The sequence below is a fragment of the Ruegeria sp. AF8 genome (assembly GCF_056541825.1).
This window is the reverse complement of record NZ_JBQFYW010000001.1, coordinates 1,010,788-1,068,458: the sequence shown is the minus strand read 5'-3', so window position 1 is coordinate 1,068,458 and position 57,671 is coordinate 1,010,788. Positions and strand designations below refer to the sequence as shown.

At 59.4% G+C, this 57,671-nt stretch carries 49 protein-coding genes and 2 tRNA genes (2 of these 51 only partly in view); 34 read left to right on the top strand and 17 right to left on the bottom strand.

What is annotated here, in order from left to right; genetic code table 11:
* Nucleotides 1-405, bottom strand: the start of a protein-coding gene (locus ACR0AO_RS05390; protein WP_480600768.1) for an RsmB/NOP family class I SAM-dependent RNA methyltransferase. It extends 768 nt beyond the left edge of the window; only the first 405 of its 1,173 coding nucleotides appear in the window; it begins with the start codon at nucleotides 403-405; its stop codon lies off the left edge, out of view.
* 117 nt (nucleotides 406-522) lie between these two features.
* Complete coding sequence (gene guaB / locus ACR0AO_RS05385) at nucleotides 523-1,971, bottom strand: IMP dehydrogenase (protein WP_480600765.1); 1,449 nt, start codon at nucleotides 1,969-1,971, stop codon at nucleotides 523-525.
* A gap of 250 nt (nucleotides 1,972-2,221) precedes the next feature.
* Between guaB and ACR0AO_RS05380 the strand changes: the two genes are divergently transcribed.
* Nucleotides 2,222-4,273 (top strand): ASKHA domain-containing protein, encoded by a 2,052-nt coding sequence (locus ACR0AO_RS05380; RefSeq protein ID WP_480600762.1) that lies wholly within the window; start codon nucleotides 2,222-2,224, stop codon nucleotides 4,271-4,273.
* Between the two features lie 77 nt (nucleotides 4,274-4,350).
* Here ACR0AO_RS05380 and ACR0AO_RS05375 read toward each other — a convergent pair whose 3' ends face one another.
* Nucleotides 4,351-5,865: an arylsulfatase gene (locus ACR0AO_RS05375; RefSeq protein ID WP_480600759.1), complete on the bottom strand. Its 1,515-nt coding sequence runs from the start codon at nucleotides 5,863-5,865 to the stop codon at nucleotides 4,351-4,353.
* 330 nt (nucleotides 5,866-6,195) lie between these two features.
* On the opposite strand from ACR0AO_RS05375, the gene ACR0AO_RS05370 reads away from it, so the two are divergent.
* The 20 genes from ACR0AO_RS05370 (at nucleotide 6,196) to ACR0AO_RS05275 (ending at nucleotide 26,535) form a co-directional block, all read left to right on the top strand.
* On the top strand, nucleotides 6,196-7,179 hold the full coding sequence (locus ACR0AO_RS05370) for an AAA family ATPase (protein WP_480600756.1): 984 nt from the start codon (nucleotides 6,196-6,198) through the stop codon (nucleotides 7,177-7,179).
* A gap of 139 nt (nucleotides 7,180-7,318) precedes the next feature.
* Nucleotides 7,319-8,158: a DUF58 domain-containing protein gene (locus ACR0AO_RS05365; RefSeq protein WP_480600754.1), complete on the top strand. Its 840-nt coding sequence runs from the start codon at nucleotides 7,319-7,321 to the stop codon at nucleotides 8,156-8,158.
* On the top strand, nucleotides 8,155-8,643 hold the full coding sequence (locus ACR0AO_RS05360) for a DUF4381 domain-containing protein (protein WP_480600751.1): 489 nt from the start codon (nucleotides 8,155-8,157) through the stop codon (nucleotides 8,641-8,643). Before ACR0AO_RS05365 ends, ACR0AO_RS05360 begins: the two co-directional genes overlap by 4 nt.
* A complete protein-coding gene (locus ACR0AO_RS05355; RefSeq protein ID WP_480600748.1) occupies nucleotides 8,640-9,620 on the top strand; it encodes a VWA domain-containing protein in 981 nt (326 codons plus the stop codon). The genes ACR0AO_RS05360 and ACR0AO_RS05355 overlap by 4 nt, the downstream gene beginning before the upstream one ends.
* Nucleotides 9,617-11,137 (top strand): VWA domain-containing protein, encoded by a 1,521-nt coding sequence (locus tag ACR0AO_RS05350; RefSeq protein WP_480600746.1) that lies wholly within the window; start codon nucleotides 9,617-9,619, stop codon nucleotides 11,135-11,137. The genes ACR0AO_RS05355 and ACR0AO_RS05350 overlap by 4 nt, the downstream gene beginning before the upstream one ends.
* The gene (locus tag ACR0AO_RS05345; protein ID WP_480600743.1) at nucleotides 11,134-12,402 is read left to right on the top strand and encodes a hypothetical protein; all 1,269 of its coding nucleotides are present in this window, start codon (nucleotides 11,134-11,136) and stop codon (nucleotides 12,400-12,402) included. Before ACR0AO_RS05350 ends, ACR0AO_RS05345 begins: the two co-directional genes overlap by 4 nt.
* Before the next feature lie 364 nt (nucleotides 12,403-12,766).
* A complete protein-coding gene (locus ACR0AO_RS05340; protein WP_480600740.1) occupies nucleotides 12,767-13,522 on the top strand; it encodes a porin family protein in 756 nt (251 codons plus the stop codon).
* 90 nt (nucleotides 13,523-13,612) lie between these two features.
* Nucleotides 13,613-13,687, top strand: a tRNA-Asn gene (locus tag ACR0AO_RS05335).
* Between the two features lie 204 nt (nucleotides 13,688-13,891).
* Nucleotides 13,892-14,413: a hypothetical protein gene (locus tag ACR0AO_RS05330; protein WP_480600738.1), complete on the top strand. Its 522-nt coding sequence runs from the start codon at nucleotides 13,892-13,894 to the stop codon at nucleotides 14,411-14,413.
* 302 nt (nucleotides 14,414-14,715) lie between these two features.
* A complete protein-coding gene (locus ACR0AO_RS05325; protein WP_480600736.1) occupies nucleotides 14,716-15,744 on the top strand; it encodes a zinc-binding dehydrogenase in 1,029 nt (342 codons plus the stop codon).
* Nucleotides 15,745-15,822: 78 nt separating this feature from the next.
* Nucleotides 15,823-16,698: a branched-chain amino acid ABC transporter permease gene (locus tag ACR0AO_RS05320; RefSeq protein WP_480600734.1), complete on the top strand. Its 876-nt coding sequence runs from the start codon at nucleotides 15,823-15,825 to the stop codon at nucleotides 16,696-16,698.
* A 3-nt stretch (nucleotides 16,699-16,701) separates the two neighbouring features.
* On the top strand, nucleotides 16,702-17,799 hold the full coding sequence (locus tag ACR0AO_RS05315; protein WP_480600731.1) for a branched-chain amino acid ABC transporter permease: 1,098 nt from the start codon (nucleotides 16,702-16,704) through the stop codon (nucleotides 17,797-17,799).
* Nucleotides 17,796-18,560, top strand: a complete 765-nt coding sequence (locus ACR0AO_RS05310) for an ABC transporter ATP-binding protein (RefSeq protein ID WP_480600729.1) — start codon at nucleotides 17,796-17,798, stop codon at nucleotides 18,558-18,560. The genes ACR0AO_RS05315 and ACR0AO_RS05310 overlap by 4 nt, the downstream gene beginning before the upstream one ends.
* Nucleotides 18,557-19,330, top strand: coding sequence for an ABC transporter ATP-binding protein (locus ACR0AO_RS05305; RefSeq protein ID WP_480600726.1), 774 nt, complete (start codon nucleotides 18,557-18,559; stop codon nucleotides 19,328-19,330). Before ACR0AO_RS05310 ends, ACR0AO_RS05305 begins: the two co-directional genes overlap by 4 nt.
* A gap of 5 nt (nucleotides 19,331-19,335) precedes the next feature.
* Nucleotides 19,336-21,219 (top strand): AMP-dependent synthetase/ligase, encoded by a 1,884-nt coding sequence (locus ACR0AO_RS05300; RefSeq protein WP_480600723.1) that lies wholly within the window; start codon nucleotides 19,336-19,338, stop codon nucleotides 21,217-21,219.
* A gap of 33 nt (nucleotides 21,220-21,252) precedes the next feature.
* A complete protein-coding gene (locus ACR0AO_RS05295) occupies nucleotides 21,253-22,413 on the top strand; it encodes an ABC transporter substrate-binding protein (protein ID WP_480600720.1) in 1,161 nt (386 codons plus the stop codon).
* A gap of 156 nt (nucleotides 22,414-22,569) precedes the next feature.
* A complete protein-coding gene (locus ACR0AO_RS05290) occupies nucleotides 22,570-23,694 on the top strand; it encodes an ABC transporter permease (protein ID WP_480600718.1) in 1,125 nt (374 codons plus the stop codon).
* 1 nt (nucleotide 23,695) lies between these two features.
* Nucleotides 23,696-24,505, top strand: coding sequence for an ABC transporter ATP-binding protein (locus ACR0AO_RS05285; RefSeq protein ID WP_480600716.1), 810 nt, complete (start codon nucleotides 23,696-23,698; stop codon nucleotides 24,503-24,505).
* A gap of 9 nt (nucleotides 24,506-24,514) precedes the next feature.
* The gene (locus ACR0AO_RS05280; RefSeq protein ID WP_480600713.1) at nucleotides 24,515-25,876 is read left to right on the top strand and encodes an MlaD family protein; all 1,362 of its coding nucleotides are present in this window, start codon (nucleotides 24,515-24,517) and stop codon (nucleotides 25,874-25,876) included.
* Nucleotides 25,873-26,535 carry an ABC-type transport auxiliary lipoprotein family protein gene (locus ACR0AO_RS05275; protein ID WP_480600710.1) on the top strand — a complete coding sequence of 221 codons (663 nt, stop codon included), beginning with the start codon at nucleotides 25,873-25,875 and terminating at the stop codon, nucleotides 26,533-26,535. The genes ACR0AO_RS05280 and ACR0AO_RS05275 overlap by 4 nt, the downstream gene beginning before the upstream one ends.
* A 115-nt stretch (nucleotides 26,536-26,650) precedes the next feature.
* On the opposite strand, the gene ACR0AO_RS05270 is transcribed toward ACR0AO_RS05275, so the two are convergent.
* Nucleotides 26,651-27,685, bottom strand: a complete 1,035-nt coding sequence (locus ACR0AO_RS05270; RefSeq protein WP_480600707.1) for a HupE/UreJ family protein — start codon at nucleotides 27,683-27,685, stop codon at nucleotides 26,651-26,653.
* Nucleotides 27,685-28,506: a peptidyl-prolyl cis-trans isomerase gene (locus ACR0AO_RS05265; RefSeq protein ID WP_480600705.1), complete on the bottom strand. Its 822-nt coding sequence runs from the start codon at nucleotides 28,504-28,506 to the stop codon at nucleotides 27,685-27,687. The genes ACR0AO_RS05270 and ACR0AO_RS05265 overlap by 1 nt, the downstream gene beginning before the upstream one ends.
* Before the next feature lie 562 nt (nucleotides 28,507-29,068).
* Between ACR0AO_RS05265 and ACR0AO_RS05260 the strand changes: the two genes are divergently transcribed.
* The 4 genes from ACR0AO_RS05260 (at nucleotide 29,069) to ACR0AO_RS05245 (ending at nucleotide 33,494) form a co-directional block, all read left to right on the top strand.
* Entirely contained in the window at nucleotides 29,069-30,028 is a 960-nt protein-coding gene (locus ACR0AO_RS05260) for a TAXI family TRAP transporter solute-binding subunit (RefSeq protein ID WP_480600702.1), read from the top strand.
* Between the two features lie 81 nt (nucleotides 30,029-30,109).
* Nucleotides 30,110-32,731, top strand: coding sequence for a TRAP transporter permease (locus ACR0AO_RS05255; protein ID WP_480600700.1), 2,622 nt, complete (start codon nucleotides 30,110-30,112; stop codon nucleotides 32,729-32,731).
* Nucleotides 32,732-32,743: 12 nt separating this feature from the next.
* Nucleotides 32,744-33,169 (top strand): universal stress protein, encoded by a 426-nt coding sequence (locus ACR0AO_RS05250; protein ID WP_480600697.1) that lies wholly within the window; start codon nucleotides 32,744-32,746, stop codon nucleotides 33,167-33,169.
* A gap of 251 nt (nucleotides 33,170-33,420) precedes the next feature.
* Nucleotides 33,421-33,494: transfer RNA gene (locus ACR0AO_RS05245), tRNA-Gly, on the top strand.
* Between the two features lie 120 nt (nucleotides 33,495-33,614).
* Here the strand turns inward: ACR0AO_RS05245 and ACR0AO_RS05240 are convergent.
* The 5 genes from ACR0AO_RS05240 to zwf all read right to left on the bottom strand — a co-directional run bounded on the left by ACR0AO_RS05240 (nucleotide 33,615) and on the right by zwf (nucleotide 40,017).
* Nucleotides 33,615-34,427: an SDR family NAD(P)-dependent oxidoreductase gene (locus ACR0AO_RS05240; protein WP_480600695.1), complete on the bottom strand. Its 813-nt coding sequence runs from the start codon at nucleotides 34,425-34,427 to the stop codon at nucleotides 33,615-33,617.
* A 54-nt stretch (nucleotides 34,428-34,481) separates the two neighbouring features.
* Nucleotides 34,482-36,101 carry a long-chain-fatty-acid--CoA ligase gene (locus tag ACR0AO_RS05235; protein ID WP_480600693.1) on the bottom strand — a complete coding sequence of 540 codons (1,620 nt, stop codon included), beginning with the start codon at nucleotides 36,099-36,101 and terminating at the stop codon, nucleotides 34,482-34,484.
* Between the two features lie 177 nt (nucleotides 36,102-36,278).
* Nucleotides 36,279-37,886, bottom strand: a complete 1,608-nt coding sequence (gene pgi / locus ACR0AO_RS05230; protein WP_480600691.1) for a glucose-6-phosphate isomerase — start codon at nucleotides 37,884-37,886, stop codon at nucleotides 36,279-36,281.
* Nucleotides 37,887-37,894: 8 nt separating this feature from the next.
* Nucleotides 37,895-38,566: a 6-phosphogluconolactonase gene (pgl, locus tag ACR0AO_RS05225; RefSeq protein ID WP_480600689.1), complete on the bottom strand. Its 672-nt coding sequence runs from the start codon at nucleotides 38,564-38,566 to the stop codon at nucleotides 37,895-37,897.
* Entirely contained in the window at nucleotides 38,563-40,017 is a 1,455-nt protein-coding gene (gene zwf / locus ACR0AO_RS05220; RefSeq protein WP_480600687.1) for a glucose-6-phosphate dehydrogenase, read from the bottom strand. The genes pgl and zwf overlap by 4 nt, the downstream gene beginning before the upstream one ends.
* A 160-nt stretch (nucleotides 40,018-40,177) precedes the next feature.
* Between zwf and ACR0AO_RS05215 the strand changes: the two genes are divergently transcribed.
* Nucleotides 40,178-41,131, top strand: a complete 954-nt coding sequence (locus ACR0AO_RS05215) for a radical SAM protein (protein WP_480600683.1) — start codon at nucleotides 40,178-40,180, stop codon at nucleotides 41,129-41,131.
* A gap of 3 nt (nucleotides 41,132-41,134) precedes the next feature.
* Here the strand turns inward: ACR0AO_RS05215 and ACR0AO_RS05210 are convergent, their stop codons facing one another.
* Nucleotides 41,135-41,833 (bottom strand): lipid-binding SYLF domain-containing protein, encoded by a 699-nt coding sequence (locus ACR0AO_RS05210; RefSeq protein WP_480600681.1) that lies wholly within the window; start codon nucleotides 41,831-41,833, stop codon nucleotides 41,135-41,137.
* Between the two features lie 128 nt (nucleotides 41,834-41,961).
* On the opposite strand from ACR0AO_RS05210, the gene ACR0AO_RS05205 reads away from it, so the two are divergent.
* Nucleotides 41,962-43,491, top strand: coding sequence for a caspase family protein (locus ACR0AO_RS05205; RefSeq protein WP_480600678.1), 1,530 nt, complete (start codon nucleotides 41,962-41,964; stop codon nucleotides 43,489-43,491).
* An 11-nt stretch (nucleotides 43,492-43,502) separates the two neighbouring features.
* Here ACR0AO_RS05205 and ACR0AO_RS05200 read toward each other — a convergent pair whose 3' ends face one another.
* Nucleotides 43,503-43,772 carry an usg protein gene (locus ACR0AO_RS05200; protein ID WP_480600676.1) on the bottom strand — a complete coding sequence of 90 codons (270 nt, stop codon included), beginning with the start codon at nucleotides 43,770-43,772 and terminating at the stop codon, nucleotides 43,503-43,505.
* Between the two features lie 192 nt (nucleotides 43,773-43,964).
* Between ACR0AO_RS05200 and gyrA the strand changes: the two genes are divergently transcribed.
* Both gyrA and ACR0AO_RS05190 read left to right on the top strand, forming a co-directional pair.
* Entirely contained in the window at nucleotides 43,965-46,694 is a 2,730-nt protein-coding gene (gene gyrA, locus ACR0AO_RS05195; RefSeq protein ID WP_480600674.1) for a DNA gyrase subunit A, read from the top strand.
* A 54-nt stretch (nucleotides 46,695-46,748) separates the two neighbouring features.
* The gene (locus ACR0AO_RS05190) at nucleotides 46,749-47,105 is read left to right on the top strand and encodes a hypothetical protein (protein ID WP_480600669.1); all 357 of its coding nucleotides are present in this window, start codon (nucleotides 46,749-46,751) and stop codon (nucleotides 47,103-47,105) included.
* A gap of 71 nt (nucleotides 47,106-47,176) precedes the next feature.
* Here the strand turns inward: ACR0AO_RS05190 and ACR0AO_RS05185 are convergent, their stop codons facing one another.
* From ACR0AO_RS05185 to ACR0AO_RS05175, 3 genes are read right to left on the bottom strand one after another with little or no spacing between them, the layout of a single operon-like run.
* Nucleotides 47,177-48,646: a carboxypeptidase M32 gene (locus ACR0AO_RS05185; RefSeq protein ID WP_480600667.1), complete on the bottom strand. Its 1,470-nt coding sequence runs from the start codon at nucleotides 48,644-48,646 to the stop codon at nucleotides 47,177-47,179.
* 5 nt (nucleotides 48,647-48,651) lie between these two features.
* The gene (ctaA, locus tag ACR0AO_RS05180; RefSeq protein WP_480600665.1) at nucleotides 48,652-49,797 is read right to left on the bottom strand and encodes a heme A synthase; all 1,146 of its coding nucleotides are present in this window, start codon (nucleotides 49,795-49,797) and stop codon (nucleotides 48,652-48,654) included.
* Between the two features lie 60 nt (nucleotides 49,798-49,857).
* Nucleotides 49,858-50,601, bottom strand: coding sequence for an RNA methyltransferase (locus tag ACR0AO_RS05175; protein ID WP_480600663.1), 744 nt, complete (start codon nucleotides 50,599-50,601; stop codon nucleotides 49,858-49,860).
* A gap of 160 nt (nucleotides 50,602-50,761) precedes the next feature.
* Here ACR0AO_RS05175 and ACR0AO_RS05170 point away from each other — a divergent pair, with 160 nt between their 5' ends.
* The 4 genes from ACR0AO_RS05170 (at nucleotide 50,762) to ACR0AO_RS05155 (ending at nucleotide 53,994) form a co-directional block, all read left to right on the top strand.
* On the top strand, nucleotides 50,762-51,382 hold the full coding sequence (locus ACR0AO_RS05170; RefSeq protein WP_480600660.1) for a thiamine phosphate synthase: 621 nt from the start codon (nucleotides 50,762-50,764) through the stop codon (nucleotides 51,380-51,382).
* Between the two features lie 51 nt (nucleotides 51,383-51,433).
* On the top strand, nucleotides 51,434-52,327 hold the full coding sequence (locus ACR0AO_RS05165; protein ID WP_480600657.1) for a PfkB family carbohydrate kinase: 894 nt from the start codon (nucleotides 51,434-51,436) through the stop codon (nucleotides 52,325-52,327).
* Nucleotides 52,324-53,241, top strand: coding sequence for a pseudouridine-5'-phosphate glycosidase (locus ACR0AO_RS05160; protein WP_480600655.1), 918 nt, complete (start codon nucleotides 52,324-52,326; stop codon nucleotides 53,239-53,241). The genes ACR0AO_RS05165 and ACR0AO_RS05160 overlap by 4 nt, the downstream gene beginning before the upstream one ends.
* Before the next feature lie 75 nt (nucleotides 53,242-53,316).
* A complete protein-coding gene (locus ACR0AO_RS05155; protein ID WP_480600653.1) occupies nucleotides 53,317-53,994 on the top strand; it encodes a DUF502 domain-containing protein in 678 nt (225 codons plus the stop codon).
* Here the strand turns inward: ACR0AO_RS05155 and ACR0AO_RS05150 are convergent, their stop codons facing one another.
* Both ACR0AO_RS05150 and ACR0AO_RS05145 read right to left on the bottom strand, forming a co-directional pair.
* Nucleotides 53,995-55,020 (bottom strand): patatin-like phospholipase family protein, encoded by a 1,026-nt coding sequence (locus tag ACR0AO_RS05150; protein WP_480600651.1) that lies wholly within the window; start codon nucleotides 55,018-55,020, stop codon nucleotides 53,995-53,997. It abuts the gene before it with no gap.
* 61 nt (nucleotides 55,021-55,081) lie between these two features.
* On the bottom strand, nucleotides 55,082-55,855 hold the full coding sequence (locus ACR0AO_RS05145; protein WP_480600649.1) for a 3-hydroxybutyrate dehydrogenase: 774 nt from the start codon (nucleotides 55,853-55,855) through the stop codon (nucleotides 55,082-55,084).
* Between the two features lie 335 nt (nucleotides 55,856-56,190).
* On the opposite strand from ACR0AO_RS05145, the gene ACR0AO_RS05140 reads away from it, so the two are divergent.
* Nucleotides 56,191-57,671, top strand: partial view of an extracellular solute-binding protein gene (locus ACR0AO_RS05140; protein ID WP_480600877.1) — the 5' portion only. Its footprint extends 334 nt past the window's final position; only the first 1,481 of its 1,815 coding nucleotides appear in the window; it begins with the start codon at nucleotides 56,191-56,193; its stop codon lies off the right edge, out of view.

Sequence of the window (57,671 nt, the reverse complement as noted above, 5' to 3'; positions counted from 1 at the left end):
CGCGGCCGCCTGCGCCCCTTCCCCAAGGCTGTTCTGAAAACGCGACCACAACCAGTCCGGCAAATCGTTTTCCTCGCCTCCCTCGTCGGGAGGGCGACCGACCTCATCCTCGCCAACCGTCCGAGGCGCATGCCGCTCACCGGTGAACAGATGCATCGGGTTTTCACCCGCGGCCCGGATCGAACCGAGCATCAGGCCACGGCCCGTCTCTTCTCCCCCCAAAGCCGCAAAAGACCGTTTGCAGCGCAGCGCGCCGAACACGTGATCCCGAACGGCGGCCCGGTCTTTTGAGCCGGCAAACCGGCTGCGGCGCGCCCATCCGGTCAGGGCTTTCTCGACCGGCACTCCAGCCAGAATCAAGTCGAGAATGTCGATGGCGGCCTGAACGCGGGCGGCGGGGGTCATGACGAGGTCCGGTCTGTTGTGGTTGTGCGGCGCATACCCGCGGCATTTTTGGATGGCAAAGGCTGAAACGAAAGCCAGAGTCGGATGCACCAACGCCGGTTTCAAAGCCCCGGGCTTCTAACCGATTCGATAGTTCGGGCTCTCACGTGTGATCTGCACGTCATGCACGTGGCTTTCCTTGAGGCCCGCGCCCGTGATCTTGACGAACCGGCAGTTGTTGCGCATTTCCTCGACGCTGGCACAACCGGTATAGCCCATGGCCGCCCGCAAACCGCCGACAAGCTGATGGATGACCGCGCTGGCCGAGCCTTTGTAAGGCACCTGCCCTTCGATCCCCTCGGGCACCAGCTTGTCACTGGCGGCGTCCTTTTGGAAATACCGGTCCGCCGAACCGCGCGCCATTGCGCCAAGGCTTCCCATGCCGCGGTAGGATTTGAACGACCGGCCCTGATACAGGATCACTTCGCCGGGGCTTTCGTCGGTGCCCGCGATCATCGACCCGACCATGGCGCAGGAAGCCCCCGCCGCGATGGCCTTGGCGAAATCCCCGGAAAACTTGATGCCGCCATCGGCGATGACCGGCACGTCTCCGGCGGCCTCGGCGCAATCCATGATGGCGGTCAATTGCGGCACACCGACGCCGGCCACCATACGCGTGGTACAGATCGACCCCGGCCCGATGCCGACCTTGACGGCATCCGCGCCCGCATCGATCAGCGCCTTTACCGCATCCGCCGTCGCGACGTTTCCGGCGATGATCTGAACTTCGTTCGACAGCGTCTTGGCGCGCTTGACGGCGTCGATCACCCCCGCCGAATGGCCATGGGCGGTGTCAACGACAACGATGTCCACACCCGAGTCGACCAGCGCCGCGGACCGTTCGAAACCGGAATCCCCGACCGAGCTGGCGGCCGCCACCCGCAGACGCCCCAGACGGTCCTTGCAGGCGGTCGGGTTCAGAACCGCCTGTTCGGTATCTTTCAGCGTCAGCAGCCCGGTCAGCTTGCCATCATTGTCCACGACCAGCAGCTTTTCGATCCGCCGCGCCTTCATCAGGCTCTTTGCCTCTTCCAGATCTGCGGGTTCACGCAGCATCGCAAGGTTGTTCGAGGTCATCATGACCCGGATCGGCGTGTCGTCCGAATTCGCAAAGCGCATGTCACGGTTGGTGACGATGCCAACCACGCGGCCCTTGTCATCGACCACCGGAAAACCGGTGAAATTATACCTTTGAACCAAAGCCTTGGCATCTGCCAGCGTTTGATCCGGGCGCAGTGTGACCGGGTTGTAGACAATGCCCGATTCAAACCGCTTGACCCGGCGCACCTCGCGTGCCTGTTCCTCGACGCCCAGGTTCTTGTGGATGACGCCTATACCGCCCGCCTGCGCCATGGCAATGGCCATGCGCGACTCGGTCACCGTGTCCATGGCCGAGCTGAGCAGCGGAATGTTCATGCTGATCTCGCGCGTCACGCGCGTAGCGGTATTCGCCGTGGATGGCAGCACGGACGAGGCCGCCGGAACCAGTAGTACGTCGTCAAAGGTGAGAGCCTCACGAATCTGCATCTGTATACCCCATGCAAAACCCCGTTTGGCGGTGACCCTATGGCATGGTTTCCGGCCAAGTAAAAGCCCCCGCACAAAGATCGGCCCAAATAGCTCGGGCGGCCAAAGGCGAATCTCCGGCTCATCTTTTTCGCACCGGTGGCCCGAAAACGACGCTACTCGCCCGAAACCTGCCGTTCAGTGCCTTTCCCTTTTCGCGCAAACTCATATGTTGCACGTCGAACGCACGAATTCCAAAGGCAGGCCAGTCATGACCAGCGATCCTCTTGTTGTCTTCACCCCCTCCGGCAAGCGCGGCCATTTTCCGCTTGGGACACCGATCCTGACGGCGGCCCGGCAGTTGGGCGTGGACCTCGACTCGGTTTGCGGCGGGCGCGGCATCTGCTCGAAATGTCAGATCACGCCATCCTATGGCGAATTTCCCAAGCATGGCGTGACCGTCAAGGACGGCGCGCTCAGCGAATGGAACGCGGTCGAGCAGCGCTACGACGACAAGCGCGGTTTGAAACCGGGCCGCCGGCTGGGTTGTCAGGCAACGGTGCAGGGCAATGTCGTCATCGACGTGCCACCGGAAAGCCAGGTACACCGGCAGGTGGTTCGCAAGGCCGCCACGGCGCGGGCCATCACCATGGATCCGGCGACGCGACTGTATTTCGTTGTCGTAGAAGAACCGGACATGCATTCGCCCACCGGCGATCTGGAACGGCTGGAACGCGCCCTGCGCCAGCAATGGGAAATCGAGGCGGTCACTGCCGATCTCTCCTTGCTGTCAAAGCTTCAGCCGGTATTGCGCAAAGGCAAATGGGAAGTCACCGTGGCCGTTCACAAGGGCCACAAGGGTACCACCGCCCGCATTGTGGAAATTTGGCCCGGCCTGCATGAAAGCGGTCTGTACGGGCTGGCCATTGACCTCGGCTCCACCACGATTGCCGCGCATCTGACCGATCTCGAAACCGGTCAGGTCAAGGCCTCGTCCGGTCTGATGAACCCGCAGATCCGCTTTGGCGAAGACCTGATGAGCCGGGTGTCCTATGCGATGATGAATCCCGGCGGCGATCAGGAGATGACCCGCGCTGTGCGCGAGGCGATCAACGACCTGACCACAGCCATCGCCGAAGAGGCCGGTATTGTGCCCGAGTTGATCGTGGAAACGGTCTTTGTCTGCAATCCGGTGATGCACCATTTGCTGCTGGGCATCGATCCGGTGGAGCTTGGCCAGGCACCGTTTGCGCTGGCGACCTCGGAAAGCCTATCCCTGCCCGCCCGCGAGATGGATCTGACCGCCATGAACCCGCGCGCGCAGGTCTATGTCCTGCCTTGCATTGCCGGTCACGTCGGCGCGGATTGCGCCGCGGTGGCCCTGTCCGAAGAACCCGGAAAATCCGATGATCTGGTTCTGATCGTCGATGTCGGTACCAATGCGGAAATCCTGCTTGGCAACAAGTCCCGGGTTCTGGCCTGCTCCTCGCCCACCGGTCCGGCGTTCGAAGGCGCACAGATCAGTTCCGGACAACGCGCCGCACCCGGCGCCATTGAACGGATCGAGATCGACCCCGAAACGAAAGAGCCGCGCTTCCGTGTCATCGGTTCGGAAAAATGGTCGGACGAAGAAGGCTTTGACGCCGAAATCGCGACAACCGGTATCACCGGCATTTGCGGTTCGGGCATCATCGAGGCCGTCGCCGAAATGCGGATGGCCGGTTTGCTGGACGAAAGCGGTCTAATCGGCTCGGCCGAACAGACCGGCACCGACCGTTGCATTCCCGAGGGCCGGACCCATTGCTATCTGATCCACGACGCCAGCGCCGAAGGCGGCCCGCGCATCACCGTGACGCAGGGCGACATCCGGGCGATCCAGCTCGCCAAGTCGGCGCTGTATGCCGGTGCGCGTCTGCTGATGGATGAGATGCATGTGGACAAGGTCGACCGTGTCGTTCTGGCCGGAGCCTTTGGTGCGCATATTTCGACCAAACACGCCATGGTTCTGGGCATGATCCCCGACGCCCCGCTGGAGAAGGTAACAAGCGCGGGCAACGCGGCCGGCACCGGTGCGCGCATCGCCTTGTGCAATATCGCCTCGCGGGCCGAGATCGAACGGGTCGTGCGCGAGATCACCAAGGTCGAAACCGCGATCGAACCGAAATTCCAGGAACATTTCGTCGCCGCCAATGCGATCCCGCACAAGACCGATCCGTTCCCGGAATTGAGCCAGATCGTCACGCTGCCGTCGCCTTCATTCAACATCAATTCCGGCGGCGACGCCGAGACATCGGGCGGCCGCCGTCGTCGTCGTCGGGGCTGAACGGACTTTAGTCAGTCCTCATCAAACAAAACGGACCGCCGACGCGCGGCGGTCCGTTTCAGTGAATTTGGCCGCGATCAGTCGCCCACGGGCGCGATCATCTTTTCCATAACCTGATCCAGATTGAAGCTTGCAGCTTTCTGGCGCGGCGGGAATTCCTGGAATGTCGCCAGGAAATTTCCGACATATTGCTGAGCCGGAACCAGGAAGTACGCACGGTCGAGCAACCAGTCGTAATAAGTGTTGGACGTGCGGTAAGCCCGCTCATAAGGGTCGCGGCGCAGATTGACAATCAAAGGAACCCGCAACTCTGTCCACGGCTCCATCCAGGCCCGCAGGGTGCCCCAGACTTTCTGCTCCAGAAAGATCAGCTTCCAGTCGTCATAACGCAGCGCCGTCAGATCGCCGTCATCCGAGAAATAGAAGATTTCGCGGCGCGGCCCTTCCTCTACCTCGCCCTTGAAAAAGGGCATGAAGTTATAGCCATCCAGATGAACCTTGTATTCACGCCCGATGGCCTGAACGCCACCCTGCTTCAACTCATCCTTGATGTTGTCGCGGCCCGCCGCAGCCAAAAAGGTCGGCAGCCAATCCATGTGATGCATGATCTCATTGCTGACCGATCCGGGTTCGATCAGTCCGGGCCAGCGTACCATCGACGGCACCCGCCAACCGCCTTCCCAGTTGGTGTTCTTTTCACCCCAGAACGGCGTCATCGCAGCATCCGGCCAGGTGTTCATGTGCGGGCCGTTGTCGGTGGAGTAATGCACGATGGTGTTGTCGGCGATGCCCAGTTCGTCAAGCACGTCCAGCAACTGACCCACATGCATATCATGTTCCAGCATGCCGTCGGTATATTCGTCATTGCCGGGGTTGCGCCGGTCATCCGCCACATGGGTGCGGAAATGCATCCGGGTGCCATTCCACCAGACGTAAAAGGGCGTGCCCTGTTCGTTGGCGCGCTTGATGAAGTCGATGGCGGCGGCGACGGTTTCGTCATCCACGGTTTCCATCCGCTTGCGGGTCAGCGGGCCGGTATCCTCGATCGTGCCGTCCGCCTTGGACTTGATCACGCCGCGGGGACCATAAGCTTCTCGGAAGGTGCGGCCATCCGGCAGCACCGCGTCGCCGGGATAGTCCTCGTTCTCTGGCTCTTCCTCGGCATTGAGGTGATAGAGATTGCCAAAGAACTCGTCAAAACCATGATTGGTCGGCAGGTGTTCGTCTTTGTCGCCCAGATGGTTCTTGCCGAACTGCCCGGTGGCATACCCTTCAGCCTTGAGCAGGCCGGCAATGGTCGGGTCTTCCTCCTGCATGCCCAGATCGGCGCCCGGCAGGCCCACCTTGGACAGGCCGGTGCGGAACACGGACTGCCCCATGATATAAGACGACCGGCCTGCAGTGCAGGATTGTTCGCCGTAATAGTCGGTAAAGATCATTCCGTCATCGGCGATTCTGTCGATATTGGGCGTGCGATACCCCATGAGGCCCATCGTATAGGCCGAGATGTTCGACTGTCCGACATCATCGCCCCATATAACAAGAATGTTGGGTTTTTGATCCTGCGCCCAGGCGGACGCAGAAACTAGCATCGCACAAGATAATACCGCCATTCGACGCAAAACGCGTCGGGAAGTCGAAGACGTAATCATTTTCCAGATCCTGTTTGATTTTCGATAAACAGAGGCATGATACACATTTTCATCCTTTCATGTGTTAAATTTCATCCCTTTATCAGGGCACTTGCCTGTTCCTCCCACTTCGGCCTTTTCTCCCATTGCCGCGATGGTAGATTTTTCGATTAACAATTTCAAATAGATAGATAAAATGCCATTGACGGAAATCACATCCGGACTGAAAAAGCCCACAACATTGATTGTGCGGTTATGTCCTTATGACCAAATAGGGAGCCAAGCGCGCATATGTCCGCACATGATCGCATTCTCGATCTGAAGGCCCGCATGGGCCAATCCATTATCGGTCAAGTCGACGTAATCGATCGATTGCTGATCGGCCTTCTGACCAACGGTAATCTGCTGATCGAGGGATTGCCCGGCCTTGCCAAGACCCGTGCCGTCAAGGCGATGGCGAAGAACCTGGATGCGCAGTTCAGCCGCATTCAGTTCACGCCCGATCTACTGCCTTCGGATGTCACCGGAACAGAGGTCTATATACAGGGCGCCGGGAAATCCGAGTTCCGTTTCGAACCCGGCCCGATTTTTGCCAACATCGTTCTGGCCGACGAAATTAACCGGGCGCCCGCAAAAGTGCAGGCTGCATTGCTGGAGGCCATGGAGGAACGGCAGGTCACGGTCTCGGGCACAACGCACAAGATGCCCCCCCTGTTCATCGTCATGGCGACGCAAAACCCGATTGAGCAGGAAGGAACCTATCCGTTGCCCGAAGCACAGATGGACCGGTTTCTGATGCATGTGAACATTCTCTATCCCCCGGTCGAGGACGAGGTCAAAGTCATCAGCCTTGTCAGGTCCGAGGAACAGGCCGCCAATCGGCCCGTGCAAGCCCCGGCAACGAAACCGGAACCCATCCCGCAACAGGCCGTGTTCGATGCCCGCGCCGAAATCGCAGCTGTTCACGTCGCCGACGCAATGGAACGCTATTTCGCCGATCTGGTCTATGCCACGCGCACGCCAAAGGCACTGAGCGACGATCTCGCAAGCTGGATCGAGATCGGCGCAAGCCCGCGCGCGTCCATCGCGCTCGACAAGTGCAGCCGCGCCCATGCCTGGCTGTCAGGGCGCGACTATGTCGACCCGCAGGATGTTCGCGCCATTGCGCATGACGTGTTCAGGCACCGCATCGCGCTCAGCTACGAGGCACAGGGAAACGGAATGTCACAGGACGACGTGACGGACGAAATCATCAAACTGGTGGCGCTGCCCTGAATTCCGGGGCGGCCATCGGTGCAAGGTATCGCTTATGCCCAACAGTGGATCACAATCTGACACCAGACACGATCCTCGGATCCACGTCGATCTGCCCCGGCTTGTTGCGCTCCGGCGGCGCGCGGCCAGGCTGAACTTTATGCCGCGGCAACCCGCCAATTCGGTTCTGAACGGCCGCCATGCCTCCAAGTTGCGCGGCAGGGGCCTCAACTTTGAGGAACTGCGCACCTATCTTCCCGGCGATGACATCCGGACGCTGGACTGGAAGGTGACCGCGCGCACCGGTACACCGCATGTCCGGGTCTATACCGAAGAGCGTGACCGCCCCACCCTGCTGTTGGTTGATCAGCGCATGTCGATGTTTTTTGGCAGCCGGGTCTACATGAAATCCGTCATCGCCGCCGAAGCGGCAGCCATCGCCGCGCATCTCGTTCTGGCGCAAGGCGATCGCGTCGGTGGTCTGGTATTCGGAGACGACACGATCGCCGAACACCGCCCTGTGCGCTCGCCCAAAGCGCTGCGGCGCTTTCTGGCCTCGGTCGCCGACGCGAATGGGCGGTTATCGGCCCGAACGTCCGCGGGGCGGCAGAACGTATTCAATGACGTGCTGCGCGCGGCCTCCCGGATTGCAAAAACCAATTATCTCGTATTGGTGTTTTCCGATTTCGACGGTGTCGATCCTTCGACAGAACCCCTGATCCGCAGACTCTCGCAACACAATGACCTGCTGCTGTTCAGCGTCACCGATCCTATATCCGAAAACCTTCCCGGGAACGCGGTTTTGGCGCTTTCCGACGGCTCGCTGCAAGCGGCAATCGATACCGGCGCACCGGACATTCATCGCCGTGTCGAAACCCTTGCGCGCGAACGTCTTGCGCCTGTCACCGGTTGGTCCCGGAAATACGGGTTGCCGCTGTTTCCGTTGTCCACCGACACACCCGCGCTTGATCAGATATCGCGTTTGATGAGGCGGTCATGAGCGAGCATCTCGACGGTCTCAATCTTGTCGAACTGCTGGATCTTCTGGAACCGGCGCCTGAACCGCCGCCGATTTCGATGATGCCGCAAACCGCCGGGTGGTTTTGGCTTGTGCTGGGGATGGCTGCGCTGACAGGCTGGATGGTTTTCGCAATCGCAAAACGCCGCCGTGCATCCGCCTATCGCCGCGCTGGTCTGCGCGCCTTGCAGGCCGCCGGCGACGACCCCGCACAGATTGCTTCGATTGTTCGCCGGACCGCTCTGGCCGGATTTCCGCGCGCAGAGGTCGCGGGTCTCATTGGTGACGACTGGCTGAAATTCCTCGACAGCACAATGAAGGGAACGGGCTTTTCTGACGGTCCGGGACGCGCCATCGCTTCGGCCCCGTATCAGGCCGCCGCAGACGTGCCGGGGTTGGGAAAACTTGCACGCGACTGGATCACCACGCATCAAGGCACCTCACTGTCCCGGGGTAATCCGAAATGATAACTCTGGCGCATCCCTGGCTCTTGCTGCTGTTGCCCCTGCCCTGGCTGGTCTGGCGCTTTGCGCCCGTTCATCGCGAGGAAACCGCCGCAATCCGCGTTCCGTTCTTTCGCCAGATCGCCGATGCTGCGGGAATCGAGCCGAAATCGGGCGCTGCCGTTCTACGGCGCAGGCGGGTTCAGATGGTGGCGGCGATCTGCATCTGGGCGATGATCGTGATCGGCCTGGCAAAGCCCGAACGTCTCGGCGAGCCGGTGGTGATCGAAAAATCCGCTCGGGACATCGTGCTGGCGCTGGATATTTCGGGTTCCATGGATCAGCGCGATTTCGTTGACGAGGCCGGGCAAAGAAAGCAACGGCTGGATATCGTCAGGGATGTTCTCAAAGGTTTTATTGCGGAAAGGGACAGCGACCGCATGGCGCTGATCGTGTTCGGCACCCGGGCCTTTGTTCAGGCGCCCTTTACCGAGGACTTGCAGAGCCTCGACGGTTTTCTCGATCAAACCGTGGTGGGAATGGCCGGGCCGAACACCGCGATCGGTGACGCGATCGGGCTGGCCATCCGCATGTTCGAATCCAGCGAGGTCGAGGAACGCCTTGTCATCCTGCTCAGCGACGGAGCCGACACCAGCAGCAGCGTTACCCCGCTGAACGCCGCCGATATCGCCGCCGAGCAAGACGTGGTCATTCAGACGATTGGCGTGGGCGACCCCGAAGGCATCGGCGAGGACAGGGTCGACCTGAACACGCTCGAAGAGATCGCCTCGCGCACCGGCGGCGCGTTTTTCTATGCCGGTGACGGCCTTGCGCTGACTCAGGTTTACGAACAGATCGACTCCATGTCGCCGCGTATCGTGGAAGAGACCAGCTTTCGCCCGACCTTGAGCCTTATCTGGATTTTCTGCGCCGCTTCGGCGCTTCTGGGGATCGCGACGCTTATTGTCCTGCTCGTCTCCGCTCGGGGGAAAGTTGCATGACTGTGTTTCTCGAAGCATTCCATTTTCTTCGCCCGGTCTGGCTCTTGCTGTTGCCGGTCATCGCTTTGCTCTGGTATCTGGCCCGACCACGGCATCGCGAGATGCAAACAGTTGCGCTCCACATCGCGCCTCATCTGGCCGAGGCCCTGCGGGTCGGCTCGGAATCGAACCGGTTGTTCCGCCCCATCGACGGTGTGGCGCTTTGCCTTGGGCTGCTGACCCTTGCCGCCGCCGGCCCGACCTGGAGCCGCGCTCCCAACCCGCTTACCGCCGAGACCGCGCCGCTGGTGGTCGCGCTCAAGGTCACCCCATCCATGAACGAAACCGATCTGGCCCCCTCGCGGCTGGACCGCGCGCGGTTCAAGATCCTTGATCTCATCGCAACCCGCGCCGGGGCCCGCACTGCACTGGTGGCCTATTCCGGCACTGCGCACAGGGTGGCTCCCCTGACCGAAGACCCCGGCATCCTGCGCCCATTGCTTCAAAGCCTGACCCCCGAAGTCATGCCGGTCGAGGGCAACGACGCCACAGCGGCTTTGGCCCTGGCGTCCGACATTCTCGGGGCCGCGGAATTCCCGGGCGCTGTCCTGTTTGTCCTCGACGACCTGAACCCCGGCGATGTGACGGCCTTTGCGGATACAGATCCTGCGGCCCCTCCGGTGGCGATGCTGGTCGCCCTCCCCCCCGGTCAGGTTCCTGCACAAATCGCCGGTCTGAAAAATGTCTCGGTCATCGGGATGACCGCGGATGACCGCGACATTTCCCAGATCGCCCGAACCCTGCGCTCCGCACAAAAAACAGCATTGTTGAACGACGAAAGCCTCGCATGGGAGGATCGCGGCTGGTGGCTGCTCTGGCCTGCGGCGCTGATCGCGCTGATCTGGTTTCGCCGAGGCTGGACCATGCGATGGGGGGCTGCCGTATTGATCGCTTCGGGTCTGCTGGCGCCCACAGGCGCGCAGGCCGAAGGATGGCGCGACTGGTTCCTGACTCCTGATCAGCAAGGGCGTCTGGCGTATAAAAATAAGGAGTTCGCCCGGGCGGGCGATCTGTTTACCGATCCGATGTGGAAAGGTTATGCCATGCTGCGTGCCGGGCAATATGAAGGTGCCGCACAAATCTTCGCGGACCTCGACACCGCCGATGCGGCCTTTGCCGAAGGATTGGCACGTATCCGCAACCGGGAATATCGTGCAGGCGCACGCGCATTTGAGACCGCTCTGGAACGGGACCCCGACTATCCCGGCGCGGCCGAAAACGCGGAAATTGCTTGGGTGATCGTTGAACAGGTCGAATCCACGCGTGAACAGTCGGACACTGGCGAAGAAAGCGGCATTGGCGCGGACGACATCGCATATGACAATGAAAGCCAGCGGGGCGCAACGACCCAGATCGAAGCCGGTATGGAAGACATATCCGGCGTCTCTGCCGAACAGTGGATCGACAGCATCGACACCGATATGGGAGAGTTTTTGCGCAACCGGTTCGTCTTTGACAATACACAGGCAAGCCAATGATCCGGGTTCTGGTGATCCTTGCCGCGATGATCCTTGCCGGAACCGGCGTTCTGGCGCAGGAGCCGCGGGTCACGGTCGAGTTGGACAGGGACACCACGATTGTCGGTCAGCCGGTCACGTTGCGCATTTCCGTGCTGGTCCCGACCTGGATGCCGGAGCCACCGGTGTTTCCGGCAATCGAACGGCCCTCGCTTCTGGTCCGGCAGCCGCAGCGGGCTTCGGGACCGATAAGCGAAACCGTCGACGGCGACACCTGGTCCGGTGTCCGCCGTTCCTATCGCCTCTATCCGCTGTCCTCGGGGTCCTTCATCCTGCCCGCCAGCGAAATCGGCATCACCTTCACCGATCCCGATACAAACCAGCCGGCCAGGTTCGTTTCCGAGTTTCCGCAAACGACCTTCACCGCAACCGTTCCCGAGGCGGCGCTTGACCTCGACCCCCTGATCATCGCCTCGGGGTTCGAACTGGATCAGCAACTGGATGCCGACCCCGAATTGACCGTTGGCGGTGCCGCGACAAGATCGGTGACCGCCCGCATCACCGGCACGACCCCCCTGATGATCCCGCAACTGATCAAAGACCCCGATACCGATATTCTGCGCGCATACCCCAAAGATCCGCGCGTCAGGGAACAGGAAGACCGCGGCGTTTTATCGGGCACACGTACAGAGACCGTGGCATATGTCGCACAGGATGGTGGATCGGTCATACTGCCGGAGCTATCGGTCAAATGGTACAATACAGACTCCGAGACGGTGGAAACCGCCTCGCTTCCAGAGATCGGGCTCACAGTTTCCGGCTCCGCACCCGGCGGCTGGCAACTGCTGGACTTTCGCGCCAAGCTTGAGCGCGCCGCATTGCTTTTGGGTACGGTTGCCGCTCTGGTGTTTCTCGCAAATGCAAATATCGCACGATTGCGCAAATGGCGCTACGCGGCCCGCGCGCGGCTCATCGACTCGGAGTGGTTTGCGAAGCGCAAGGTTCTCAGGGCAATCCGGTCCCGCCATCTATCCTCGGTTTCGATTGCTGTTTCCGAATGGCGCAGACATTTTCCCGACGCTCCAGAGCCGGACTTCGACGAGTTTTCCGATGCCATGACCACGATCGGGCGGGCGCATTTTGGAAAAACCCCTGCGCCAGCCCCCGAGCATTGGCGGTCACTGAGTGCCGACTTCGTCAGGCTTCGCCGAAGATTGCGAGCAAATCAGGCGCGCCATGGTCCCGGCTCCCGCCTTCGCGACCTGAATCCGGACTGGAAGAAATAGCAGATCAGCAAATCATCAAGACGACCCATCGCCCATCACGCATAGATCGTCGCGTTTTTCCAGCGACGACCAATGCGCGAATGTACCTGCTTTGGTCATGACATAAGTAATCAGGCCGCTCCGGCCTGCTGTGCCGCGCAGATGACGATGGCATCAATCCACTGGCATGACTTTTCCGGCGGGATGGATACCAAAACTCTTCGATCTTGGCGGTGCACGCCTCTTTCCCCTCCGCCGGGGCTGACACCAAAACAACATATCGCTTTCTGAATTTGATTGCTGTGTTAGTCTGAGCGGAAATTTCATCGCCGTATCGGCGTGGCTCCGGGTTTTTGGCGGGCCAAACACATTTGAAGGGGACGATATGATGAAATACATGAGCCTTGTCATCACTGGTGCGCTGGCCGCATTCGCCGCGATCTGTTGCCCGAAAAGTTCCGCCGCCCAGAACGGGGAGTGGCGCTACGCGGCTTCAATCTATCTCTTCACGCCCGAAACCAACACCTCTACCGAAACCCCCTTTGGCACGATTGACGCGACCCTGTCCTTCAGCGACGCACTGGACAATCTGGATTTTGCCTTCATGGGCGCATTCAGCGCGTCAAATGGTCGGTGGAGTTTCCTGGCCGATTACATGCTGACCGATATTTCGTTTGGCAATGCAACCTCCGGAAGCGCTTTCGGTGAGCTCAACACATCCGTCAAAACCCAATTCTTCAATGCCTACGCCGCGTATCGCGTATATGAGGATACCAATGTTGCGCTGGACGCGGGCGCGGGGTTCAGATGGTACAGCACCGACACCGTCTTTACCCTGACCCCCGGTACGCTTCCTGGTCGGACTAGCGTCGTGGACGAGGATTGGGTCGATCCACTGATCGCTGTGCGCGCCCGGGTTCAGTTTTCCGACAGATGGTCCGGAACCGGTTTTCTGGATTATGGCGGATTCCGCAGCGGCAGCGAAACCTGGCAGGTCTTGCTGACGGCCGACTATGCGCTTAACGACCGATGGCTTCTTAGAGGCGGATATCGCTATATCGAAGTCGATCACGAGATCAACGGAGCAGACTATACCTTTGATCAATCAGGGCCGATCTTCGGAGCGACCTATCAGTTCTGACACCAAAATCCCGGCAAGAGCGAAACAGGAAAAAAATGTCACGCTGCCACTGGACGCCGAAATCCGGTGTTGCTATACGGCGCGAACCGTTCCGGCGTAGCTCAGCGGTAGAGCAGTTGACTGTTAATCAATTGGTCGTAGGTTCGATCCCTACCGCCGGAGCCAACAGATACGAAAAGGGGTTCGACAGTCTGTGTCGGACCCCTTTTTGCATTTGCCCCTGCGCATGGCGTATTACCGCTCAATTTCTCCTCGAGTTCAGCAAGGAATGGCTCAACATCCGGTAATGACAAGGTTTTCCTGAAACTTCCCCTTTTTCAACGCCAAAATGCAAACCATGTCTGGGGCACATTTTTAGAGGAGAACAGAATGTCCCGTATTCTCGTCATAGCTGTGATACTGGCCGCCGCGGGCGCCAGTGCCTACTATATTCTCACACGGCCCGAACCGACCCCCGCGGAACGTTTGGAAAGCGCCGCGCAGGAGGCCGGCGAAGCTGTCAGCGAAGCGGCAGACGCGGTCACCGAAGCCGCGGGCGAAGCAGCCCAGAACGCGGCGCAGCAGGCAACCGAGGCGGCATCCTCCATTACCGAACAGGCCGCCGAAACCGCCGAACAGGCAACCACCGCCGTGAATACAACAACCGAGGCAGCGAACGAACAGATCGCAGCGCTCGGCGATCAGGGCGAAGCTCTGGTTCAATCCTGGCAGGACAGTGGAATACTGACTCAGGAGGGGTTCGACTACGACAAGATGATGACCGCAATTCAGGCCAGCCCCCTGACCGAGACCATCAAGGCCGAAGCGGCGGTGATTCTTGCCGATATCAGGGCAGCTCCGGAAACATTCGCCGAGAAATTCGAAGAACTGAAACAACTTCTGACCCAATGACGGAAAGGGATTGGCGCGGTCCGCGCCAGTCCCTGTTTCGCGGCCCTGTATTCCGCCACGTCACCATCGGGGAAATTTGACGATTACCGCCGCTACATGATTGGGTTGGGTCATCGATTTGCAGAACCGGACCCGCTTTTGACCCTGCCCTTCACGCCATCGTGCGCCACGCCAAAAATCCACGGCTCTGACGAACCAAGAGCTTATCATGCGTCGCCGCCTGCCGTAGGCGTGCCCCGTGATCTCGGGCACCGGCACCACGGCAGGATGCCCCATCCTGATCAGACCCGAGGACCGTCAGAATGACAAACCTTCCGGAAACCATGTTCGCCATTCTTCAGACGCAGGACGGATTCTCCGGCACCGCAACCGGCCCGGAAATCGATGATGCTTCGGAATGGCTGGCCGGAGCCGAGATCCCTGTACCGGTCCCCGGTCCGGGGCAGGTCTTGATCCGGCTGCGCGCGGCATCGGTCAACCCCTCCGATCTGCACTTCATCAAGGGCGAGTACGGGCAGCCTCGCGTCAAGGGCACCCCGGCGGGGTTCGAAGGGTGCGGTGACGTGGTCGCGACCGGAACCGGGGCCGAGGCTCTGAACGGTCAGCGCGTGACATTTGTTGCCGCCGGCGCAGGCGCCTGGGCCGAATACGTAGTGGCGCAGGCGCAGATGTGTATCCCGCTGCGCCCCGATATCTCGGACGAGGACGGCGCGGCGCAGGTCGTGAACCCCATGACAGCGATGGCGATGGTCGATATAGCCCGCGCCGGTGGCGACGCCTTTGTCCTGTCCGCCGCAACCAGCCAGCTCGGCAAGCTGATGTGCAGCCTGGGTCGGGATCTGGGCCTGAAGCCTATCGCGCTGGTCCGCCGTGCCGAAGCGGCCGAGGCCCTGAAGGGGCTGGGCGCCGAGCAGGTTCTGGTAACCTCAGATACCGAGTTTTCCAAGAAATTCGAAAACCTTTGCAAGAACCTGAAACCGCGCGTGTTTCTGGACGCCGTCTCGGACCAGCTTTCGGAACAGGTCTTTGCCGCGATGCCAAACAATGCCCGCTGGGTGATCTATGGCAAACTCAGCGCCGAATTGCCCCGGCTCACGCAGATGGGGCAGTTCATCTTCATGGGCAAGCGGATCGAAGGGTTCTGGCTGACCCGCTGGATGACGGAAACCCCGCCCGCCGATCAGATGCGGGTTGTGGGCGAAGTGCAGGCGCGCTTTGCCGACGGGCGCTGGAAAACCGATGTTTCGGCCCGCCTGCCCCTGCGCGACGTGGTGGCGGGATTGGCCGATGCCCTGAAAAAGACAGATGGAAAGGTGATGATCACGCCGTAATATCACCATGTCCGGGCGAGGTGAGGAGCGCCCGGTCACAACAACGGACGCCGGGCCTACCGGTGCGGGGAGGAAAATTTGGACAACATGCAGTTGCTGATCAGCGGGCTGGCCAATGGCTGTGTCTATGGTCTGATCGCGCTTGGCTTCGTGCTGATCTACAAGGCGACAGAGGCGGTGAATTTCGCACAGGGCGATTTCATGATGCTGGGCGCGTTCGTCACCATGGGTCTGACCAACACCGAATATATGGGGCTGCCCTTCTGGCTGGCGCTGCCGGTCTCGCTCGTCATCATGGCGGGGCTTGGCTGGCTGCTCGACCGGCTGATCATTCGGCGCATGTTCGGAGAAAGCCAGACTGCCGTCGTGATCCTGACCATTGCACTGGGTTTCGTCATTCGTTTCGTGGCCGGACTGATCTGGGGGCACGAACCGCAGACCCTGCAGAACCCGCTGGCGGGCAAGGAGGTGCGTTTCGGCGGTCTGGTGCTGGGGATGGAGGATGTGGCCGTCATCATCGTCACCATCCTGCTCACCTGGGGGCTGTATGTGTTCTTCAGCCGGACCAAGCTGGGGCTGGCGATGCAGGGCGCATCGCAGAACCAGCTGGCCGCCTATTACATGGGCATTCCGGTCAAACGGGTTCAGGGCCTGATCTGGGCGCTTGCCGGTGCCGTTGCGGGCGTTGCGGGCATCCTGTTCGCTGCCAAGGGCTCGGTCGATCCCAATACGGGTCTTTTGGGCATCAAGGCCTTTGCGGCGGCGGTGATCGGCGGCTTTGGCAGCCTTCCGGGCGCGCTGGCGGGCGGTCTGATCGTCGGCGTCATCGAACCCTTCGCCAGCCGCTACATCGCCGCCGGCTACAGCCAGGTCGCGCCCTATGCCCTGCTTCTGGCGGTGCTGGTCTTCCGCCCGCACGGGCTGTTCTCGCAAGTGCGCGTCAAGAAGGTCTGAGCCATGCGGATCGTGTTCAAAACCAACTACATGCAGGACATCCGCCCGTGGAAGGATGGCCATCAACTTGGCCTCTACCTGATCCTGCTCGGCATCGCCGCCGCCGCCCCGTGGTGGCTGGACGACTTTTATCTGGGCGAGTTGACCAATGTGCTGATCTGGGCCATCGCCGGGCTGGGCCTGATGATCCTGACTGGGCACACCGGACAGGCCAGCCTCGGTCACGCCGCCTTTCTGGCCGTCGGCTGCTATGCCAACGTCATCCTGATCGAGGCGGGAATCCCCTTTCTGATCGCCTTCCCGCTTGCGGGCATCCTGACCGGCATCGCAGGCGCCGTCATCGCCATCCCGGCCCTGCGCCTGCACGGCATCTATCTCGCGATCTTCACGCTGGCCCTGTCGATCCTGATGGACGACATTATCGTTCTCAGCGAACCGCTCACCGGCGGTGTCGCAGGGAAATACATCGGCGGTGTTGAAATCTTCGGCTTTCTCGTCGACCGCTGGGGCACACCGGTGCAGTTCTTTTGGCTGACACTCGCCGTCACCGTTCTGGTGACGCTGGGCTATATCAACCTGCTGCGCGCCCCCCTGGGCCGAAGTTTCATCGCCGTACGTGACAGCGAAGTGTCAGCCCAGGCCATGGGCGTCGATATCGCCCGCACTAAAACCATCTCGTTCGGTCTGTCCTGTGCCGTTACCGGTTGGGCGGGTGCGCTGATGGGGCTTTACGCCGGCGCCTTCAACAACGAAACCTTCAGCGTGGTGATCTCGATCCAGCTTCTGATGATGATCGTGATCGGCGGGCTGGGTTCGATCCACGGCGCATTCTTCGGCGCCATCGTCATCGGGTTTTTGCCGCAGTTCCTGTCGATCTCCAAGGAATATGTCGGCGCCATCATCGGCGGCAACACCGTCGCCATTCCGGGGCTGGAATTCGGCGTCTTCGGCATGATCCTGATTGTCTTCATCCTGTTCGAACCGATGGGCATCTATGGCCGGTGGCTGAAAATCCGCACCTGGTTCGAGCTTTTCCCCTTTTACCGCAAGGACATGTTCCGGCGTCAGAAATCCTATCTCAAGACGGAGCGCCTGAGATGAGCCTGCTGGAACTGGAGAACGTCACCCTGAAATTCGGCGGCCTGACGGCGGTGGACAATCTCTCCTTCTCCGTCGACGAAGGCGAGGTGTTTGCCATTGTCGGCCCCAACGGCGCGGGAAAATCAACCGTTTTCAACCTGATATCCCGTTTTTACGACCCGGCGCACGGCACGATCCGCTTTGACGACCATGACCTGCTGGCAGTCAAACCCTCGGGTGTCGCAGCCTATGGTGTGGCGAGGACATTTCAGAATATCGAACTGTTCGAACACGCCACCGTGTTGCAGAACCTGCTGGTGGGCCGCCACCGCCACCGCAGGACGAACGTGATTTCCGAATTGCTCTTTATGCCTTCCGTCAGGCGGCAGGAGATTGAGAACCGCGAGAAGGTCGAAGAGGTGATCGACTTTCTCGATCTGCAGCCCTATCGCGACAAGATGATCGCGGGCCTGCCTTATGGCGTGCGCAAAGTGGTCGAGGTCGCCCGCGCCCTGGCGACCGAACCGCGCCTCCTGCTGCTGGACGAACCCGCCTCAGGACTCTCGGTCGAGGAAACCGCCGACATGCGCTGGTGGATCGACGATATCCGCCGCCAGATGGGCATCACCGTGCTGATGGTCGAACATGACATGGGGCTGGTCTCGGGTGTCAGCGACCGGGTTTTGGCCATGGCCGATGGCGCGAAACTGGCGCTGGGCACACCAGCGCAGGTGCAATCCCACCCCGCCGTGATCGAAGCCTACTTGGGAAAAGCGTCATGACCGAGGCGATCCTCAAGATTCGCAATGTCGAAAGCTTCTATGGCCCCATCATCGCCATTCGCGGTGTGTCGCTGGATGTGCACGCCGGCCGCATCGTCACGATCCTGGGCGCCAATGGCGCGGGTAAGACCACACTGATGAAAACCGTCTCGGGCGTGATGGACCCGGAAAAGGGCTCCATCACTTTCGAAGGCGAGCAGATACAGGGCCAGGAGCCGCACAAGGTGGTGCAAAAGGGCATTGTGCACGTCCCCGAAGGGCGCGAGGTGTTTCCGCTGCTAACCGTGAACGAAAACCTGAGCCTCGGCGCTTATACCGTTGGCAACAAAGCCCAAATCGAACGCGACCGCGATCTGGTCTTTTCCTATTTCCCGATCCTCAGGGACCGCCGCGATCAGGAGGCGGGAACGCTCTCGGGCGGGCAGCAACAGATGCTGGCCATCGGCCGGGGCCTGATGGCCAATCCCAAGGTCATGCTGCTGGATGAGCCGTCTCTGGGCCTGTCCCCCATTCTGGTGCAGGAGATCTTCGCCATTCTCAAGCGGCTCAATACCGAACAGAACATGACGATGATGCTGGTCGAACAGAACGCCAGCGCGGCGCTTGAATTGGCGCATGACGGCTATGTCATGGAGGTCGGGCGGATCGTCATGGATGGCCCCGCCGGCGAGTTGATGAAATCCGAGGACATCCGGAACTTCTATCTGGGCGTTCGGGAAGAAGGCGCACGCGAAAACCGCCGCTGGAAGCGCAAGAAGACATGGAGGTGACCGGGATGGACGCCACCCCCCTGCCCGCCCAGACCCTGATCAACGGCGTCAGCTTCAACGCCACGCCGGGCCAGCGCCCGGTTCTGGTCGATGGCACCGTCACCATTCCCGAACTATTCCGGAAACGCTGTGCCGAACTCGGGAACCGGACCGCGCATCGCGAAAAGGACTTCGGGATCTGGAAATCCTATTCCTGGGCCGACTATTGGACCCATGCCAGATGGATCGGTCTGGCCTTGCGCAAGCTGGGCCTGCAACGCGGCGATGTCGTGTCGATCCTGTCCGAAGACCGCAAGGAATGGGCCTGGTTCGACATGGGCATTCAGTGCGTCGGCGGCATCACCTCGGGCGTCTACACCACCGATTCCGCCAGCCAGCTTTCACACCTGATCAACGACAGCGGCAGCCGCTTTCTGATCGTTGAAGACGAAGAGCAACTGGACAAGTTCCTGCAGATCGAAGACGACGTTCCGGGCCTGACGCGGGTGGTCGTGCTCGATGACGAGGGCCTGCACGACCTGAATCACCCCCGCTGCATGATGATCGACCGGTTCTATGAAATCGGCCGGCAGGCCGAGCAGGAACAACCCGGCGTATTCGAGGCACAGATCGCCCTGTCCCAACCCGGGGACACCGCCCTGCTCGTCTATACCTCCGGCACCACCGGAAAGCCCAAGGGGGCGATGCTGAGCAACGAAAACGTCATGGCCGCCATCGAGGCCGGCGCGCATCGCCTGCCCTCGTATGACACCGACGAGCAGCTGTGTTTCCTGCCTCTCTGCCATATCCTGGAACGCGACGTATCGATCTATTTCCCGCTGGCCTCCAGGGCCACGGTCAATTTCGCCGAAAGCCCGGAAACGGTCTTTGCCAATCTTCAGGAGGTCTCGCCCCACACCTTCACCGCCGTCCCGCGTGTCTGGGAAAAGATCTATTCCCACGTCCTGATCATGGCGCAGGAGGCGACCCCCATCGGACGCGCCGCGTTTGCCATGTCGCTGAAGGCGGGGATGCGGCGGGCACGTTACCTGATCGAAAACCGGCCCGTCCCCCCGCGCCTTGCCGCGCAATTCTGGCTGTGGGACCGACTGGTATTGCGCAACCTGAGGCGGATGCTGGGCATGGACCGGCTGCGGCGCGGCGGCACGGGGGCGGCCCCGATCTCACCGGAACTGCTGAAATGGTATTGGGCCATCGGGGTACCGCTGCTCGAAGGTTATGGCATGACCGAGACCGCCGGCATCGCCACAATCAATACGCGGGACGAAAACAGGATCGGTACAATCGGCAAAGCCGTACCCGGAATTGATGTACGAATCGCACAGGACGGCGAAATTCAGGTGTACGGTTTGAACACTTTCCAGGGCTACTGGCGCAACAATGAAAAAACCGCCGAAACCTTCACCGCCGACGGCTGGTTGCGCACCGGCGATGTCGGGCGCATGGATGCGGACGGTTTCGTCACCATCACCGGACGCCTGAAAGACATCATCATCACCGCGGGCGGCAAGAACATCACGCCTGCGGAAATCGAAAGCCGCCTGAAATTCAGCCACTATATCTCGGACGCCGTCATCATCGGCGACCGGCGCAAGTATCTGACGGCATTGATAATGATTGATCAGGAGAACGTCGAGAAATACGCTCAGGACCACAGGATACCATTCTCGAACTTCGCCTCTCTTTGCGCTGCGCCGCAAGTTCGCAATCTGATCGAAGAGGAATTAAATACAGTAAATCAAGAGTTTGCGCGCGCAGAACAGATCAAGGATTTCCGTCTGATCGACGTTCTGCTCACTGCCGAAGACGAGGAACTGACCGCAACGATGAAACTGAAACGGAGCTTCGTGGAAAAGAAACACGCACATCTGATCGAAGATATGTATTGATAAAACATGGGATTACCCAAAGGGAGGATAGACATGAGAAAAACGATCATGCGGTTGACCGCTGCCACGGTTGTGTCGGCCGCGGCAACGCTGGCCAGTGCTGAAACCCAGGGCGTCACCGACGAAGAAATCGTCATCGGCTCTGTAAACGACCTCTCCGGCATCTTCGCCGCCGTCGGCGTTCCGGCGGTCAAAGGCGCCAACGTTGTCTTTGACCGGGTCAACGCGGAAGGCGGCGTCCACGGGCGCAAGATCCGCTATGTGGTCGAGGACAACGGATATCAGATGCCGCGCGCGATGCAGGGCTATAACAAGCTTCTGAACCGCGACAAGGTTTTCGCCATGCTGCAAAGTCTGGGCACGCCGATGAACCTTGCGGGCTTCAAGTTGCTTGATCCCAAGGGCATCCCGAATGTCGCGCCGCTTTCGGCGGCCCGTCAGATGCTGCAAGATCCCATGCACAATAAATTCACTTCGTTTTCAAGTTATTACGACCAAAGCCGGATCGGTGTGAAATATCTTGCGGGTGAGTTCGGCGCCGAAAAAGTTTGCACCATGTACCTGCCGACGGACTTTGGAAAGGAAATTCTCGAAGGGTCCATGGCGGGTGCGGAAGAAGCCGGAATCGAATTCGCGGCCGAGACGACGCACAAACCGGACGAGACCGATTTCGTGGGATCGCTCAGCAAACTTAACGAGGCCGGTTGCGATATCGTCACCATCGCATTGGGTGTCCGTCAGGCCATCACGGTTGTCGGCACGGCGAAAAAGATGGGTCTGAACGACATGAAGTTCATGGGCACCGCCGCTAGTTTTCTGACCGTCGTCGCGCAGGTTCCGGGCGGTGTGACCGAAGGGTTCTATGCGGCGGCGTCGTGGCAGGATCTGTGGGCACGCGCGGACGAGCCTGCCCCCAAGGCGTTCATCGAGGAATACAAGGCAGCCACCGGCGAAGATGCAGTGGGCTTTGCCATGCTCGGATATTCAGCTGCCGAGTTGATGGTCAAGGCGCTCGAAGCCGCCGGTCCTGATCTTACCCAGGAAAGTTTCATCGCGGCGATGGAAACACTGGACTATCAGGATGATCTGGTGGGCAATCACATGACCTTTGGCCCAGATGATCACCAGGGGGCGGACTCGGTCTATGTCAATGTGGTCGAGAACGGCGCCTGGAAGAAGATTTACGAAGAATGAAAGGATCAGGGCGCTTTTCGTGGCAAAAGCGCCCTGTCCTTTGGTCCGCATGCAATTGATTTTCGATTGTAATTCAACAACATCAGTTCAGACAAAATGGCTGCGGATCAAACAAAGCGGTTGTCGCCGAAACCGGCAAAGCGCCATAGTCCCGGCATGAACGGCGCATCCCTGACACAGGAAATCTCCGATGGCCGCCTCTTGATCCGGTTCAAGGGGCGGATTCTGACGCCATTTCTGGGGGATCTCGAAAGTCAGCTTGCACCGCCAGGCGCTGATGCCGGCCAGGTCGCACTTGATCTCGCGGCGGTCGAAGCGCTGGACACGGGTGGTGCATGGTTCATCGCGGATCTTCGGAGGCGGTTGGAACGACAAGGTGCAACTGTCGTCCTTCAGGGCGCATCACAGGCGCAGAGCGCGCTGATTGCGACCGTGGCGCAAAGCCTGACCGATGAACAGTTTTCCGAGAAACCCCCACGCGGGTTCCTTCCCTGGGTCGGCCGCATCGGTGAAGGCACCGTCAATGCGTGGAAAGATTCACTGTCGATACTGAACTTTTTGGGGCTGACCCTGCACAGGTTGGCGCGCTCGCTGCTGATGCCCTGGCGGCTGCGGGCGGCGCCTCTGGTGACACAGATGGAGGAAACGGGGCTCAAGGCGGTCCCTATCGTTGCGCTGATGGGGTTTCTGATCGGCGTGGTTCTGGCTTTTCAGGGGGCCACCCAGCTCAAACAGTTCGGGGCCGAAGTGTTTGTGGTGGAACTCATCTCGATTTCGATCCTGCGCGAGCTGGGTATTCTGCTGACCGCGATCATTGTCGCGGGTCGGTCGGGATCGGCGTTCACCGCCTCGATCGGCTCGATGAAAGTGCAGGAGGAGATCGATGCAATGCGCACCATCGGTCTGGACCCGATCGAAGTTCTGGTGGTTCCCAGAACGCTTGCCTTGCTGATCGTGCTGCCGATCCTCGGGTTCATCGCCGATATCTCGGGTCTGATCGGCGGCGCGTTGATGAGTTGGATCGATCTTGGCGTAAGCCCCGGCATGTTCGTGACGCGCCTCAAGGACAATACCGATGTCTGGCATTTGGCAGTCGGGCTGATCAAGGCACCGTTTTTTGCCCTTGCCATCGGAGTCATCGCCTGCTGGCAGGCGACACAGGTCGAGGGATCGGCGGAAAGCGTCGGTCGCAGGACCACGGCGTCAGTGGTTCAGTCGATCTTTATAGTCATCGCGCTGGACGCGCTGTTTTCGATCTTTTTCTCGGAAGTGGGGGTCTGACATGGCTGACGGACCGAACCGGGATACTACGACGCCAACTCGTGATGCCGTCATTCGCGTGCGCGGTTTGGACAACCGGTTCGGGCCGCAGGTCGTTCACGACAATCTGGACCTCGATGTCTGGCGCGGCGAGGTGCTTGGGGTCGTCGGAGGCTCGGGTACCGGCAAATCGGTTCTGTTGCGTACCATCGTCGGATTGAACAGGCCCGCCGCCGGGTCGATCGAGGTTCTGGGTGTGGACGTTCTGAACGGGCCCGAGGCCGATCGCCTTCGGATCGAGCAAAGCTGGGGTGTGGCGTTTCAGGACGGCGCCCTGTTTTCCTCGCTCACGGTGCTGCAGAACGTAATGGCCCCGATGCGCGAACATCTCAATCTCAGTGAACGTCTGATGAAGGCGCTTGGACAACTGAAAATCAGCCTTGTCGGCCTGCCGTTGCTGAGCTGCGGAAAATACCCCTCCGAGCTGTCCGGCGGCATGCGCAAGCGCGCCGCACTTGCCCGGGCGCTGGCGCTGGATCCCGAGATCGTGTTTCTGGACGAACCGACCGCCGGGCTCGACCCGATTGGTGCGGCAGCCTATGACGATCTGATCGGCGAGCTGCAAAACGCGCTTGGGTTGACAGTTTTCATGGTGACCCATGACCTCGACAGCCTCTATGCGATTTGCGACCGCGTTGCGGTACTTGCGGAAAAACGTGTCTTGGTTGAGGGTCCAATTGAAGACATGACATCGGTGGATCACCCATGGGTACGGGAATATTTCACCGGTCCACGCGCCAGAGCGGCGCAAAACAGAGAGCGGGACAGTTAGGAACGGCGCATGGAAACCAAGGCCAACTATATCCTGATAGGTGCCTTCACGCTGGCGGGGATTCTGGGCGCGTTTGGCTTCCTGTTATGGCTCGCCAAGGTCGAGGTGAACCGCCAATACGCCTATTACGACATCCTGTTCAACGATGTCTCGGGTCTGGCGACGGCGTCCAGCGTGCGTTATAACGGCCTGCCCGTGGGTCAGGTCATTTCGCTGAACCTGGATGACGACGACCCGTCCAAGGTACGGGTAAAGATCGAAATCGACGCCGACACACCGGTCAAGACGGATACGATCGCCGAGTTGCAGGCCCTGGGCGTCACCGGGGTCAGTTATGTCGCATTGTCGGGCGGATCACCCAATGCGGCGCGGCTACCGTCAGGCGGAACCATCCAAAGCCGCCGCAGTGCCCTGCAATCGATCTTCGAGGGAGCGCCGGAGTTGATGAGCAAGGCCATTTCGCTGCTCGAAGACCTGCAGGCCATCGTGAATGAAGATAACCGGGCCGCGGTCTCGAAACTCCTCGAAAATCTGTCCTCTGCGTCCGGGCGGCTGGATCAGGCGTTGTCTGATTTCGAAACGCTTTCCAAGGATCTGGGCGGTGCGTCGCGCGAAATAGCGGCCTTTACCGACAAGCTGGAGCAGCTTTCGGATACGGCTGAAACCACGCTCACCACCGCCACCACGGTTTTGAAGGACACGCGGGATGCGGCTGTCGCCACGCTGGACACGGCAAAGCAGACATTCGCAACCGCAGACAGTGTGATGAAAAACGAAGTGACAGAGTTCGTCAGAAAAGGTACCGAAGTGGCCGAAACCATCAATCGCGTGGTCGCCGAGGTTGGCACCGATGTGACCAAAGTGACGGCACGCCTGAACGCGCTGTCCGAAGAGGGCAGCGTCGCGCTTGCGGTCGTAACCGAGACATTCGCCAACGCCAATGTGACGCTGTCGGACATCAGCGGGACGATGAAAAGCGCCGAGACCACGCTTTCGTCCGCCAATGAAACATTCGTTTCGGTGAACAGGGTCGTGAACGAGGATGTCGACCAGATCGTATCGGACCTGCGCGGTGCCATCGATACGTTCAAGTCCACAGTCGATAATGTGGCAGGCAATGTCGACCGGATCGCCGACAATGTTCTCAGCGCATCGCAATCCGCCTCCGATCTGGTCGGGACGGTCGATGGAATCGTAAAGCAGAACCGCAGGCAGGTCTCGGATTTCATGCGCGTGGGGCTGCCTCAGCTGCAACGCTTTGTCGAGGAATCCCGCCGTCTCGTGGTCAATCTTGACCGCCTTGTCGACCGCATCGAACGCGACCCGGCGCGCTTTCTTCTTGGCACTCAGGCTTCGGAGTTCCGTCAATGACACGACTTGATTTTCTGGCTGTCCTGTTCGGCACCGCTTTTCTCGGCGGTTGCGCGGGACTGGGGACGCTCAAAAAGGCGGCGGAACCGAACGATCTGTACGTTCTGACCCCGAAAAGCACGTTTTCCTCTTCGCTTCCCCGGATCAGCGAACAAATTGTGGTCGAGGAACCAACGGCGACTGCCGCCGTCGATACCGATCAGATCGCGGTGCAGCCCACCCCGCTTCAGGTTCAGTACCTGCCGCGTGCCCGCTGGGTCGACCGCGCGCCGGTTTTGGTACAGGCGTTGCTGATCGAAAGTTATGAAAATACCGGCAAAGTCGCGGCCGTCGGCCGGTCTGCGGTGGGCTTGCGGGCCGACTATTTGATTGTCCCGGAACTGCGGGAGTTCCAGGCCTATGCCATTGGCGGCGAGGAACAGACAAAATCGCTGCGCGTCGATGTCAGGCTGAACATCAAGATCATCGACACATTCGAAGACCATATCATCGGATCAAACTCGTTCGAAGAATTGGTGGTTTCCGCCTCTGACAAAGCGCCCGATCTAGCGGAGGCGTTCGACGAAGCCCTGGGCGATGCGATGCGCGATGCGGTCGAATGGAGTATTCGCAAGATCCGAACCCATACCGCACAAAATCCCAAACCGGATCTGCTGTGACCGCAGGCCGAGCGATTGGATTTTGCGTAGTACTACAATCGCCTCAATGGGTATGAATTGACCTGCGATGTTGCCGGCCAAGTCTACGGTTGGGCGCCTGTTCGCATGATCTTTCTCAGCCCGCAAAACCGCTTATGCGCTCGATGGTCCAGTACGCCGCAACCGATCCAATTCCATAGGCAACCAGCACATTGGCCGTGGAACCCGGCGTGCGAATGCCGGACATGACCTTTGGCAACGCAAGCCGGGTCACCGCCGCCGCCGACAACATCACCGCAACAAACATAAGCTGGCCTGCCTCGACCCCGAGATTGAACGACAAGAGCGCGATCCAGATATCCGATTGCGGCACGCCTATTTCCCGCAGGGCGCTGGCAAAACCCAGCCCGTGCAGCAGGCCGAACGCAAAAGCGACAAGCCAGGGTCTGGTTTTGCTCAGCCGTGGTTTACCGTCGCGGCTGTGCACAATCTCCGAGGCGAGAAATACGATGGACAGGGCGATGACCGCTTCGACGGGAGGGATCGGCAGAGTTATCCAGCCCAATGTCGCGGCCCCCAGCGTGATGCTGTGCGCAATCGTGAACGAGGTAATGGCCCAGATCAACTGACGCCAATCCACCACCAGCAGCATGAGCGCCAATACGAACAGAAGATGATCGATCCCGCCCGCGATATGATCGAGACCAAGCCAGAAATAGCTGGCCAATACAGCCCAGGTGCTCGGAACGGCGGGAAGGATGGTACTGGTCGCGTCGGGGGTCAGCCGAATGCTGGTCGCGCTCGCCTCCAGTTCCGGAATATAGCGGATCAGTACATCGGTCGCAGTTGCCTCAAGCCCCTCTATGACCAATGGTCCCGAGGTCATGCCGGACGGGCATCGGGCAAGCCAGCTTGACACGAACGCGCGGCCATCAAATCGAAACGAGTCCGGACGGCGCTGCGTACAGCCATCAGGCAGCACAAGTTCGATCCCCATCGGGGCGCCCTTTACCTGTGGAACCCGCCACGTGACGCGCCAGGATTCCGAACTCTCGGGACGAATTTCAGCAAAACCCGGTTCCAACGCGTGCGCATTGGCCGCCGTTGGCAACATCAGCCCGCCCAATACCGAAAGCGCAAGCGCCAGGATCCAGGCTACGACGGGACGCATCAGTTCAGAACCTCTTTCGGGTCCGGCCGCGCGATCACATATCTTTCTCGCAGCGCCTGGAAGAACGCGAGCCTGAGTTCAGCGGCCTGCGCGGACCGCCACATCAGTTCGACACGGTCACGCACGTTTTCGAATGGCGGTACGACGCCGGGCTCAACGGTTTCCAGATATACCACATGAGCGCCGTAACTAGACGAAACCGGGCCGGTCCACGATCCTGGTTCCAGTTTGGATATCTGATCGAAAAACCCATCTCCGAAAGTTCCGTCCACACCCTGCCTGATGGCCAAGGTCATGGTCGCCGACAGCAGCGTTGCGACCCCGAGTTCTTCGGGGGGCGTGCCAGCGTCGAGCGCATCCAGGACCAAAGGCGTGGCCCCTTCGCCACCCTTCAGGAATATCTGGCGAAAGCTGATGCGCGGCGGCTGAGCAAATTCCTGAGCGTTGTCCCGATAAAACTGGCGCAGGGCGGATTCATCGGTCACTGCGGCTTCGGCCCCGGCCTCGCTCAGAAACTCCATCTTTTGCGACAGCCTGCGACGAACAACGGCATCGCCCTGATCCAACCCCAAAGCCAAGGCCTCGCGGACATACATTTCCTCTCGCACGAACTCATCAAGGAGTTTGTCCAGTTCTTCCGGTGAAGGCGGGCGTTTCCATGTCGCCTGAAACTGACCCGCCAACCATCGTGCGTCCTGCACCGAGACCGTGATTTCGTTGACCTTCCCTTGCGCGGGCTCGTCATTCCAGAGCGAAAACAAGGCAAACAACGCAACGCCGGCCAGAAAAAAATGGACCAGGGGTTCCCTGAAAAGTTTCATCAGCATCTCTTCCTACCGGAATGGTTTTTTCCAGCATCTGTGGCAAGAAAATCATCACTCTTTTCTGACGTCATCCGCCCGGAAACTCCATCAAAAAACTCAACCTGAAACGCAGAGTGCCACCGAATTTCGGCCAATTTGATACGATAAAGGCATTTCGCGAGTGGGCCAGATCAGCGCGTGAAATTGCGTAATGCACAATCCCCGACACATTTCGCTTGTGACGACGCGTCAGGCGGTCATTGGTCTTCATGGCCAGATCGAAAGCACAGATTCCGGCCATGTGGCCCGGATTACATGCCGGACATCGAACGCTGTTGGCGCGGTGAGACCAAACAAGTGATCAGTGCCTCTCTTTGAGACCGGGTTAGGCACCTGCGTGTCCGACAAGGGCACCAAACCGCTCGCAAAACTTCACTACATTCAAGTTTTCGCACCTAAAAAACTCTAACTTTACGGTATCCTACACAGCGACCTTGCCAGATCGGCTTGTACCCGCTCTACTGTCAATGCCACTAATTCCGGCGAACAACGAGAAATTTAAAAACAGGGAGTGTGTAATATGAGAAATCTCGTATTTGGAGCCGCCGCAGCTTTGGGAATGTCCGCAGGTGCGGTTTCCGCGCAGGAGTTCATCTCGATCGGGACCGGCGGTGTGACAGGCGTCTACTATCCTACGGGTGGCGCGATCTGCCGCCTGGTGAACAAGTCGCGAAAAGAGCACGGCATCCGTTGCGCCGTGGAATCCACCGGCGGCTCGGTCTATAACATCAACACCATCAAGGCGGGCGAGCTTGAGTTCGGCGTCGCCCAGTCCGACTGGCAGTACCACGCCTTTAACGGCACCTCGAAATTCGAAGGCGACGCCGCCTTTCCCGGCATCCGCGCCGTCTTTTCGGTACACCCTGAACCATTCACGCTGTTGGTGCGCGCCGATAGCGGTATTGACAGCTTCGAGGGTCTGAAGGGCAAACGCGTCAATGTCGGCAATCCCGGATCGGGCCAGCGCGCCACCATGGAGGTTGTCATGGATGCTTTTGGCATCGGTATGGACGATTTCGCTCTGGCAACCGAATATAAGGGTTCGGAAATGGCCAAGCAGATCTGCGACGGCAATATCGACGCGATGATCTATACCATCGGGCACCCGGCGGCCGCTATCAAGGAAGCGACCACGACCTGCGACGTGAAACTCGTCAATGTTGCGGGTGAGCCGATCGACAAACTTGTGGGCGACAACCCCTATTACCGCGTCGCCACGATCCCCGGAGGCATGTATGCCGGCAACGATCAGGACACGACAACCTTTGGGGTGGGTGCGACTTTCGTGACTTCAGCCGATGTGTCCGATGACGTGGTCTATATCGTGGCCAAGTCGGTGATGGAAAACATCGACGATTTCCGTCAACTGCACCCGGCTTTTGCCAATCTCGAGCCGGCGGAAATGGTCAAGGATGGCCTCAGCGCACCGCTGCATCCAGGGGCCGAACGAGCCTATCAGGAACTCGGCTTGGGACAATAAGGCCCTGACATTTTACAAAAAAGATGCGCCCGGCAGCGGGCGCATGCCCATTTGGCAAACTGCCGTGGACAGGGGGACGACATGACTGACCAGACGCAACCCGAACGCAGCGCCGACGATATGGTGGCCGAGGCCGACACCGGGGCCAGAAACCCGGCCGGCTGGCAGGGACAACTGATCATCGGAACCTGCATCGTCTGGTCGCTCTTTCAGCTTTACATCGCATCGAAACTGCCAGGGATCGTCGCTCAGGCGACCGGTGCTTCGATCTTTGCCAACATCGTGGCACAGGCGCGCTTTGTACACCTGGCCTTTGCCATCATGCTGGCGACGCTGGCATTTCCGCTTTTCAAATCGTCGCCCCGAGACCGCATACCTGTTTATGACTGGATCTTGTTGATTCTTGGTGTCGGAGCCTGTCTTTATCTGGTGGTCTTCCGGTTCCAGATCGCCGACCGGCCTGGCCTTTGGACCCCGACAGACGTGGCGGTATCGGCCACAGGCATGATTGTCCTGATGGTGGCCGTCTATCGTTCGCTCGGATTGCCGCTGGTCGTGATCGCGAGCTGTTTCATTCTGTTTGCCTTTTTCGGCGGGTACTCGGAATGGGCCCGCAATATCACCAACTATGGAGGCGCCTCGCTGTCCAAGGCCCTTGGGCATTACTGGATGCAGACCGAGGGTGTATTCGGCGTGGCGCTTGGCGTTTCCACCGCGATGATTTTCCTGTTTGTCCTGTTCGGTGCGATCCTTGACCGCGCCGGTGGCGGCAACTGGTTTATCAAGGTCGCCATCGCCATGCTGGGTGCGCTCAGGGGCGGGCCTGCCAAGGCGTCGGTTCTGTCTTCGATGATGACAGGCATGATCTCGGGTTCCTCGATCGCCAACACGGTGACCACCGGCACATTCACCATTCCACTGATGAAACGGATCGGCTTTCCCGCCGAAAAGGCCGGCGCGGTCGAGGTCGCCTCTTCCACCAACGGCCAGCTGACACCGCCTGTGATGGGGGCTGCGGCCTTTCTGATGGTGGAATATGTCAACATTCCCTATATCGACGTGGTCAAGCACGCCTTTCTGCCTGCGGTCATCAGCTATATCGCGCTGCTTTATATCGTGCATCTCGAAAGTCTGAAGATGGGGCTTGAGGGGCTCAAGAAAGAAGGCCGTAAGATCAATGTTCTGATGATCCTGATCCTGTTTCTGTCAGGTTTCATCTTCCTGGGCATCTGCACGTTTATCATGATCGGGGTCCGTGCCCTGCTGGATCCGATCATGACGGACAGCGTCTATGGCGCCGTGGCCATTGTTGGCGTTCTGTATCTGGCCCTGTTGTATGTCTCGTCCCGTTACCCGGATATCGAGATAGACGACCCGAACGCGCCCGTTCCCGCCGCGCCACGCCTTACACCCACGTTGGTTGGCGGCGCCTATTTTGCTCTGCCGATCTTCATCCTGATCTGGAACCTCATGGTGCGCACCGAAAACCTCGACCGGCTTTCACCGGCCCTTTCAGCCTTCTGGGCCACGGTTTTCATGATCATCATCGCCGTGACCCATCGCCCGATCAAAGCGTTTTTCCGGGGGCACGACTTTTCAAGTGAAACATTTCACGGATGGCAGGACTTTGTTCAGGGCCTGATCCTTGGCGCACGCAACATGATCGGGATCGGTGTCGCGACCGGTGCGGCCGGCATCATCGTCGGCACAATCTCTCTGACCGGGGCGCACCAGGTCATCGGCCAGGTGATCGAGGTCATCTCGGGCGGCAATCTGATGATACTGCTGGTGCTGGTCGCGGTTCTGTCGCTGATCCTTGGTATGGGGCTTCCGACCACGGCCAACTACATTGTGGTCTCGTCACTGATGGCCCCGGTCATCGTTACGGTTGGTGCTCAGTCGGGCTTGATCGTGCCGCTGATCGCGGTGCATATGTTTGTGTTCTATTTCGGCATCCTTGCGGATGATACGCCCCCTGTGGGGCTGGCGGCTTATGCGGCGGCGGCCATATCGCGCGGTGATCCGATCAAGACGGGCATCCAGGGCTTTGCCTATGACATCCGCACCGCGCTTTTGCCGTTCCTCTTCATCTTCAACACCGATCTGTTACTGATTGACGTGGGCCTCGCCAAGGCGGTGCTGGTGTTTTTCGTTGCCCTTCTGGCCATGTTGCTCTTTGCTGCCGCCACTCAGGGATATTTCGTGGCCAAGTCGAGGAAATGGGAAAGCGCGGTATTGCTGTTCATCGCATTCCTGCTGTTCCGGCCCGGCTTCTTCCTGGATCAGGTCAGCGAACGCTATGCCAGCGCCGAAGGGCCTGCGGCGATCACTCTGATGTCCGGCGCAAGCGAAGGCAAGGACATTCGCATTACGATTGCCGGTCCGGATTTCGACGATGCCGAGGTGCGTCCGACGACGATTGTGATCCCCGCGGTCGCAGGTGACGCTGAAGCCGCGTTGTCGGCTCAGGGACTGACTTTTACCCAGGCCGATGACGCTTTGTTGCTGGAAGAACCGTTCGGCGGGCCCTTTGGGTCACTCAGCATCGATTATGATTTTTACGGCGACACTCCGGTGCATCTGGTGAGGGCGGAAGTCGAAAATGATCGGATGCCGAAAGAGATCTTCTTTATTCCCGCCCTACTGTTGCTTGCGGGTATCGTGATGATCCAGCGGCCCCGCGCCACACAGCCCGCGTTCTGAGGGAGAAGCGCCATGTTCAAGACCTTATTGGTAGCCGTCGATGTAAGCGACCCGCAGGGCGCAATCCGGAGCGCCGAAGCGGCGGTCAATATGGCTCGGGCCGAGGGGGCGACGCTGCATGTTCTGAATGTCGTCCCCGATAGCGGCATGGCCATCGTGGGCGCGATGCTTGGGCCGGACCATTCGCAAAAGATGGCCAATCAGGCAAAAGCCGAACTGGAGTCCTGGGCCAAGGGCACGATCCCTGCGGATATCGATGCGCGCTTGCACATCTCGCATGGCACGATCTATGACCAGATCATCAGAACCGCCAATGAGGTCGGCGCCGACGCGATTTTCGTGGGCGCGCATCGACCGGAACTGCAGGACTACCTGATCGGCCCCAACTCTGCCCGGGTTGCCCGCCATGCACAGCAATCCGTTTTTGTGATCCGGTGAGGGCGCAAAGCAGGTTTCTTATCACGTGTTGAGAAACTGCGGGTTTGCACGGCCTTTTCCGTTCAACACAAAGCTTCAAGACGGGACCATGGACGACACCTTGCTTGCGCAGAGCAAAAGCGATCACTAGGCAAGATGATCAAATGCGTCCCCAAGATTTCTGGAGCGAGCTTGGATATTTCGCGGAAATCGGCACATGTGGGGCAACATGCACTTGTTCACGAGTATGGTGCGGGATACAAGTTCGATATGCGGGTGTAGCTCAATGGTAGAGCAGTAGCTTCCCAAGCTAACGACGAGGGTTCGATTCCCTTCACCCGCTCCAACTAACTTTGGTATTTTATCTCTAATTTTCAGCGTGCTGCCGTCAATTCCCAAGCTGGAATCGTAAGGCCGAAAACCTGCCGGCGTGCAGCTCGTGTTTTGATGCCTATTCACACTCATTCTACAGCTCGCCCAATTGACGACCGCTCACCATGGCCTGGGCTTGCTTCAAAGCGGTTTGTGGGACGTGATCATGTGAAAAATGCCAGAAGTGTTTCCGTCTCATTCCATCCAGAACACATTCGGCCACTGCGTCAGGGTCCATACCGACCTCAACTGCTTCAGCCACCATTTCCCCGAATGCACTGGTTTTCTCCGAAACCGGAGCCAACCTGTGCGCGTATTCCGGGCGTTCTCCGTCCACAATATGAGTGTGTGTCGCACCGGGACAGAGAACCGACGCAGTGACATTCGAACCAGAAGCCCGCAAATCTCTTTCAAGAGACTGCATCAAGCCGACAACGGCAAACTTTGATGTGTTGTACGCCGCCAGAAACGGCACGCCATACAACCCCGACTCAGACGCAGTTGCGAAAATGTGGCCATCGTTCTGAGCCTCGAACAATGGCAGGAAAACGTGCACCCCATGAATTACGCCCCATAAATTGACGGATAGAATCCACTCCCATTCCGCCATCGTCGTTTCTTGCACAGATGCGAACGGACCAACACCGGCATTGTTGCAAAGTAAATGAACAGCGCCAAACGTGTGTATCGTCTCGTCTGCTACACGCTGAACATCCTCCAGCTTTGAAACATCCGCGGTAACACAAATGGATCTACCAGTAAGACTGGACGCAGTGTCATCGAGTGCAGGTCCGTGGTGTCCAACAAGAACAAGGTTCATACCTGATTTTGACAGAGCCCGCGCAAGACTGCGACCGATGCCGCTTCCGGCTCCTGTTACGACTGCCGTTTTTCCCTCTGTTTCCATCTACACCGCTCCAACTGGTCATGTGCCGGACAGCAACCGCATGACGCAAGTTTTCTACCGCAACAAAACATCGGCAAATTCGTCACGCAATTTCCGCTTCAGAACCTTGCCTGTGGCATTCAGCGGCAGCGCGTCGACAAACACCGCCTTGTCCGGAATTTGCCAACTGGCGATCTTGCCGTCGAAAAAGGCCAGAAGTTCCTGCTCGGACGGGTCTTCGCCATCCGCCTTCACCGCAACCAAAAGCGGCCGTTCGTCCCATTTGGGGTGTTTCACCCCGACAACTGCGGCGGTGGCGAGTTTCGGATGGGCAACCGCGATATTTTCCAGCTCGACCGAACTAATCCACTCGCCCCCCGACTTTATAATGTCCTTGGACCGGTCGCGGATGGTCATGTAGCCATCGGGATCGAGTGTCGCGACATCGCCGGTGGCAAACCAGCCATCCTGCAGCAAATACTGATCTTCCATATGAAAATAGCTGTTCAGCACCCAATGCCCGCGCACCAAAAGATCACCCTGTGTCACCCCGTCATTCGGCAGGTCATTTCCGTCATCATCAACGATTTTCAATTCGATCCCGAACGGCGGACGCCCCTGGCTTTCGCGCAACCGGTGTTGTTCTTCAATCGGCAGGTCCTGGTGCCTGGCAAGCGGAACGTTCGTACTTCCCAGTGGGCTCATTTCCGTCATGCCCCACGCGTGAATAGTATCGACGCCATATTGGTCGCGGAACGTCTCGATCATCGATGGCGGACAGGCCGATCCACCGATGACCGTTCGTTGCAGGCTTTCCAGCTTGCTGTCGGATTTTGTTGCGGCGGCCAGCAGTCCCTGCCAGATCGTCGGAACACCCAGCGAAGTCGTCACGCCATATGTGTCGATCAGTTCGACAAGCGCCTCACCCGTCAGGTTCGGCCCCGGCAGCACCATCCGCGAGCCGGACATCGCACAGGCATAGGGCGACCCCCAGGCGTTGACATGAAACATCGGCACCACAGGCAGCACCGTGTCCATCGCCGAATACCCGATCACATCCCGAGTATTGGACGCAATGCTGTGCAAAACGGTCGACCGGTGCGTATACAGTACCCCCTTCGGGTGCCCCGTGGTGCCCGATGTATAACAAAGGCTTGAGGCTGTGTTTTCATCAAAATCCGGCCACTCGAATTCGGTGGTTCCGGTTTCAATGACCTCGTCATAGAACAAAAGCCCCGGAATCTGATCGGCAGCCGCCTTGTCGCGCGGACCCATCAACACGAAATGGCGCACTTCGGTCAGCTTTCGGCGCAGCGCCGCGACGAGGGGAACAAAGGTCACATCGAACAGGACCACGCGGTCCTGGGCATGATTGATGATATAGGCAAGCTGTTCGGGAAACAGCCGCGGATTGATCGTATGACAGACAAATCCGGCGCCCGATGAGGCAAAGTAAATCTCCAGATGACGGCGGTTGTTCCAGGCGATGGTGGCGACCCTGTCCTGCGGTTCCAGCCCAAGCTTCGTCAGAGCAGAACCCAAGCGGCGGGCATTTGCGGCAATCCCGCCCCAGCTTGTCTGTGTCACGCCGCCTGTGGTTTCCACTGACCAGATTTCGGTTTTCCCGTGATAGCGTTCGGCGTGCTCGATCAGGGAAGAGATCAGCAGCGGCTGCGCCATCATTTGACCAAGCATGCAAAATCCTCCCCTTAGGAATGGCGTTGTTGATCTGCGCCTTGCCCGGCACACCTTTCTCACGACCCGGACAGGTTACGCTGCGCCGCAAACTCTCCTCCGGGAAACCCTGCCAATCAATTCCCGCAAAGGCAACAATTTAGAACCGGACTCCGGAACCGGAAAGGCCGCCTGGGTTTAATCCCGATATCGAAGCGCATAAGCGGCCAAAGCCGATGTCGAGCCATTGATGCCCTCGACACTCACTTCACCATCGACAACAGGCCCCAGAGCCGTCGCCAGTTCCTTGCCAAGCTCGACGCCCCATTGGTCGAAAGAGTTGATGCCCAGAATGGCGCCTTCGACAAACACGCGATGTTCATAAAGGGCGATGATCTGACCCAAGGTGTACGGTGTCAGTTTGGGATACATCAAGGTTGTCGAAGGGCGGTTTCCGGGAAAAACGCGATGTCGCGCCTGGCGTTCCAGTTCTGCCCCGGACAGGCCCTTTTCCGCCATACGCGCACGTGCCTCGTCCAACGAGCGGCCGCGCATCAAGGCTTCGGACTGTGCAAGACAGTTTGCAAGCAGCAATCGGTGGTGATGGGCCAACTCCGGTTCGTGACCTTCGGCTGCGACCATGAATTCGCAGGGGACCACATCCGTGCCCTGATGGATCAGCTGAAAAAACGCGTGCTGGCCGTTCGTTCCGGGCTCGCCCCAGACAACCGGCCCGGACGGGTATCGCAAGGCGGTTCCGTCCATCTCGACGGATTTTCCGTTCGATTCCATCTCCAGTTGCTGCAGATAGGCCGGAAGGCGCAAAAGCCGTTGATCATAGGGCAGAACCGCACGGCTGGGATAGTTCAGAACCTGCCGGTGCCAGATCCCGGTCAACGCCAGCATGACCGGCATGTTCTCACCCCATGCGGCTGATCGGAAATGCAGGTCCATTGCCTGACCACCGCGCAGAAAAGCGTCGAACGCTTGTGACCCGACCGCGATCATCACCGGCAGACCGATCGGCCCCCAAATCGAATAGCGCCCACCGACCCAATCCGCAAAACCGAATACATGCTCGGACGGGATGCCGAATGCCTCGGTCAGGTCCGCAGCCGTGGACACGGCGGCAAATTGTCGTGTCGGGTCGCCGCCCCCGTCTTTCATCCAGGCCCGTGCGGTGCGGGCATTGGTCATGGTTTCGACGGTGGTGAAGGTTTTCGACGCCACGATCACCAATGTGCGCGCCGGGTTCAGCGGGCGCAGAGTGTCCGCGATATGTGCGCCGTCCACATTCGACACGAAATGCAACCTTGGCCCGTCGTGATACGGAGACAGAGCATGGGTCGCCATGACCGGCCCCAGATCCGAACCACCGATGCCGATATTCACGACATCTGTATAGCTGCCCCCTGCCCCCTGTGACGCACCGCCACGAATCTTCTCGGCAAAAAGGCGCATGCGCTGCAAACCATCCAGAACACCGGGCATGACATCTTCGCCATCCACCTCGACCGGGCCACCGTCGAGATTGCGCAGCGCGGTATGCAGAACGGCACGGTTTTCGGTTTCGTTGATCCTTGCCCCGGAAAACATCGCCTCGCGGCGCTTTGCCAGATCGACCTTGTCACAAAGCGCCAAAAGGCTGTCGCGGGCCTGCTCGTCGATCTGCGTCTTGGAAAAGTCGAGCAAAAGATCGCCCGTCGAGGCGGAAAACCTTTCGGCCCGGTTCGGATCGGCCCTGAACAGTTCCAGAATGTTCCGGCTTCGCGCCCTGGCCGCCAAAGCCTTAAGGTCTTCGAACATCAAAATACTCATTCCGCCCAATGCACCGACATACCGCGCAAAACCGCCGCGATCGGCGCGTCTTCGGGCGGCAGAGACATCGCGCGCTCGAAAGCGTCGCGTTTTTCCGGGCCATAAATGATCAGATGCTTGGACAGCGCGCCATCCAGCACCGGCCCGGTCAGCGTGATCCTCACTTCGGGCTGAGATTCCGGACGCGCGACCGCCAGTATCGGCGCATCGTCGGCCAGTGCACTCATCAACCCCGGCATTCCCGGAAAAAGAGACGCCGTGTGCATGTCCTCGCCCATCCCCAGAACAAGAACCGACAGCGGCAGTTCCGGGGCAAGCATGGCTTCGACTTCCGGCAGGGAATCCTCGGGAGTTGATCCGTGCGCGAACAATGGCAGGAACCGGGCGGAAGCGGCGCGGTTGACCATCAGACGCTCCTTGATCAGGCGGGCATTCGAGCGGTCGTGATCCTCGGGTACGCAGCGTTCGTCGGTGGGCAGAACGTGCACCCTGTCCCATTCGATATCCGCAGCGCACAGGCTGTCGAAAATCGGCCCCGGAGTTGTTCCCCCGGGCACGGCAAATGAAGCGGTTTCCTCGTGAAACAACACTGCCTCAAGCTCTCCGGCCAGCATGTTTGCGACGTCCATGGCCAACAGATCGCGATCCGCGTATTCCTGAACTTTCATGGTTTTATCCCTTGCCAACGGCGACCGTCGCGTTTCATCAGCAGTTCGGCGTCGCCCGGGCCAATACTGCCACACTCATAGGGTTTTGGCACGTCGTTCCGCGCCTCCCACCCCGCGATGACCGGGTCGGTCCATGCCCATGCGGCCTCGACCTCGTCACCACGCATGAACAACGTCTGGTTGCCACGCACCACATCCATGATCAACCTTTCGTAAGCGTCGGGTGGATCCTGGTTTTCCGGTCCCAGCGCTTCGGCGAAACTCATGTCCAGCGGAACATCGACAAGGCGCATACCACCCTGCCCCGGCTCCTTGATCGTCACTTTCAGCGTTATGCCCTCGTTCGGCTGCAACCGGATCGACAGCACATTGGCGTGCCGCCCGGCCTCTTCACCGAAAATCGAATGGGGCGCATCCTTGAACATCACATTGATGACCGAAGACCGGGCGACCAGCCGTTTCCCCGTACGCAGATAGAAAGGCGTGCCCGCCCAACGCCAGTTACTGATATGGGTGCGCAAGGCGACATAGCTTTCCGTCGTGGAGCGCGGATTGCCCACCACATCGCGATATCCGGCCTGCCCCTGCGCGGCCACGAACTGCCCCCGCACGATGTGGTGCGGCAGCACCGGGTCAAGTGCGCGGATCACTTTGAGCTTTTCATCCCGCACCGCGTCCGGATCAAACTTGGCAGGCGGCTCCATCGCAATCAGGCACAAGAGCTGCATCAGGTGGTTCTGCATCATGTCCCGCATCGCGCCGGCGCGATCATAATAGCCCTCGCGCCCGTCAACGCCGACTGTTTCGGCGACCGTGATCTGGATGTGATCCACATATTGGCTGTTCCACAAAGGTTCAAACAGCATATTGCCGAACCGCACCGCCATCAGGTTCTGAACGGTTTCCTTTCCCAGATAATGGTCGATCCGGTAAATCTGTCTTTCGTGGAAATGCCCGGCCAGCGTCCTGTTCAGTTCCCTGGCACTTGCGAGATCATGTCCGAAAGGCTTTTCCACGACGATCCGGGTCCGGTCGGTGGCCATGCCGTGCGCTTCGATCCGCTCGGCCAGAGAACCGAACAGGCGCGGCCCGACTGAGAAATAGAACGCGCGCGCTCTGTCCGGTGAAAGCCGCTGGGCAAGATCCCGCCATCCTACAGAGCCTTGCGCCTCGATTCGCACATATCCGACGCGCGCCAGGAAAGCCTGCAAGGCTTGTTCATCCTTTGCGCGGTCCGCGGCATGGTCCTTCAAATATCCTGCGACCAATGCGCGATAGCTCGCGTCGTCATGATCGCTGCGTGCAGCGCCCAGCAACAATACATCCGTTGGCCACTGCCCCGCACAGTAACGCTGAAACAGTGCCGGCAAAATCTTGCGCCGGGCAAGGTCGCCGGTGCCGCCGAAAATGACGAGGTCGAAAGGATCAACAGGAATGACGCGTGAAACCATGATCTGTCCTTAACGCCGATCCGGCTCTCTGTCTAATGTTGGCGCAATCATTTCTGTCATCTCGCTAAATCAAAACTCTGTCAGTACCTTATGCTCTACTTTAACTTTCATCACCCGTCAGGATAGAACGATCAAACAGGTTCAAAATCCGGATGTAAGTATGAAAGACCACGCCTCTCAAAGTGCCAATCTGAGCAAGTTTCAGGACAAATACGTGACAGCCGACGGCCAAATCCGCGCCTCTGTCAGCCTGAACAATCCGCAGACTTTGTGGTTTAACACCGGAACCCTGTGCAATATCGAATGCGTCAATTGTTATATTGACAGCAGCCCAACCAACGACGCCTTGATCTATATCACCGCCGCAGACATGCGCCCGTATCTCGATCAGATCGAGGAACGGAACTGGCCGGTCCGGGAAATCGGCTTCACGGGCGGCGAGCCTTTCATGAACCCTGAACTGATCTCCATGGCCCGCGCAGCGTTGGAGCGGGGATACGAAGTTCTGATTCTGACCAACGCCATGCAGCCGATGATGCGTCCAAAGATCCTTGAGGGGTTGATGAACCTCAACCGTAACTATGGCAATCTGCTGACCTTGCGCATATCGGTCGATCACCCCCGCGCGGAACTGCACGACACCGAACGCGGCGCGGGCAGCTTTGCAAAAACACGTGAAGGCATGAAATGGCTGCGCGACAACGGGTTCCGGATGACCGTCGCCGGTCGCACCGTCTGGGGCGAGACCGATGCCAAAAGCCGAGCGGGCTATGCAGCCTTTTACAAACAAAACGGGTTTGACATCGACGCCAACGACCCCAGTCAGACGGTTCTGTTTCCCGAAATGGACGAATCCGTAGAAGTGCCCGAAATCACGACGGCCTGCTGGGGCATTCTGAACAAGTCGCCGACTGACGTGATGTGCGCAAGCTCTCGCATGGTGGTCAAGCGCAAAGGCGCCTCAAAGCCGGTAGTTCTGGCCTGTACCCTGTTGCCCTATTCGGCCGAGTTCGAGTTGGGTTCTTCGCTGGAAGAGGCTGAATCTGACGTTCAGTTGAACCATCCCCATTGCGCCAAGTTCTGCGTGCTTGGCGGGGCCAGCTGTTCGGCGTGACACTCAATTCAGCTCGGGCGATTTCCAATACTTCGTGCCGGAAGCGCTGGCCGCGACCCGCCATCCATTCTTGCTGAGCACGAAAAACGTCCTGCCATCGACGAACCGGGCTGTTTCCTGCGTGTTGCCGTCGCCGAACATCGCCCCGGTCTCGGCTGTGGCGTCGTAGCCGTCTGTTACGAACTTGTCGAAATCCGCCTGGGTCTCGAACAAGATAACGAACTCGGTCTTGAAACCGCCAATTCCCATTGCGGCCCCGACCCCCCCGGTGCCCATGTTCATATAGGTGCGCTGATCATCCGGCTTGAAAACGGCAACCCCACGGCCATAGCCTGCGGAAACCGGAAAAACCGTGATCTTCCGGGTGTCGAAAGCCGCATATCCCGCGCTGACTTCATACAGTCGGGCCGCGTCTTCATTTTCACTTAAAAGCCGCGCCAGAATCCCGTCGGCCATCGCGTCCAGTTTCTCGCGGGTCTCCTCGGGCGTGGCTTCGTTGGTGACAAGCTCGGCGGTTGAATCGACCGTTTCACCAACCTTATCCGCCCCGTGTTCCAGAGATTCGCCAACCTTTTGCGCCCCCTGCCCCACAGCATCCGCGGTGTTTTCCGCGCCCTTTTTGATCTTGTCCAAAAGTCCGTCTGCCACAGCCGGGGTGAAGAACGCGGCCAAACATACGGACGACAAAAAAGCTCTGAACATGAAATTTTCCTTGGATTTCGACCGGCAACGTCCCGACAATGGCCAAAACCCTCACAGATTGGCATTCTTCCGGCAATGCAAAAAACTGAAAACGGAAATTTCGGCGGACAAATGTTCAGAGGAAATTCATGCGTTGGTTACTGACATTCACGCTGGTGGTTTTCGTCAGTCCTGTCTGGGCGCAGGAACGCCGCGCCCTGATCATCGGGAATGACGATTATCAGGAGGTCGAGAAACTCGACAAGGCCGTTGCTGACGCGCTGTCCTTTTCTGCGGCACTCAACGTTCTGGGGTTCGATATTCAGGTGGCCACCGATGCAGGGCGGCGTGGCATGAACCGTGAAATCTCGGAATTCACGTCGCGACTGCAGCCAGGGGACGTGGCGCTGGTGTTCTTTGCCGGGCATGGGGTCGAGATTGATGGCGAAAACTATTTGCTTCCGACCGACATCGTCGCGCCTGCAACCGGCGAAAGCGATTTTGTTAGGTCCGAATCGATCGCCCTGTCGGACCTGCTGGATCGCATTCGGGCCACCGGGGCACGCACCTCCATCGCGATCATAGATGCCTGCCGCAACAATCCTTTCGAAACAACTACGGGTCGAAGCATTGGCAAAACCAGGGGGTTAGGACGGATTACCGCGCCACAGGGAACGTTCGTCATCTTTTCCGCAGGCGCGGGACAACTGGCGCTGGACCGGCTTGATGACGAGGACGCTGCGGAAAACTCCGTTTTCACGAGGGCTCTGCTGCCGCTTTTGTCTGAGCCGGGGTTGGAACTTCGAACATTGATGTCGGACCTCCGGGTCAGGGTGCGCGACCTTGCACGCACCGTCCAACACACTCAGGTACCGGCATATTACGACGAGTTGATCGGAGAGTTCTATTTCGCCGCCACTTCCGAAACACAACCCATCGCTCAAACCTTACCCGACGACGGCGACAACATTCACGCGGATCTGGCGCTGGCACGTACGATCGGTACGATTCAGGCCTATGACACTTTCCTGGACCGATACTCCGATCGATCGGAGGACTACGCCTTTCAGATTGCCCTGAAGCTGCGGGAGACGCTGCAAGATCGTGGTTCTGCGGAGCCGCGCGCAACCAAGCCTGCCACGGCGGACGAAGCCCAAAATCTGATCCGGCAAACTCAAACCGAACTCAACAGGCTGGGTTGCTCCGCCGGGCGACCGGACGGCGTGGCAGGGCGCAAGACTAGTGCCGGTTTTCGGGCTTATCTGACTGCCAGCAAATCTTCTTTGAGCTCCGGCGATCTGGGCAGCGAGAAAGCTCTGGTGGAGCTGCAAGGCAAATCTGGACCGGTTTGCATAGAAGCCCCGGTTCCCGAGCGCAGCTCGACCGGACCATCGCTTGCCGGGGCATGGTCGTTTTCGGCCACCTGCGCGGCGTTCCTCAAAGTCACTGGTTCCGTGCGCTATGCACAAGCCGGGCCGAATTTCTTTCGCGGCCAGATATCGGATTCTCTTGGACAGTCAGGAACTGCGGAAGTGTACCTGTCGGGTCAGGACATCAGTGGGAAAAGCTACTTTCCCGGCAAAACAAATGTCTTTTCCGGGCGTCTTGCACCCGATGGCAATAGCTTTACAACTGTCGGCACGTCCACCTGCAAGGTTCAGGCCAGACGATTGCAATAACGCCCAAGGCGTCAGTTCAATCTGTACTCTCCGACGATATTCCGCCATTCTCCCGACGAAAGCATTTTTCGGTGGGTAAAGCGGACGGAATGCAATGGGCCTTCGATCTCGCGCTGCCAAAACTCGATGAATCCAAATAGCTTCGGATGATCGGGCGCGAGGTCGTAGTCCTGCCAAATAAAGGTGTTCAGAACGTGGATATAATCGGGCATGTGATAAAATATCTCTGCCGTCGTCAGGCCATAGCCTTTGAGCATCAATTCGGTTTCGCTTTTTTCCATACGGACCTCCGGTTTCTACCTCGGTCACTCTAGGATAGCACGATTTTCGGCAAACACGCACGAAAACAATGTGTTACTGTTTCGTGAACATGAAAAAACGGGAACAGCCGCTGTTTGCTTGCACCTTATATGCGCATTCTGATAAGATGCATCCACAAGATATAGACCCTGCACAAAGAACGGGCAGTTTACGTGAGCGATACGCCAGAAACCCCTGAAAACACCGACGAAACCCCGCCTCGGCGCCCGGCGTATGACGGCCCGACGATCTCCATCGAATCCGAGATGCGCACGTCCTATCTGGACTATGCCATGTCGGTCATCGTCAGCCGCGCGATCCCCGATCTGCGCGACGGCCTGAAACCGGTGCACCGGCGTATCCTCTATGCGATGCGTGAAGGCGGTTACACTCATGACAAGCCCTATCGCAAATCGGCAAAATCCGTGGGCGATGTCATGGGGTCGTACCACCCGCATGGCGACAGCGCGATCTACGACGCGCTGGTGCGTATGGCACAGGATTTCTCGATGTCGCTGATGCTGATTGATGGGCAGGGCAATTTCGGCTCAATGGACGGCGACAACCCGGCGGCCATGCGTTACACCGAATCGCGGCTGGCCAAGTCCGCAACGGCGCTGCTTGATGATCTGGACAAAGACACAGTAGACTTCCAGGATAACTACGACGGGAAAGAGCGCGAACCTACCGTTCTGCCAGCGAAATATCCCAATATGCTGGTCAATGGCGCCGGTGGTATCGCCGTCGGTATGGCGACAAACATCCCACCACACAATCTGGGTGAAGTCGTCGATGCGACGCTGGCCCTGATAGAAGACCCGGACCTGACCTCGGAACAACTGATCGAATACGTCCCTGGCCCCGACTTTCCGACAGGCGGCGTGATGCTGGGCCGCTCGGGCGCGCGCAAGGCGTATCTTGAGGGCCGCGGCAGCGTCATCATCCGTGCGAAAACGCGGGTGGAGGAACTGCGCAAGGATCGCTATGCCATTATCGTCGATGAGATCCCCTATCAGGTAAATAAAGCCGCGATGATCGAAAAGATCGCAGAGGCCGTGCGTGAAAAACGGATCGAAGGCGTCGCCCATGTGCAGGACGAATCCGACCGAGACGGCGTGCGTGTCGTGGTCGAACTGAAGCGCGATGCGACGCCAGAGGTGGTCTTGAACCAGCTCTTTCGTTTCTCGCCCATGCAGACGTCTTTTGGCTGCAACATGCTGGCGCTGAATGGCGGCCGCCCCGAGCAGTTGACCCTGCGCCGGTTCCTGACCTGCTTCATCGACTTCCGCGAAGATGTCGTCGCCCGCCGCACCGCCTATGACCTGCGCAAGGCGCGCGAACGCAGCCACATCCTGTGCGGTCTGGCCGTGGCCGTTTCCAATGTGGACGAGGTGGTCGCAACAATCCGCAGTTCGGCAGACGCGGCCGAAGCGCGTCAGAAACTGATGACCCGTCGCTGGCCGGCGGCGGATATCGCGGGCTACATTCAACTGATTGACGACCCGACTCACACGATGAACGAGGACGGCACTTACAATCTGTCCGAAACCCAGGCCCGCGCGATCCTCGAACTGCGCCTGCAGCGCCTGACCCAACTGGGTGTCAAGGAAGTCACCGACGAGTTGGAGGAACTGGCGCGCAAGATCAAGGAATACCTTGAAATTCTCGGCTCGCGCGAGCGGATCATGTCTATTATCGCCGACGAACTGCGCGAAGTGCGCGAGAATTTTGCCGTACCGCGCCGCACCGAAATCGTCGACTGGTCAGGCGACATGGAAGACGAGGACCTGATCGAGCGCGAAGACATGGTGGTGACCGTCACCTCGGGCGGCTACATCAAACGCACGCCGCTGGCCGATTTCCGCGCGCAAAAACGTGGTGGCAAGGGTCTTTCGGGAATGCAGACCAAGGAAGAGGACGTAGTCACCACCCTCTTCGTGGCGAACACGCATACCCAGCTTCTGTTCTTCACCACGGACGGCATGGTCTACAAGCTCAAGACCTGGCGCTTGCCGCAATCGGGGCGCACAGGCAAGGGCAAGGCCATCGTCAATATTCTGCCGATCCCTACGGGTGTCTCAATCGCGGCGATCATGCCGGTGGATGTTCCGGATGAGGAATGGGAGAACCTGCAGATCGTCTTTGCCACCAGCGCCGGTGATGTGCGCCGCAACGCGCTGAGCGATTTCACCAACGTTAAGCGGAACGGCAAGATCGCCATGGATCTGCCGGAAGGTGTGGAACTTGTGAACGCCCGCATCTGCTCGGAAGCTGACGACGTAATGCTGGTGACGAATTCGGGTCGTGCGATCCGTTTCCAGACCACCGATGTCCGGGTCTTCAAGGGCCGCAAATCAACCGGCGTGCGCGGCATCCGGTTGTCGGGGAATGACCGCGTGGTCTCGATGTCTGTGATCCGCCATTTCGAGGCGACTTCGGACGAGCGTGCGGCCTATCTCAAGATGCGCCGCGCCGTGGCAGGGCTGGCCGACGATGCCGAGGCATCGGACGAGGAAGGCGACGCCATGACCTCGATCAGCCAGGAGCGTTACGCCGAAATGTCGGCGGCCGAAAACCTGATCCTGACCATTTCGGCGGGCGGTTCGGGCAAGCTGAGTTCGTCGCACGACTATCCGGTGCGCGGTCGTGGAGGCATGGGTGTCGCGGCGATGGACAAAGCGATGCGCGGCGGCGAACTGGTCGCATCCTTCCCGGTCGAAATCGACGACCAGATCATGCTGGCCACATCCAGAGGTCAATCGATCCGTGTCCCGGTTGACGGTATTTCTTTCCGCTCACGCTCGGCGGGCGGTGTAAAAGTGTTCAACACCGGCAGGGGTGAAGAAGTCGTGAGTGTCGCCTGGATCGCGGATCAGGGTGACGAGGATGCAGCAGACAGCTGAGTATCTGTGAAATGAGCGGCGCTTGCGCCGCTCATTGCCTTGTTCGAGAGCATGATGAAACACCTGATCCTTCCGACCATCGTATTTTCTGCTATTTCCGCCATCCCTGCCCAAGCCGAAGAATTGCTGGGAACTGATTTGATCGAAGCAATCCGTGGCCGGCACTTCGACTGCGTGATGGGCGAAACGCCCCTTGAATGGATCGTTTCGGATGTGGCAGCGGATGCGTCGTCCATTCCTTATTCTGCGGTTGTGCGCGGCAAGACGGTCACGGCGGAATACACGCTGAGTCCCGCCGGTCGCCTCACCTCGGATGGTTATGGTGACGAACGGCGGGTCGAGAGGATTGCCAACGGAAACCTGAGCGTTGCACGCTCTGACGGGCGCGACATGGAATGCGTTCCGCGCTGAGCTGAGAGCGTCCTCTCAGCCAGTATCAATATCCCGGCTTCCCGGCGGAGGCAGCGTCCCCGCCAATGTGGCTACAGGCCATAAAGCTCTTGGAACTTTGTTTCCAGGTAACTCAGCAACGGTTCCGGTCCGGGCTTGTGACCGCTGGCGCGTTCGATGGTCTCGCGCGGCGCATAGAGACCGCCATGGCGTTGCAGATTGTCACGCAGCCAGCCTGTTGCGCCACTGGTATCCCCTTCGGCCAGTTTCGAATCCAATTCCGGCACCGCGGCCCTCAACGCGTCGTGAAGGCATCCGGCATAGACGTTACCGAGCGAATAAGTCGGAAAATAGCCGAACAGCCCGACTGACCAGTGTACGTCCTGCAAACATCCGTTCGATGGCCTGTCGACCGCAAAGCCGAAATCCGTGTTGAACCGGTCATTCCAGGCCGCTTCCAGATCGGCAACCTGCAAATCCCCGCTCATCAAGGCGCGTTCGAGGTCAAATCGCATCATGATATGCAGGTTGTACTGAACCTCATCGGCTTCCGTACGAATAAAGCCGTTGTCCACGCGGTTCACCGCCGAATAGAATTCATCCGGCGTCGCGATGCCGAAATCTCCGAAGGCTTCGGTCATCTGCGCAAACAGCCAACCCGTGAACGCGCGGGAGCGGCCAAGCTGGTTCTCATAGATGCGGCTCTGGCTTTCGTGCACACCCATCGACACGCCCCGCCCTAGCGGCGTCAGCGCATAAGCTTCGTCAATCCCTTGTTCATAAGCGGCGTGGCCGACTTCGTGAATAGTGGAATAGAAGCAGTTGAATGGGTCCGTCTGGGACGTGCGCGTCGTTATCCTTACGTCCGACCCGCTTCCTGAACTGAACGGGTGCACCGCCTTGTCGACCCGCCCGCGGCTGAGGTCATAGCCGAATGTCACGGCCAGTTTCTGCGACAACTGCATTTGTATCCGTTCATCGAAGATGCCGGAAACACCCTTGGGAATTGGCTGGTCCAGCACCGCTACCCGCAGGGCGACCAGCCTGGGGCGCATCGCATCGAAAATCGCGCTGATCTGTGCACTAGTCGTGTAGGGTTCGTAATCCTCGATCAAAGCATCATAGACGTCGCCACCCTGTGCCAGGGCCGCGCCTTCCTGTCTTTTTAAGGAAACGACCTCTTCCAGAACGGGAAGAAACGCTGCGACATCCTCGTCGGAGCGGGCCTGCGCCCATTTCCCCTGCGCCTGCGATGTCACGCGGGCAATCGCCTTGGCCAGATCGGCGGGCACCTTTCCGGCCCGGTCGAACGCGCGGCGAATTTCGCGCAACTGCGCCGCGCTCACGTCGCAAGCTGCTTCGGCCCGCTCAAGCCAGTCGCCGACACGCGGATCCGAACGGCGGGTGTGCAGAACCGCCTCGATCGCGGCCATTTCCTCGCCGCGCTGAACCGAAGCACCGCGCGGCATCATCGTTTCCTGATCCCAGCCAAGACGCCCCGCAATCTGCCCCAGGGCAGAGGTTTCGCGTTGAAAGGCCATCAATTCGTCATAGGCAGTCATGAGGGTCAGGCTCCACGGATTGAGGTTACAATGGGATAGGCCGACAGGAACCGGGCCCGAAGAACAAGCGCCCAGACGAGTACGGCCAAAAGCTGATGAAGTATCGCGATTTGCCAGGGCGCGCCATAAAGGACGGTTGCGATTCCCAAAACCACCTGAACCGACAGCGCCGCAAAGGCCGCGCGAAAGGCAAACCGCGTGGCCGGATGGGCGCTGGAACGCCCCCGCAGCCAAACGAACAATGCGAAAATCCACAGAAAATAGCCGACGCACCGGTGGATGAACTGCACCATTCCGGGGCTTTCGAAAAAGTTGCGCCACATCGGTTCCAGCGCGGCCGCGTCGGGCGGCAGCACCTGTCCGCCGATCAGGGGCCAGTCGGTAAAGGACCGGCCCGCGTCGATACCCGCCACGAAGGCGCCGATCAGGACTTGCAGAAACGCGAAATGCATCAACCCCGTTGCCAGCGAGAACAATTTCGCCTCTTTCGCGCGGCGGGCCTGCATCAGGTCACGCTCCTGCCGGCCCAGCATATAGATATACCACGCCAGAAAACCGAGGATGACAAAGGCCAGCCCCAGATGGGTGGCAAGCCGGTAGCTTGCGACCGAGGTCATGCCTTCGCCCTGCGTCACGCCCGAGGCCACCATCCACCAGCCGACTGCGCCCTGGATGCCGCCAAGCACACCCGGAAGCAACAGGCGACCTGTCCAGCCTGCGGGTATCTTGCGTGCCAGCAGAAAGCCGAGGAACCCGATAGCCCAGACAAGGCCGACCGCACGGCCCAGTTGGCGGTGGCCCCATTCCCACCAATAGATCGACTTGAAATCGTCAAGCTCCATCCACTGGTTCTGAATGCGCCACTGGTCGATTTGTTTGTATTTGTCGAACTCGGCCTGCCATTCGTCTTCGCTTGTCGGCGGAACGGCCCCGGTCAGCGGACGCCATTCGGTGATCGAAAGGCCACTGTCGGTCAGGCGCGTCAGGCCGCCGACCACGATCATCGCCACGACCAGGGCAAACAGCACCATCAGCCACAGCCGGATACCGCGCCGCGCGCCGCCCTGTCCACGGTCGATCATACCGGGCTGGACGGCGTCTTGTTTCCGGTCCCCCGATACTTCTTCAAAGATGCTGCGCTTGCCGCTCATGCCATCCTCTTGATCTGAATTTCCACGCAAGCTAGGGCCGACCGGCCCGCAGGTCCAGTGTCAGCCTTTTTCCTTCCACCGGACCATCTGCCGCATGATACCGTGCAGCATCTGAACATCCGCCCGCGTCATCCGCATCCGCGACCACAGATTGCGAAGGTTGACCTTCATGCCATCCGCCTTTTCCGGGGGGTAAAAGAACCCGGCCTGCTCCAGTCGCTCTTCATAATGTTCGACCAGTTTTTCAACCTCTACGCCGGTCGCCCAGTCGCCCTTGCCCAGATCGGTGGCCTCGTGCACCACCTCGCCGCTCTGACGCATCCACTCATAGGCCGTCAGCAACACGCATTGCCCGAGGTTGAGCGAGGCGTATTCCGGGTTGACCGGCACCGAAATGATGGCGTTGGCCCTGGCGATATCCTCGTTTTCCAGCCCTGCCCGTTCTGGGCCGAACAACACCGCAACCTGTTCGCCCGCCGCTATTTTTTCTACGGCGATCTGCATGGCGCGTTCGGGGCTGTAGACGGGTTTGGTCAGTCCCCTTTGCCGGGCGGTCGTCGCGAACACGAAGGTCCGATCCGACAGCGCGCCCGCCAGATCGTCGAAAAGCTGTGCCTCGTCCAGCAGTCGTCCGGCACCGCTGGACATGGCCACCGCCTTTGGGTTGGGCCAGCCGTCGCGCGGAGCCACGATCCGCATCCGGTCCAGTCCGAAATTCCACATCGCGCGGGCTGCAGCGCCGATGTTTTCGCCCATTTGCGGGCGCACAAGGACGAATGAGGGCTGAGGTTGGTCGCTGGGCATCTGCTACTCCGAAAATCCCGCCTGCTGTAATCCTCCTGAATACGCAGGGCAAGGCATCGCCTTGCCTTGCGTCCGCAATTCGGGGCCATAAGCCCATAAAAGTTTGCTTCCCCGGCACAATCCGCTAAACCGCGCAAAAGACCCAGCCAAGGACGCAGCTATGGATACCCCCGAGCAGCCGCAGATCTATCTCATCACCCCCCCGTCAATCGAGTTGCGCAGCTTTCCCGAAAAGCTGGCTCGGGTTCTGGATGGTGCGGAAATCGCCTGCATCCGGCTGGCACTGGCCGGCAAGGATGAAGATCAGATCGCGCGCGCAGCCGATGCCTGCCGCGAGGTCGCACATGCCCGTGATATTGCTCTGGTGATTTCCAACCATGTCCTGCTGGCGCAGCGGCTTGGGCTGGATGGGGTTCATCTGGACGATGCCCACCGCTCGATCCGCGCCGCCCGCAAGGAACTGGGCACGGATGCGATTGTGGGCAGCTTTTGCGGCACCTCGCGCCATGACGGCATGACCGCAGGCGAAGCCGGTGCGGACTATGTGGCTTTTGGCCCGGTCGGGCAGTCATCCCTGGGCGACGGGTCGATCGCGGAATCAGAGCTGTTCGAATGGTGGTCGCAGATGATCGAGGTACCCGTGGTGGCCGAGGGCGGCCTGACCGAAGAGATCGTGCGCGACCTTGCACCTCATACCGATTTCTTTGGCATCGGAGACGAAATCTGGACCGCCGACGATCCACTGGCAAAGCTCAGGTCGCTGACCGGCGCGATGGCGTGAACGCGAACCTTCCCGCTTGCACGACCTTGTTCTCTGCGGCATGACAGCCACATGACTCAGAATTCCGACATTCTTTGCATCGGCTCAGTCCTGTGGGACGTGATTGGCCGGTCCGCCAGCCATATGCGGCAAGGATCGGATGTACCAGGGCGGATCACGCGCCTGCCCGGAGGCGTTGCGATGAACATCGCGATGACGCTGGTGCGGTTCGGGATGACACCGACATTGCTGACCGCCATCGGCCGCGATCCCGAAGGCGACGAACTGACCGCCTCCTGCGCCCGCCTGGGCATGACAACAGATCATATTTACCGCTCCGACGACCTGCCAACCGACAGGTACATGGCCGTCGAAGGCGCCAATGGATTGATCGCGGCCATTGCCGATGCGCACTCTCTGGAAGCAGCGGGCGCCAAGATTTTGCACCCGCTTGTCCACGGCCCGCTGGGAACCGAAAACGCGCCATTTGGCGGATTGGTCGCCCTGGACGGCAACCTGACACTCTCGCTGTTGGAGGAGATCGCGAAAAGCCCGGCATTCGCGCGAGCCGACCTGCGGGTGGCCCCGGCCTCTCCCGGCAAGGCCGAACGGCTGCTGCCTTTCCTTCAACACGGCCGTGCGACATTGTATGTCAATCTCGAAGAAGCAAGCCTGTTGTGCCAGCGCGAATTCGTCGATTCCGAAAGTGCCGCCCAGGGCCTGCTTGACCGCGGCGCGTTGCGCGCCCTTGTCACGGATGGCGGCAACCCGGCCGCCATGACCACAGCCGACGGCATTCTGATCCAGACGCCTCCACCAGTGCTTGTCACCCGCGTGACAGGTGCGGGCGATACATTCATGGCGGCCCACATCGCCGCCGAGGCCAACGGCGCGTCCGGGGGCGAGGCTCTGACCCGCGCCCTGCGCGCCGCCGCAACATACGTTTCCGGAGAAACACCACTGTGATCGACCTGCAGTATTCCACAGAAGTCCGCACCGCCAAGGATACGGGCCAGCCCATCGTCGCCCTTGAAAGCACCATCATCACCCACGGGATGCCCTATCCCCGGAACATCGAGGTGGCTGCCCAGGTCGAGCAGGACATCCGCGATGCCGGTGCCGTCCCCGCCACCATCGCCGTGATCGAAGGACGGCTGCACGTCGGGCTCGAACCGGAGCAGTTGAACGCGCTGGGTCAGGCTCAGGGTGTCGCCAAAATCTCGCGCGCTGACATGGCCGCCTGTATCGCGTCCGGCAGAACCGGAGCCACCACCGTGGCCGCGACAATGATTGCAGCGCATTTCGCGGGCATCGACGTGTTCGCGACCGGCGGTATCGGAGGCGTGCATCTCGGAGCCGAGACTTCTTTCGACATTTCCGCGGATCTGCACGAGTTGGCGCAAACGCCCGTCACTGTCGTGGCGGCCGGGGCCAAGGCCATTCTGGATCTGGCCAAGACTCTGGAGGTTCTGGAAACACTCGGCGTCCCGGTGATCGCCCAAGGCCAGGATGCTTTCCCGGCCTTCTGGTCGGCGCAATCCCCATATTCCGCACCCCTGCGGATGGACAGCGCCGACGAGATTGCACGTGCGCATGCCACGCGCCGGGCATTGGGTCTGCCCGGCGGGCAGCTTGTCGCCAACCCGATCCCGACCGAGCACGAAATTCCCGCCGCTGAACTGGCACCAATCATCGCGGCGGCGCAGGCGGATGCCGACGCAAACGAGATCACCGGGAAAGCGGTGACGCCATATCTTCTGCAACGGATTCTCGAACAGACCGAGGGGCGATCTTTGACCGCGAACATCGCCCTTGTCCGAAACAACGCCCGATTGGCCGCCAAAATCGCACAATCGCTGTCAGGTCTGGGCAAGCTGTGATGGAATTGTTGCCCGGCGCTATTGTACGCCCGCGGCAAACTGCCTAACTAGATCAGCGAAATACCAGAGACTGCAATGAACACACCCTTTGACGAAGAACCGCACCGTCGCCCCGGTCTGTTTGCAAGACTGCGGGCGTCATTTCTGACCGGGATCGTCGTCATTGCGCCTGTGTGGCTGACCGCCTGGCTGATCCTGTCGGTCGTCGGCTGGATCGACAGCGCCGTTCTGCCGCTTGTTCCGCATCAATTCCGGCCCGAGCAGTATATCGGTATCAACCTGCGCGGCGTCGGCGTCATCTTCTTTCTGATCTTCACGATCATCGTCGGTTGGATCGCCAAAGGCATTCTGGGCCGGTCCCTGATTCACTTTGCCGAACAACTGGTGGCACGGATGCCGGTTGTTCGTTCGGTCTATTCCGGGATCAAACAGATATCTGAAACGGTCTTTGCGCAGACCGAGCGCTCGTTCGAAAAGGCCTGCCTTATCGAATACCCGCGCCGGGGCATATGGGCCATCGGCTTTGTTTCGACCACTGCGAAGGGCGAAATATCCAAGCGGACAAGCGCGGGCGAAGAGCTGTATAGCGTATTCCTTCCGACGACGCCGAACCCGACATCCGGTTTTCTGCTGTTCTTCCCTGCCTCGGACGTGATCATCCTCGACATGACAATCGAGGATGCCGCGAAACTGGTGATTTCGGCAGGCCTGGTCTATCCCAACGAAAAAAACCCGAGCCGACCACCGGAGTGATCAACCGAACATCGTGGGCAGATCGACGGTGCTGCGTTCGCCCAGATCATCCTTGTTGTCACGCAGGAACCGGTCGGCGGCCACCCGTCCGGCGTTTTTCAAACGGTTCAGGATAACCGGCGTTGGCACCAGTTTCGTGGCAACCGAAAGGCTGTTCATCAGTTCGTCATCGGCGATCATGTGGATCAGCACCCGCTTCATTTCTTCCTTTTTGAGTTTTCCCTGCCGCAACAGCCGTTGCACAAAATTGATTGCCCGCAATTCCCGCAGCAGGGACGAGTTGAAGCTGATTTCGTTGATCCTGTTCTGGATCTGTTGCGGGGTTCGGGGAATTTCACTACGTTCCAGCGGGTTGATGTTTACGATGACCACGTCCTCGGGCAGCCTGTCGGAAAAAAGCGGAAACAGCGCCGGATTTCCACTGTATCCGCCATCCCAATACGCCTCCATCCTGTCGGTATCTGGATCATAAATTTCGATTGCCTGAAACAGGTTCGGCAAACAGGCGGATGCCAATATTGCGTCAGTCGAAATTTCGCTGCCGGAAAACACCCGGATCTTGCCGGTCCGTACGCATGTCGTGCAGACAAACAGATCCGGCCCTGCCTCGGCGCAAACCTGATCAAAGTCGAATTGCTCCACAACCGAAGCCAACGGATTCACATAGAACGGACCATACGCATAGGGCGACACCATACGCGACCAGGCATCGGCAACGGAAAACGGGACAGAATATTCGATCGTCTGAGCGATCTGCGCCGGTTCGAGGCCCCGCATCCAATGGGCAATCCGCATGTCGCCAATTGCGCCCATTCGTTTCCACAACCCGTCCAGCGTTTCGCGCGCGCCCTTGGGGCCGGCTTTGATCAATCCGGCTTTCAATGCGGCCCCGTTCAGTGCACCCGCGGAAGTGCCGGTGATCGCGGCAATCTCTATATCGGTTTCATCCAGCAGACGGTCAAGGACGCCCCAGGTAAAGGCCCCGTGCGCACCACCCCCTTGAAGTGCCAGATTGATCCGTTTCAACTCCCGCCCTCCGCTCTGCAGTATTTGCGCAAAGCCAGGCCGAGTGCCCGCCTTGCCACGCTCACAGCGCCGTCCACCCGCCATCGACGGAAATCGTGGTTCCGGTGATCTGGGCGGCGGCGTCCGAACACAGAAACGCCGTGGTGCCACCAAGCTGCTCGACGGTCGCGAATTCCCTGGAAGGCTGACGCAGGAGCATGACGTTCTTAATCACGTCCTCGCGGCTCATGTCGTATTCTTTCATCGTATCCGGAATTTGCGCCTCGACCAGTGGCGTCAGGACATATCCGGGACAAATCGCATTGCAGGTGATCGGTTCTTGCGCGGTTTCCAGGGCGACGGTTTTCGTCAGGCCCACAACGCCGTGTTTGGCCGCGATATAGGCCGCCTTGAAGGGTGACGCGGTCAAGCCATGCGCCGAAGCGATATTGACCACCCTTCCCCAGCCCGCCTCCCGCATCTTCGGTAGGGCGGCGGCCGTGGTGTGAAACGCCGAATTCAGGTTGATCGCGATTATGGCGTTCCATTTTTCCACCGGAAAGGTGTCGATGGGCGCAACATGCTGGATGCCGGCATTGTTCACCAGGATATCGCAGGTTCCGGCCTCTTCGATCAGGGCCCGGCATTCTTCGCCGTTTGACATATCCGCCTTGATGTAGCGGGCGTTCACCCCGGTATCCTGAGCAACTTGCGCCGCCAATGCATGATCTTCTTCCCGGTCGGTGAACGAGTTCAGCACGACGTTGGCGCCTGCCTTGGCCAGTTCCCGCGCGATGCCAAGCCCGATCCCGGAATTGGAACCTGTGATGATTGCAGTTTTTCCCGACAGGGACATGGTCGCTCTCCCGTTTGCGTAAATTGTCGTGATCCAGAGTGCCATGCTGCAACTGCAAAGAAAACGGGGAAACGTATTCAATGACGCGCCACCGCTTCTTGCGGCAAACCGTGAGAAACACACCGGAGTTCGACTTTGCCGCAGACAAAAAAACGCCCGCACGAAGCGGGCGTTAAGTTATTGAGGCAGGTTTCATACAGGCAAGAAACCTATCGAGCAGTGACTCCTTTATACGCAATTCCCCTGCGGCATCCAAGCTAAAAGTTTGAAAATATGGAAAACCATCGCTACGGTGATCACCAAGAAAATAAGGCTTGAGCAGGATTGTTGCCAAAGTGCGACCAGATTATTTACGCGCCATTCGTCCGCTTCTTGCGGGAATCTCTGTCTTTTTGTCTGCCGGAAATGTCCTCGCAGAATCGGTTCATGGCATAGCTATGTATGGGCAACCTGCCCTGCCACCGGATTTTGTGTCGCTCCCCTATGCGAATCCGAATGCGCCGAAAGGCGGCCGTGTCGTTTTTGGTAACACCGGCGGGTTCGACAGCCTCAATCCCTTCATCCAGAAAGGCACCGTTCCCTGGCAAATCCGGTTCTGGTCCTACGAGGGTCTGATGGGCCGATCCTGGGACGAACCCTTCACACTTTATGGACTTTTGGCCGAATCAGTTGAAACGCCGCCCGACCGGTCCTGGGTCGAATTCACACTTAGGGAAGAAGCGAAGTTTTCGGATGGCAGCCCCGTTTCGGTCGACGATGTGATCTGGTCCTACGAGACTCTGGGAACCTCGGGGCATCTGCGCTATCGCGGGTTGTGGTCCAAAATCGACCGTATCGAACAGACTGGCCCTCGATCCGTCCGCATCACATTCAACGAGGAAGATCGGGAGTTGGCGCTGATCGCCGGGTTGCGCCCGATTCTCAAAAAGGAACAGTGGGCGGGCAAGGATTTCGCGAACTCTTCCCTGCAGGAAATCCCTGTCGGCACCGGCCCCTATATCGTATCGGACTACGAAGCCGGACGGCAGGTCACGCTGAAACGCAACCCCAACTATTGGGGCAAAGATTTGCCGTTCCGGCGGGGCACTATGAATTTTGATGAGTTGCGGATCGAATTTTATGGCGATGAAACCGTGCTTTTCGAAGCTTTCAAGGCTGGCGAGTTGACTGCCGCACGCGAATTCAACGCAGAAAAATGGGAAACCCAGTACGACTTTCCGGCAATACGTCGCGGCGACACCGTCAAAACCGAAATCCCGCATGGCAAACCGTCCGGCATCACCGGGCTTGTCATGAATACGCGCAAAGCGCCAATGGACGACTGGCGCGTGCGCGAGGCGCTGCTGCTGGCTTTCAATTTCGAGTATATCAACGACACGATCACCGGAGGCGCGCAGGAACGGATCTCGTCCTATTTCTCAGGCTCCGATCTGGCGATGCGGCCCGGCCCCGCGACGGGCGCCGTTCGCGATTTGCTGGCACCATTCTCTGACGATCTGCTGCCCGGCGCTTTGGAAGGGTATGCCCTGCCCGAAAGCGACGGTTCGGCCCGGAACCGAAAAAACCTGCGCGATGCGGCTGCTTTGCTGGCCGAAGCAGGCTGGACCGTAAAGGATGGAGTTCTGACGAACGCCGACGGCGCAACCTTCGAGTTTACGGTTCTGCTCCGTCAGGGCGACAGCGACATGCAGACCGTGATCGAGATTTTCGCCCGCGCGCTGGAACGGTTGGGAATCCGCGTCACCGCCGAGAAAGTGGACAATGCCCAATATGCAGGACGTGTGGCTGATCTGGATTTCGACATGACCCCATTCCG

Excerpts from the sequence above, each read along its gene's own strand:
- ACR0AO_RS05265 (WP_480600705.1), bottom strand. The coding sequence starts at position 28,506 with ATGAAACTTTTCAGGGAACCCCTGGTCCATTTTTTTCTGGCCGGCGTT.
- ACR0AO_RS05345 (WP_480600743.1), top strand. The coding sequence starts at position 11,134 with ATGATCCGGGTTCTGGTGATCCTTGCCGCGATGATCCTTGCCGGAACC.
- guaB (WP_480600765.1), bottom strand. The coding sequence starts at position 1,971 with ATGCAGATTCGTGAGGCTCTCACCTTTGACGACGTACTACTGGTTCCG.
- ACR0AO_RS05270 (WP_480600707.1), bottom strand. The coding sequence starts at position 27,685 with ATGCGTCCCGTCGTAGCCTGGATCCTGGCGCTTGCGCTTTCGGTATTG.
- ACR0AO_RS05360 (WP_480600751.1), top strand. The coding sequence starts at position 8,155 with ATGAGCGAGCATCTCGACGGTCTCAATCTTGTCGAACTGCTGGATCTT.
- ACR0AO_RS05260 (WP_480600702.1), top strand. The coding sequence starts at position 29,069 with ATGAGAAATCTCGTATTTGGAGCCGCCGCAGCTTTGGGAATGTCCGCA.
- ACR0AO_RS05285 (WP_480600716.1), top strand. The coding sequence starts at position 23,696 with ATGGCTGACGGACCGAACCGGGATACTACGACGCCAACTCGTGATGCC.
- ACR0AO_RS05370 (WP_480600756.1), top strand. The coding sequence starts at position 6,196 with ATGTCCGCACATGATCGCATTCTCGATCTGAAGGCCCGCATGGGCCAA.
- ACR0AO_RS05380 (WP_480600762.1), top strand. The coding sequence starts at position 2,222 with ATGACCAGCGATCCTCTTGTTGTCTTCACCCCCTCCGGCAAGCGCGGC.
- pgl (WP_480600689.1), bottom strand. The coding sequence starts at position 38,566 with ATGAAAGTTCAGGAATACGCGGATCGCGATCTGTTGGCCATGGACGTC.
- ACR0AO_RS05305 (WP_480600726.1), top strand. The coding sequence starts at position 18,557 with ATGACCGAGGCGATCCTCAAGATTCGCAATGTCGAAAGCTTCTATGGC.
- ACR0AO_RS05295 (WP_480600720.1), top strand. The coding sequence starts at position 21,253 with ATGAGAAAAACGATCATGCGGTTGACCGCTGCCACGGTTGTGTCGGCC.
- ACR0AO_RS05315 (WP_480600731.1), top strand. The coding sequence starts at position 16,702 with ATGCGGATCGTGTTCAAAACCAACTACATGCAGGACATCCGCCCGTGG.
- pgi (WP_480600691.1), bottom strand. The coding sequence starts at position 37,886 with ATGTTCGAAGACCTTAAGGCTTTGGCGGCCAGGGCGCGAAGCCGGAAC.
- ACR0AO_RS05240 (WP_480600695.1), bottom strand. The coding sequence starts at position 34,427 with ATGGAAACAGAGGGAAAAACGGCAGTCGTAACAGGAGCCGGAAGCGGC.
- ACR0AO_RS05250 (WP_480600697.1), top strand. The coding sequence starts at position 32,744 with ATGTTCAAGACCTTATTGGTAGCCGTCGATGTAAGCGACCCGCAGGGC.
- ACR0AO_RS05275 (WP_480600710.1), top strand. The coding sequence starts at position 25,873 with ATGACACGACTTGATTTTCTGGCTGTCCTGTTCGGCACCGCTTTTCTC.
- ACR0AO_RS05175 (WP_480600663.1), bottom strand. The coding sequence starts at position 50,601 with ATGCCCAGCGACCAACCTCAGCCCTCATTCGTCCTTGTGCGCCCGCAA.
- ACR0AO_RS05300 (WP_480600723.1), top strand. The coding sequence starts at position 19,336 with ATGGACGCCACCCCCCTGCCCGCCCAGACCCTGATCAACGGCGTCAGC.
- ACR0AO_RS05340 (WP_480600740.1), top strand. The coding sequence starts at position 12,767 with ATGATGAAATACATGAGCCTTGTCATCACTGGTGCGCTGGCCGCATTC.
- ACR0AO_RS05330 (WP_480600738.1), top strand. The coding sequence starts at position 13,892 with ATGTCCCGTATTCTCGTCATAGCTGTGATACTGGCCGCCGCGGGCGCC.
- ACR0AO_RS05280 (WP_480600713.1), top strand. The coding sequence starts at position 24,515 with ATGGAAACCAAGGCCAACTATATCCTGATAGGTGCCTTCACGCTGGCG.
- ACR0AO_RS05255 (WP_480600700.1), top strand. The coding sequence starts at position 30,110 with ATGACTGACCAGACGCAACCCGAACGCAGCGCCGACGATATGGTGGCC.
- ACR0AO_RS05205 (WP_480600678.1), top strand. The coding sequence starts at position 41,962 with ATGCGTTGGTTACTGACATTCACGCTGGTGGTTTTCGTCAGTCCTGTC.
- ACR0AO_RS05325 (WP_480600736.1), top strand. The coding sequence starts at position 14,716 with ATGACAAACCTTCCGGAAACCATGTTCGCCATTCTTCAGACGCAGGAC.
- ACR0AO_RS05235 (WP_480600693.1), bottom strand. The coding sequence starts at position 36,101 with ATGCTTGGTCAAATGATGGCGCAGCCGCTGCTGATCTCTTCCCTGATC.
- ACR0AO_RS05200 (WP_480600676.1), bottom strand. The coding sequence starts at position 43,772 with ATGGAAAAAAGCGAAACCGAATTGATGCTCAAAGGCTATGGCCTGACG.
- ACR0AO_RS05190 (WP_480600669.1), top strand. The coding sequence starts at position 46,749 with ATGAAACACCTGATCCTTCCGACCATCGTATTTTCTGCTATTTCCGCC.
- ACR0AO_RS05290 (WP_480600718.1), top strand. The coding sequence starts at position 22,570 with ATGAACGGCGCATCCCTGACACAGGAAATCTCCGATGGCCGCCTCTTG.
- ACR0AO_RS05210 (WP_480600681.1), bottom strand. The coding sequence starts at position 41,833 with ATGTTCAGAGCTTTTTTGTCGTCCGTATGTTTGGCCGCGTTCTTCACC.
- ACR0AO_RS05185 (WP_480600667.1), bottom strand. The coding sequence starts at position 48,646 with ATGACTGCCTATGACGAATTGATGGCCTTTCAACGCGAAACCTCTGCC.
- ACR0AO_RS05365 (WP_480600754.1), top strand. The coding sequence starts at position 7,319 with ATGCCGCGGCAACCCGCCAATTCGGTTCTGAACGGCCGCCATGCCTCC.
- ACR0AO_RS05145 (WP_480600649.1), bottom strand. The coding sequence starts at position 55,855 with ATGTCCCTGTCGGGAAAAACTGCAATCATCACAGGTTCCAATTCCGGG.
- ctaA (WP_480600665.1), bottom strand. The coding sequence starts at position 49,797 with ATGAGCGGCAAGCGCAGCATCTTTGAAGAAGTATCGGGGGACCGGAAA.
- ACR0AO_RS05215 (WP_480600683.1), top strand. The coding sequence starts at position 40,178 with ATGAAAGACCACGCCTCTCAAAGTGCCAATCTGAGCAAGTTTCAGGAC.
- ACR0AO_RS05165 (WP_480600657.1), top strand. The coding sequence starts at position 51,434 with ATGACTCAGAATTCCGACATTCTTTGCATCGGCTCAGTCCTGTGGGAC.
- ACR0AO_RS05170 (WP_480600660.1), top strand. The coding sequence starts at position 50,762 with ATGGATACCCCCGAGCAGCCGCAGATCTATCTCATCACCCCCCCGTCA.
- ACR0AO_RS05310 (WP_480600729.1), top strand. The coding sequence starts at position 17,796 with ATGAGCCTGCTGGAACTGGAGAACGTCACCCTGAAATTCGGCGGCCTG.
- ACR0AO_RS05355 (WP_480600748.1), top strand. The coding sequence starts at position 8,640 with ATGATAACTCTGGCGCATCCCTGGCTCTTGCTGCTGTTGCCCCTGCCC.
- ACR0AO_RS05375 (WP_480600759.1), bottom strand. The coding sequence starts at position 5,865 with ATGCTAGTTTCTGCGTCCGCCTGGGCGCAGGATCAAAAACCCAACATT.
- zwf (WP_480600687.1), bottom strand. The coding sequence starts at position 40,017 with ATGGTTTCACGCGTCATTCCTGTTGATCCTTTCGACCTCGTCATTTTC.
- ACR0AO_RS05350 (WP_480600746.1), top strand. The coding sequence starts at position 9,617 with ATGACTGTGTTTCTCGAAGCATTCCATTTTCTTCGCCCGGTCTGGCTC.
- ACR0AO_RS05155 (WP_480600653.1), top strand. The coding sequence starts at position 53,317 with ATGAACACACCCTTTGACGAAGAACCGCACCGTCGCCCCGGTCTGTTT.